Raw genomic sequence first — 54820 nt, 5'->3', positions numbered from 1 at the left:
AGCTCACGACCTCGCGGCGCGGTTCCTATGCGTCGCCGGGCGTTAAAAATTACACCGGGATACTCGCGCCGTTCGCGCCGAAAGCCTCAGGCTAGGGCTTCGGTTCTGATCCAATCAGAACAGAAGCCCTAGATTCTTATTTGATGCGTTTTCTTTACGCGAACCGGCATCCACTTCGCTCGAAAACGCTATTGTTGCGGCGCGCCGTAGATCTTGTCGCGTAGTCGGCGCATGCCGGCGAGCCAGCGGTCGCGGTTGGAGGCCTTGCGCTGGACGTATTCGGCGACCTGCGGGTGCGACAGGATGAGGAAGCGTTCTTCCTCCATCGCCTCGATCACCATGCGCGCCACCTCCGGCGGCTGCAACACGCCATCGACCCGCGCCGCGCTCGGGCCGGGCGTCGTCATGCCGGTTTGCACTGACTGCGGGCACAGCACGGAGACGCGGATGCCGCGGTCGCCATATTGAATGGCGAGATGCTCGGCGAGCGCCACCGCGGCGTTCTTGGTGACGCCGTATGGCATCGAGTTCAGCGACGCCAGCAGGCCCGCGGCGGACGCCGTATTGAGGAGATAGCCGGAGCCGCGTGCGAGCATGCCGGGCACCAGCGCGCGGGCCGCGAACACATGGCTCATGACATGGACGCGCCAGCTCACCTCCCAATCGGCGTCAGACGCGGTCTCCTGGCCCTTGCGCGAGAGCCCGGCGTTGGAGAAGAACACGTCGACCGGGCCATACTTGTCCTCGGCCGCCGCGATCAGTGCCTTGATGTCTTCCTCCAGCCCGACGTCGGCCGTGATCGGCAGCCCGTCGATGTCGCCCGCGACCTTGGCAAGCTTCTCGCGCGAGGTTTTGAGGTCGGCGACGACGACGCCACGCGCGCCGGCCTCCGCATAGGCGCGCGCCACCGCCTCGCCGATGCCGCTCGCGGCTCCCGTGACGACGCAGACCTTGTCTTTGACGTCCATGATGCGGTTTCCCCTTGCTTGTTCTTAGGTCTTGTAGAGCCCCTTGTCGCGCGCCTGTCGGATCGCCAGCGCGGCCATCATGTCGAGCATCGGTGTCGAAAGTCCGGCGGCGCGGGCGAAGGCGGCGGGCGCGCGCACCAAAACGTCGATCTCCATGGCGCGGCCAAGTTCGTAATCCTGCAGGATCGACGGCTTGTGGTCGGGCGCGGGGCCGGAGCGCGTCACGCGCTTGACTTGCGGAAAGCAGCTTTGCGCCACGCTGTTGGCCTCGTCGAGCAGGCGCGGCACGATGTCGGCGAGATCAGGATCGTCGCGTACGGCGCGCGCAGTCTGCCCGGTCAGCAAACACAGCACCGACATCGACATGTTGGTCAGGAGCTTTGACCAGATCGTCTCCCTGATCTCCGTGACCTCGGGCGAGTCGATCGAAGCGTTGTTCAGCGCGGCGCGCAGCTTCGCGACGCGCTCGCTGGCGCGGTCGTCGCACTCGCCGATCAGGAGCCGGTTGCGCTCGGGCGAGAGGTTAGCGACCACGCCCGGCGCCAAGACTTCATTCGATGAGAACACCACGCCCCCGACGATGCGCTCTCTCGGGATCGCCGCGCGCAGGCGTCCGCCAGGATCGAGGAAGGCCAGATCCGGCACCGGCGGATGGCTTGGCGAGAGCCCGATATCGTACCACCACGGAATGCCGTTCTGCGCGAACACCACGGCGGTGTCACTGCCGAGCAGCGGCTGCAGCCCAGCGGCGAGGCTGGAGAGGCCTGTCGCTTTCAACGTGCAAATCACGACGTCCTGCCGGCCCAGCGCGGCGGGATCGCTGGATGCGCTGACCTTCGCCTTGAACTCGCCATCGCCAACCCGCAGCGTCAGCCCGTTGGCTTTCACGGCATCCAGATGCGCGCCGCGCATCACGCAGGAAACGTCATGTCCTGCCAGTGCAAGCCGCACCGCAAAATGGCTGCCGACCGCGCCTGCACCGAAAATGCAAATCCGCATGGATGGGAAATCCTGCTGAAGGGATCGTCCGAAGCTTCAGTTTCCACAAGCACGCTACCGTATGCAACCGGTGACGCGGTTTGCATCACTGCTATGGCGAAAAGGGATGGATCACCTTCCGTTGTCTCGGCATAGTGCCGCCAACAACGAATACGAGAGGACCGTCGAATGACTGCCGATCCGGTTTTGTGGAATCTCGACGCGCGCGGTATCGCCACCGTCACGCTCAATCGCCCCGAGGTGAACAACGCGTATGACGGCGGACTGATCGGCGGCGTGCTCGCGGCGATGGACGATCTCGGCAAGAAGCAAAATCTTCGCGTCGTCGTGCTCAAGGGCAATGGTAAGCATTTTCAGGCCGGCGCCGATCTGAAATGGATCAACGGCGTGCGGCCGAAATCGGCTGATGAGAACGAGGCCGTGTCGCGCGCGACGTTCGAGGCCGTGCAGCGGTTGAATACGCTGCCGATCCCGACGGTCGCGCTGGTGCAGGGCGGCTGTTTCGGCGGCGGCACCGGCGTGATCTCGGCCTGCGACGTCGTGATCGCCGCTGACAATGCGCTGTTCTCGATCACCGAAGTGCGCTGGGGCCTCACCGCCGCAATCATCATTCCGCAACTCTGCGACGCCATCGGCGTCCGCCAGGTGCGCCGCTATGCGCTGACCGGTGAACGGTTCGGCGCGGAAGAGGCCCGCCGCATCGGGCTGGTGCATGAGGTGGTGCCGCTGGCGGAGCTGGAAATGGCAGGCGCCAAGATGGTCGAGCAACTGCTCGCCAACGGCCCCGAAGCGTTGGCCGAAACCAAGCGGCTGGCAATGGAAAGCTCGTTCGGCGGCATGGGCGTCGACGACGAGGCCTATGCGCGGCTGGTGAAAATGCACTCGGCGCGGCGGCAGACCAAAGAGGCGTCGGAGGGGCTCGCGTCGTTTGCAGAGAAGCGGGCGGCGCGATGGGGGGCCGGGTAAATGTCTTCCAAACGCATCGCCGTTGCCGGACTGGGCGAGATCGGCCGAACCGTCGCGCGCAAGCTGGCGGACGGGTTGCCGGGCCTTTCGCTCGCGGCGATCGCGACGAGGGATCAGGCGAAGGCGCAAGCATGGCTCGATCGTGAAGGCGTCTCCTGTCCGCTGATCGCGCTCGATGACTCGCCCGAATATGCCGACCTCGTCGTCGAATGCGCGCCGGCTGAAATGCTCGACCAGATCTGCCGGCCGATGCTAACCGCCGGCAAGCAGGTGATGGTGCTGAGCGCCAGCGCGCTGTTGCCGCGACCCGATCTCGTCGATCTGGCCCGGGTGCATGGCGGGCAGATCATCGTGCCGACCGGCGCCTTGATCGGATTTGATGCGGTTTCGGCCGCCGCCGAAGGAACCATCCATTCGGTGCAGATGGTTACGCGCAAGCCGCCCCGAGGTCTCGCTGGCGCGCCTTATCTCATCGAGAACGGGATCTCCATGGAGGGCCTGACATCCGCGCTGCGTGTTTTCAAGGGCTCGGCGCGCGATGCGGCTGCCGCCTTCCCCGCCAATGTCAATGTCGTGGCGGCCTTGTCGCTGGCCGGCATTGGGCCCGATCGCACGACGATCGAAATCTGGGCCGATCCGGCGGTGACGCGGAATTGCCATCAGATCAAGGTCGAATCCGACTCGGCCTCGTTCACGATGTCGATCGAGAACATCCCCTCGGAAAATCCGAAGACCGGCCGCATCACCGCGCTCTCGGTAATCGCGGCGCTGCGCAAGCTGGCTTCGCCGCTACAGGTCGGAACGTAAGCGCCTTCCGCGTTTACAGCGCCGGCGAGAGCGCGCGTCTCAAATGCTGCAGCAGCGCCTGCACGGCTGCGGCATTCACTCGCCGCTCGGGAATGGCTGCCTTGACCCACAGTTCAGGAATCACAAAATCCGGCAGCACCGCCTGCAATGTGCCGCTGCGCAGCGCGTCGGCAACGAGATAGTGCGAGGTCAAAGCAATGCCGTTGCCGGCGATCGCGCTTTTCACCAGCACATGGCCTTCGTTTGAGCTCAACAGCGGGCGCACCTGGATGCTGGTTCGGCCACGCGGCCCGTCAAACGTCCATTCTGATCCGGTGGGGAGAAAGCTCAAGCAATGATGATCGACCAGTTCGCGCGGGTGCTGGGGCACGCCATGGGCTGCGAGATAGGCGGGCGAGGCGCATAGCAGCCGCTGGAGCGAGCAGAGCGGCTCGTCAATGACGCCGCCGAATGAATGCGGGAACGCGCCGATGGCGATATCAAATCCTTCCGTCACCGGATCGACCGGCCGGTCGATCAGCACGATTTCAAGCTTCAGCCGCGGATTTTGCGTCTGGAAGGCGCTGAATGCATCGGCAAGCCGGGCGATGGTGAGCGAGGTGGGGGCCTTGATGCGAAGGTGATCGACGAGGTCGCGGTCATTCTCGCCCATGCGCGCGAGAAGGTCGCTGGCGTCAGCCACTACGCCGCGCGCGCGATGCAGATAGCGCTGCCCCGCTTCCGTCAATCGCAACTGGCGGGTCGAGCGGCGGAACAGCGCGATGCCGATCTGGTCCTCGAGCTGCGTAACTCGCTTCGACACGACCGAGGTCGAAACGTTGAGCTTGCGGGCGGCGGCCGAAAAGCCGCCGGCCTCCGCGGAGGCCAAAAAGGCCTGAAGATTAGTGAGCGTATCCATCCACTTTTCACGATTCGAGAAAGCTGATCGCGCTATTTGGCGGATTGTAGTCCGTTACGCATCAATTCATAGTGCCGGCAACAAGAAACAGGGACGGAAGGCGACCAGTGTCGGCCGAAACGATCACAGAACCCGCGCGCCGGGTACCAGTCTATGGCGAATATGAAGTTGCCGTCCTCGGTGGCGGGCCCGCCGGCATTGCCGCGGCCATCGCCGCCGCGCGCGCAGGCCGGCGCACGCTTTTGATCGAGCGCTACGGCTTTCTCGGGGGCATGGGCACCGCCGCCGGCGTGACCAATTTTTGCGGACTGCATGCCAACGTGCATGGCGAGATGCGCCGGGTGGTGCAGGGGATTGCGTCCGAGCTGCTCGCGCGGATCGACCGGCTCGATGGGCTCAATGCGCCGCATCTTATCCTCGGCAAGATTCTCGCGCAGGCCTATGACACCGCGGCCTACAAAATCGCGGCCGACGATCTATTGGCCGCGCACAAGGTCGATATCCTCTTTCACGCCCTTGGCGCCGGTGTGGTGATGGATGATGAGAGGCGCATCCACGCGCTGATGGTGGAAACCAAGGCGGGGCGTCAGGCGGTGTGCGCGGGCATATTCATCGATTGCTCAGGCGACGGCGATCTCGCGGCCTGGGCGGGCGCACCCTTTGAAGTCGGCGACAATGCCGGCAGCATGCTTTACCCATCGATGATGCTGCGCCTCAACGGCATCGATCCCGAAAGGGCGGGCGAGGCGTGGCGGACGATCCCGGCGCTGATGGAAAAGGCCGAAGCCGCGGGCACGCATCGTTTTCCGCGCAAGTCCGCGATCGTGCGGCCGCAGCGTTCGGCGATCGAATGGCGGGTCAATTTCACCCAGCTTGCGCGCGAGGATGGCAGCGCAGTCAGCGGCATCGATCCTGATCAGATGACACGCGGCGAGATCGAAGGCCGCCGTCAGGCCGTGCAGGCGTTCGAATTCCTGCGCACGGTGCCCGGTTTCGAAAAATCCTACATCGTCGACCTGCCGCCGCAGCTCGGCATCCGCGAGACGCGGCGCGTGATCGGCGGCTATATGCTGTCGGGCGAGGATGTGCTCGGCTGCGCCTCGTTCGAGGATTCCATCGGCGTCAACGGCTGGCCGATGGAGCAACATGTCGCCGGCGACGTCGTCTTCAAGTTTCCGCCGATCCCGGAATCGCGCGGCTTCAACGAATTGCCATATCGTATGCTGGTGCCTGAGGGCATAGACAATCTGCTGGTGGCCGGGCGCTGCGCCTCGATGACTCATGAGGGCCAATCTGCGGCGCGGGTCTCCGGCGCCTGCTTTGTGATGGGGGAGGCGGCCGGTCTCGCCGCAGCATTGGCGCTGTCCGGAAATACAATTCCACGCGACATTGCCGTTGAAAAGTTGCAACAAGCGTTGAAACAACAGGGCGCGTTCATCGGGCGGGACCAGAGCGTGCCCGAGGGGTTATAGATCGGTGAGTTCCGAAATATGCTACGTCGTCCCTGCGAACGCAGGGACCCATAACCACAGGACTTGATAATAGCAAAAGCCGTCTGCCCTTGTCCCAAAGTAAGGCCGCGGCGTATGGGTCCCTGCGTTCGCAGGGACGACCCGAGTGGATAGCGTGCGAAAAATAAGAGGCGGAGGAAACCGGATGAAGAAGTTTGCGCGGCTCGCGCTGGCGGGCCTGTTGGTAATGGCGGCGGGCGGGGTGGCACGGGCCGATGATGCGCTGAAAGCAAAAATTGGCGTGCTGCGGCTGTCATCCTCGGCGCCGGTGTTCATCGCGCAGGACAAGGGCTATTTCCGCGAGGCCGGGCTCGACATCGAGCTGAAATTCTTTGATGCGGCGCAGCCGATCGCGGTGGCGACCACCTCCGGCGACGTCGACTTCGGCATTACGGCATTTACCGCCGGGCTCTATAATCTCGCCGGCAAGGGCACGCTGAAGGTGATCGGCGGCATGAGCCGCGAGAAGGCCGGCTATCCGCTGATCGGCTATTTCGCTGGCAATAACGCCTATGCCGCGGGGCTGAAGACGCCGAAGGATCTGGCCGGCAAGCGCATCGCGGTCACTCAAGTCGGCTCCAGCTTTCACTATTCGCTGGGGCTGCTCGCCGACAAATACGGCTTCAAGCTCGCGGACGTGAAGGTGATGCCGCTGCAGTCGCTATCCAATGCCGCCGCGGCGCTGAAGGGCGAAACTGTCGATGCGGCCTTGCTGCCGATCTCGACCGCACGGGCGCTGGTGGATTCCGGTGGCGCCAAGTTTCTAGGCTGGGTCGGCGACGAGACGCCGTGGCAGTTAGGCGCGGTGTTTGCTTCACCGAAGACGCTTGCCAACAAGGCGCTGGTGACAAAGCTGCTGGGCGCGCTGGTGCGCGCCGATCGCGAATATCACGACGTGATCCTGGCCTCCGTGAAGGACGGCAAGGCCGCGATCAACGACAAGACAAAACCGCTACTCGAGATCATCGCCAAGTACAGCAATCTGCCGGTCGAGCAGGTGGTCGGCAATTGCGCCTATATCGATCCCGACGGCAAGCTCGACATCAAAAACGTCGATAATCAGATCGCGTGGCTGCAGGAGCAGGGCTTTGTCGACAAGGGATTCGCGGCGGATGCGATCATCGCGAAAGAATATGTGAAGGCGGATTGATGGGAGTTCTTACCTCTCCCGCTAGCGGGGGAGGTCGACGCGCTCGTCAGAGCGCGGCGGGTGGGGGCTTTCTCCACACGACCAGTGTCACTCGCGGCGACACCCCCACCCCAGCCCTCCCCCGCAAGCGGGAGAGGGTGCGCAGCGGAGCAAGAGGTTGAATACAGGAACCACATGGACCTGATCGCCGACCATATCAGTCACCGCTTCGGCGGCCTCGACGTGCTCGATGACGTCTCCTTCACCGTCGCCTCCGGCGAGGTGGTCGCGATCGTCGGGCCGTCCGGCTGCGGCAAGAGCACGTTGCTGTCGATTCTGGGCGGCCTGTTGCGGCCGAGCGAGGGGCGGGCAGAGCTGCGCGGAGCGCCACCGGACAACAGTCTCAATCCGCTGACCTTCGTGTTCCAGGATTTTGCGCTGCTGCCTTGGTGCACGGTGGAAGCAAATGTCGAGTTTCCGCTGGTTCATACCGCGCTCGATGCCGCCGCGCGCCAGGCCGTCGTCGATGATGCACTGCGCCGCACCGGCCTGTCTGATTTTCGCGGCGCCTACCCGAAGCAATTGTCCGGCGGTATGCGCCAGCGCGTCGGCATCGCGCGGGCGCTTGCGGTGCGGCCAGCGATCCTGTTGATGGACGAGCCACTGTCGGCGTTGGATTCTCAGACCCGAGAATTGCTGATGGAGGACTTTGTCCGCCTGCTGGCCGACGGCACGATGGGCGCGGTCTATATTACGCATAATCTGGAAGAGGCGGTGCGACTTGCCGACCGCGTAGTGGTGCTGTCGCGCCGGCCCGGCCGCGTGCGCGAGGTCGTGAGCATTCCGATGACGCGTGCCGAACGCGGCGGCATTGATGCCCGCGGCAAGTTGTTGACATTGCAGAACCAGTTGTGGTCGCTGATCCGCGAGGAGGCAATCGATGCCGAGCGCGAGGTTCAGCATGCTTGAGCGCGCGCCCTCGCAGGATACCCGGCAGGATGGGAGCGTTCCGCGGCCGGTCGCCTTCCGCGGCGCGGGCTTTATGCCGGGCGGTGGCCGCGCTTCCGGGTGGATCGCGCTGGCGCTGGTGATCGCGTTCTGGCAGCTCGCCGGCAGCGCCGGCTGGGTCAATCCGCTGTTCCTGCCGGCGCCATCAGCGATTGCAGTCGCGATCTACAAGCTCGCCGTCAGTGGTGCACTCTGGCAGCACGTTTCCGCTTCGGTCGTTCGCATTGGCTCAGGCTGGCTGATCGGCACGGTGGCCGGCGTGATCGTCGGTTTTGCAATCGGCCTCTCGACGCTGGCGCGCGGCGTTGGCATCACCTTCATCTCCGCGCTGTTTCCGATTCCGAAGATCGCGCTGCTGCCGCTCCTGATCCTCTGGCTCGGGATCGGTGAAGAGCCGAAGATCGCGACCATTGCGTTAGGGGTGTTCTTCTCCACCGCGATTTCGGTCTATAGCGGCGTCGACGCGGTACCGCGCAACCTGATCCGAATGGCGCAGAGTTTTAACGTGCCGTTTCATGCCATCGTCATCAGAGTGATCTGGCCCGGCGCGCTGCCCTCGATCCTAGCGGGATTCCGCATTACGGCGTCGGTGGCGCTGCTCTTGGTAGTGAGCGCGGAAATGATCGGCGCACAGTTCGGCATTGGCGCCTTCGTGCTGCAGGCCGGCAATCTGATGCAGACCGATCAGCTCCTCGCCGGCGTCGTGATCCTGTCGCTGTTCGGGCTTGCGGTGGGCAAGGCGATCAACGTGCTGGAGATGAGGTTGCTGCATTGGCGGTAGAGCTGTCGTCCCTGCGAACGCAGGGACCCATACCGCGTGATTTGTCGATAAGGCAAAGTGGCCGACGCCCTTCCGCAAAACGAAGGCCGGTGGCTATGGGTCCCTGCGTTCGCAGGGACGACGATAGACCATTCACGACAACAACCTCACGCATTGCCGCGGTCTTCGCGAAACAGGTCGATCTTCTGCTGCACCGGGCGATCCGAAAAACTGAACAGCACCGAATCAACGTCCGCCTCATGCGTGACCCAGTGCCAGCTCGGCACCACGAACAAATCGCGCGCGCCCCATTCGAACGTCTGGTCGCCGATCCGGGTGCGGCCCTTGCCTTCGATCGCGGCGAACACGGTGGCATCGGTCGAGCGGTAGCGCGCGGTCTTGAAACCCTTCGGCAATAACTGAATGAAGGTGCCGATGGTCGGCATGGCGAAATCGCCTGTCTCGGGATTGGAGAATTTCAGTTTCAACCCGTGACAGGCGTCCCATTCGTCGCGTACCTTGGCTCGCTCCAACGCCTCGCGGGTGTAGCTGTAGGGATAGTTGAAGATCGGCGAGGTCTTGGATTTTCGCTTCTCGTCGACCGGCAGCAAATTGTGGCCGTAGCGCGCAAAGCTGTCGCCGGCGGGTTTGGAGATCTTCTGCTGGTCCTCATTTGACCCTTCGGCAAACGAAGCATCGAAGAATTGCACCATCGGGATATCGAGACCGTCGAGCCAGAACATCGGGTCCGAGGTCTCGTTGGAATGATCGTGCCAGGTCATCGATGGCGTGATGATGAAATCGCCGGGCGCCATCGCTGTGCGCTCGCCGTCGACGGTGGTATGGGCGCCCTTGCCTTCGAGCACGAAGCGCAAAGCCGACTGGCTATGCCGATGAGCGGGCGCGACATCGCCCGGGACCACCATCTGCACGCCGGCAAACAGCGAGGTCGTGACCTTCGACTGGCCGCGCAGGCCCGGATTCTCCAGCACCAGAACCCGCCGCTCGGCTTCCTTGGCGGTGATCAGTCGGCCTGCTTCGGTCATGTAGTCGCGGATCGAATCGAATTTCCAGAGATGCGGCCGGCAGGCGCTGCGCGGCTCCGGCGTGACGAGGTCGCCCAGCACATTCCACAGCGCGGAGAGATTGTCGCCGTCGATCTTCTTGTAGAACGCCTCGCGTTCCGGCGTCTTCTGCACGGCTTCCATGGCAAGCCTCCCGTCATTCTTTATCGTGTAGATTGACAGTGTACTTACAATATCGGTAGCGTCAATGTGGTAAACCCGAACAGGCCGGAAGAATCAGGAGGTTCCGATGAAGCTGCATGGCTATTTCCGCAGCAGCGCGGCATACCGCGTCAGGATCGCGCTCAACCTCAAGGGGCTTACGGCGGAGCACCTGCCGCATCACCTTCGCAAGGGCGAACAGATTGCGCCGGGCTATCTCGCCCTCAACCCGCAGGGGCTGGTGCCGACGCTGGAGGGCGACGATGGCGCGGTGCTGACCCAGTCGCTGGCCATCATCGAATGGCTGGACGAGACCCACCCCAACCCGCCGCTATTGCCAAGGGACCCGCTGCGCCGCGCAAAGGTGCGGGCCTTTGCGCTGGCGATCGCCTGCGACATCCATCCGGTGCAGAACTTGAAGGTGCTGGCCCGCCTGCGCCAGCTCGGCTTGCCGGAAGAGAAGGTGACGGAATGGGCGGCCTGGGCCAACCGCGAAGGCCTTGCCGCCTGCGAGACCCTGATCAAGGGCGAGAACGGGCCGTTCTGCTTCGGCGACACGCCGACGGTTGCAGACCTCTGCCTGGTGCCGCAGCTTGCCAATGCGCGGCGCTTCGGCGTCGACGTATCAGGCTTTTCCCGCCTGCTCGAGGCGGAAGCCGCGGCAAATCAAATGAAGGCATTCACTGATGCCGCACCGGACAGGCAGCCCGATGCCGAGTAAGCCATCCCCCATCACCATGGACGCGGTCTATACCGCGCCCGGCTATCTGTTCCGACGGATGCAGCAGATCGCGGTATCTATCTTCGTCGAGGAATGCAGCGCGTTCGACCTGACGCCGGTGCAATATGCGGCGCTGGTTGCGATCCACACCCATCCGGGCATCGATGCCACCCGCCTTTCGGCGGTGATCGCGTTCGACCGCTCGACCCTCGGCAACGTCATCGAGCGGCTGGAGAGCAAGGCGCTGATCGAGCGCAAGCCCTCGCGCGAGGACAAGCGCGTCAAGCTGCTCTATCTCTCGAAATCGGGCGCCACCGTGCTGCGCGACATCATGCCGTCGGTCGAACGCGCCCAGGTCAGGATGCTGCAGCCGCTGAAGCCAGCCGACCGCAAGACCCTGCTGGCGCTCTTGACGCAACTGGTCGATCTCAACAATGAAGCCTCGCGCGTGCCGCTGCGCGCGGAAGATGCGCTGGAGCATTTGGGGAAGGCGGGGTGAGGGGCGTTGGGGGCGGGAGGTTAGCGCCAAGAACACCGCCGTCGTCCCAGCCCTTATGCGCAATTGCGCATCAGGAGCCGGGACCCAGAACCACAAATATTTGTGTTAGGCGGGCTGTGGCTGCAGCCTAAGGCCACAACTGATATCAGTGGTTATGGGTCCCTGCGTTCGCAGGGACGACGTCGAGTTTGCGGAGGTTCGCAGGGACGACAGTGAGTTTGCAGCCGGCTACATCTTCATCAACGCCTGGCGGTCGATCTTGCCAGTGCCGGTCTTCGGCAGTTCCTCGATGAAGGTGATCTCGCGCGGATATTTGTAAGGCAGCAGCTTTGCCTTGACGTAATCCTGCAATGTCTTGGTGGCGTTCGTCGCATCGAACTCGCCCTTGTTCATCACCACCACCGCTTTCAGGGTCATCCGGCGGTCCGGCAGTTCGGCCGCAAACACCGCGCATTCCCTGATGTCGGGATGCTCGGCAAGACAGAGCTCGACCTCCAGCGGATAGACCCACTGGCCTGAAATCTTGACCAGGTCGTCGGCGCGGCCGCGGAAGAAATGGAAGCCGTCGGCATCACGCACGAAGCGATCACCGGTGTAGATCCACCCCTCCTCGCGAATGGTCTCGGCGGACTTGTCCGGCCGGTTCCAGTACAGCGGCGTGTTGGAATCGCCGCGTACCCACAAGATTCCCTCCTCGTTGTCGGCGACTTCGCGGCCGTCCTTGTCCCTGAGCAGGATTTCATAGCCGGGCACGCGCAGGCCCGCGGCGCCGAGTTTTTTCTTCTCGGGGAGGTTGGAGAGATAGATGTGCAGGACTTCCGTCGAGCCGAGCCCTTCGATGATCTCGAGCTCCGTCAGCTTTTTCCAGCCGTTGAACACTTCCGCCGACAAGACTTCGGCCGCCGACAGCGCCATTCGCAGCGACGAGAAATCGATCGCCGCTGCACCCTCGGCCTTGGTCAGCGAGGTGTAGAGCGTCGGCAATCCGTAGAACACGGTAGGCCGGTATTTTTCGATCGCCGCGAAGATCGCTGCTGGCTTCGGTTGTCCCGGCAGCAGCAGCGTCGCCGCACCGACCGAGAACGGGAAGGTGATGGCGTTGCCGAAACCGTAGGCGAAGAAAATTTTCGGCACCGAGAAGCAGATGTCGTCCGGCCCGAGCTTGAGCACGCTGCGGGCGAACGCCTGCTCGCTATAGGCCATGTCGTGCTGCAGATGCACGATGCCCTTGGGGCGGCCGGTCGAGCCCGACGAATACATCCAGAACGCCATCTCGTCGCGGTGGGTGTCGGCTTCCGGAAGATCGGTGGCGAAGCCTTGCAGCCACTTCGCCGCGTCGACCGTGTTCGGCACGGCGTGCTCGCCCGCTACGCCATTGACTACAACAAGGGTTTGCAGCGGCGCATCCCTGCAGGCCTCCGCGTTGAACCGCGACGTAAACTCGGCCTCGGTGACCGCTACCGTTGCGCCGGCGTCCGAGAGATAGAACTGCAGGAGCTCCGGCGGCGTCAGCGTGTTGATCAACAGCGGCACGAAGCCGGAGTGCACCGCGCCGAAAAATGCCGCCGGATAGGCCGGCGTGTCGTCGAGGAACATCAGGATGCGGTCGCCACGCTTCAAGCCCAGCGATTGAAGGCCGTGGCCCCATTGGGCGGCCTCGGCGCAGAGCTCCGCATAGGTGCGCGTGCCGCCGGGGCCGGTCAGCGCCAGCCGGCCGCCGCGACCGGCCGCGAGATTATCGAACAGGATGCGGCTCGCGTTATAGCGTTCCGGGATCGCAAAGCCGATCTCGCGCGCGCCCGGATTGTCGCGGGGCACCAAATCGGAAATTTCTGATGTCATGCCTGGCTCCCGATTTTCTTCGCCGCCTCGTAACGCCTCATGAATTCCGGCGACATCGCGCGCAGCCGCGCGTCGGCGATCCGCCCGGAGCGGGTGATATAGCTGTAGGCAAAATCCATCAGGTCGAGCTTCATGTGTTCGGGGAAATCTTCATACCAGTCGGCACTGGTGCGCGCCGCCGTCACCAGCTTCTGCACGATCGGCTTGCGCTCGGCCTGGTAGCGGGCGAGGCCTGCGGGAATATCGCTTTCCGCCTCCAGCGCCTTGGTTAGCGCGATCGCGTCTTCGATGGCGAGCCGCGTGCCTGAGCCGATCGAGAAATGCGCGGTGTGCAAGGCGTCTCCGATCAGCACCATGTTGCGGTGCGACCAATTCTCGTTCCAGATCCAGGGAAAATTGCGCCACACCGATTTGTTCGACACCAGAGAGTGACCGTCGAGGGTCTCCGCAAAAATCTCTTCGCAGATCGCCTGCGACTGTTCGATCGTCATGTGCTCGAAGCCATAGGCCTGCCAGGTCGCCGCATCGCATTCGACCAGGAACGTGCTCATGGCGGGCGAATAGCGATAGTGATGCGCGTTGAAGAAGCCCAGATTGGTCTTCACGAACGTCTGCGACAGCGTGGCAAAGCGTTTGCTGGTGCCGTACCAGGCGAATTTGTTGGTCGAATGCGAAACCGAGGCGCCGAATTCCTTCTCAAACCCGCGGCGCACCAGCGAGTTCAGTCCGTCGGCGGCGACGATCAGGTCGTATCCGCCGAGTTCGCCGATCGACTGGATCGTGGTGTCGTACCGCGCGGTCACGCCTGCCCCGCGCACGCGCTGCTGCAGGATGGTGAGCAGTTCGAGCCGGCCGATCGACGAGAAGCCGACGCCGTCGATCTCGACGCTCTCACCACGCAAATTGAGCGTGATGTTCTTCCAGCTCTCCATCCGTGGTGTGATGGCGTCGACCGTCTCGGGGTCATCGGCGCGCAAAAATTCCAGCGCCTGCTCGGAGAACACCACGCCAAACCCCCAGGTCGCGCCTTCGGGGTTCTGTTCGAACAGGTCGATCTGCGCGTCCGGATGACGGCGCTTCCAGAGATAGGCGAAGTAGAGGCCGCCGGGGCCTCCGCCGATGACGGCGATACGCACGTCTTCCTCCCAATCGACAGTATACTTACTAATTGGATGGAGACTAATCCGTGCTGGATATTTGCGCTAGAGGAAAATATCGCCGGGAACCGTTCTGCGGCCGGTCCTAATGGCATCAGGATTAGGTTGCAGCGTCTACCTTAACGCTAGCGCACGAACCGGTACCTCTCGCGCCATCAGGCATTTCAGATTTGAAACCGGCTTTCCGCCGAAGACGCGATAGACTCGGCTGCAACGAAAGATCGCCGCAGGCTGCGGGATTTAGCGCGCCGCGAATTGCGACAGCACTTCCTTGCAGGCCGGCGAAAGCTGGGCGGCATTGGTTGCAAGACACTGCACGATCCGGCCGCCACCAGCAGGCACGCCGCCGCAAATCGTGCGCACGTCGGCGCCGCAGGCCGATCGCAGCACGAACAGTTCTTCGCGGGGCCGCATCGGACGCAGCACGATCGCGGTTGGCGCTGCCGCCGGCGCAGCAGTAGCCGCGGCTCCTGCCGCGGCCGGAGCAGCCGCCGCCGCAGGTGCCGCGCCACCGCTGCTCGCGGCGGACACGGCTTTCTCGCAGCCGGCTGAAAGCTTGGCCTTGTTCTTTTCCAGGCATTGCAGTGCCGGCGCGCCGCCGGTCGGCACGCCCGCACAGACCTTCGGATAGTCGGAGCGGCATGCGCTACGGATCGCGGAAATCTGGGCGCTGGACGGTTGCCCGGCAGCAGGGGTGGCGGCGGCCTTTGGCTCAGCGGACTTGGCCGGCGCCGCGGTTGCGGCAGCAGGCGCTGCGGATTTCGGTGCTGCTGTCTCGGCCGGCTTGGCGGGTTCGGCGGGCTTAGCCGTCTCCGCCGGCTTGGCAGGCGCGGCTGCCGGTGCTTCCACCGCGCGCACCGCGCCCTGGCAGCCCGATGAGAGGCTCGACATATTCTTCTGCAGGCATTGAAGCGCGGCCTCGCCACCTGGCGGCACGCTGGAGCAATGCGCGATGTAATCGGAGCGGCACTGGGATTTGATCGCGTCACGTTGCGCCTGGCTCGGCGCTTGCGCAAGGGCGGGTGCTGCAGTTGCGGCTATTGCGGTCGCCAGCAGCGGCCCAAGCTTTCTTGCGCGCGTCAATGTGTTGATCATTTGAATAAATCCTTTGTCGTCGCCGGAAGCCGCCGCTTCAACCGAAGTGAAGTCTTGAATGCGTTTGCTGAAAAAAATTCGGGACGCATCATTTTCGCTTTCCGGTTTCGCCGCAAGCGGATTGTTGCTATTTTCATGGGATGGCGGAAAGCCGATTTCCGAATAAGCCTTTTCCGGAACAAGACCGATTGAGGCACCAAAATGAAGGCTTCGCGTTCGCCTGCACGTTTGAGATCACACCGCACCGCCGCGCAAAGAGGTGCCGCCGCCTGCCGTGCAGCTTTCGCGCTTGCAGCGATGGCTATGTTAAGTGCCTGCGAACAAAATACTTTTGTGCCGCCACCGCCACCGAAGGTTGAGGTTGCGCTACCGGTGCAGCGGCCTTTCACGCGCTATCTCGAAGCGACCGGCAATACGGCGGCGATTAAGAATGTCGATCTGGTCGCGCGCGTGCAGGGTTTTCTGCAATCGATCAACTACACGGACGGCGCCTACGTCAAAGAAGGCACATCCCTGTTCACCATCGAGCCGGACACCTACAAGCTGAAGCTCGAACAGGCGCAGGCCGCGGAATCCGGCGCACAGGCATCGGTGCGCCAGACCGAGGCGGATTTCAAGCGCCAGCAGGAGTTGGTGCAGCGGCAGGCCGTTTCCCAGGCCACGCTCGATAATTCCACCGCGGCCCGCGACAACGCGCAGGCGAGCCTGCTGCAGGCCCAGGTCAATACCAAGATCGCAGCGGTCAATTATGGTTACACCAACGTGGTAGCGCCGTTCGACGGCGTCGTCAGCGCGCATCTCGTCTCCGTCGGCGAACTGGTCGGCGCATCATCGCCGACGCAACTCGCCAGCATCGTGGCGCTCGACCCGATCTATGTGAATTTCAGCGTCAACGAACAGGACGTGCTGCGGATCCGCGAGGAAGCGCGCCGGCGCGGCATGACGCCCGACGATCTCAGGCATGTGCCGATCGAGATCGGATTGCAGACCGAGACCGGCTTTCCGCACAAGGGCAACCTCGACTATGCCGCCACGACGCTGAACCAGTCGACCGGCACGCTTGCCGTGCGCGGCGTGCTGCCCAATGCGGATCGCGCGCTGCTGCCGGGATTCTTCGTCCGAATTCGCGTGCCTTTGGACCAGGTGCAGAACGCGCTGCTCGTGCCTGACGTCGCGCTCGGCAGCGACCAGGCCGGACGCTACGTGCTGGTCGTGAACGGCGAAAATGTCGTCGAGCAGCGCAAGGTGCGTGTCGGACCGCTGGAAGGCGAGCTGCGCGTCATCGAGGAAGGCCTCAAGGCCGACGACCGCGTGATAACCGCCGGGCTGTTGCGTGCGATACCCGGCCAGAAGGTCGATCCGCAAGTGAAAATAGTCGAAGCGCAGCCGGCGTCGGCCAAGTAGGAGCCGGCCATGATTTCAAAATTTTTCATCGAGCGGCCCGTTCTTTCCAACGTCATCGCGATCCTGATGATCCTGATCGGCGGCGTCAGCCTGTTCCGGCTCGCGGTTGCGCAATATCCCGATGTCGTGCCGCCCACGGTGCAGGTCACCACCCGCTACCCCGGCGCCAGCGCGAAAACCGTGATCGACACGGTAGCGCTGCCGATCGAGCAGCAGGTCAATGGCGTCGAGGACATGCTCTACATGCAGTCATACAGCGGCGCCGACGGCTCCTATTCGTTGACGGTCACCTTCAAGATCGGCACCGACCTCAACTTCGCGCAGGTGCTGGTGCAGAACCGGGTCTCGAGCGCGCTCTCGCAACTGCCGCAATCGGTGCAGAACCAGGGCGTCACCGTCCAGAAGCGATCGACGGCAATCCTCTTGTTCGTGACGCTGACATCGCCGAAAGCGACCTATGACAGCCTGTTCCTGAGCAACTACGCCACCATCAACATTCGCGACGAGCTGTCGCGCCTGCCCGGCGTTGGGAATGTGACTGTGTTCGGGGCCGGCCAGTATTCGATGCGGGTCTGGCTCGATCCGAACAAGCTGCAGGCGCGCAACCTGATGCCGCAGGACGTGATCTCGGCGATCCAGCAGCAGAGCCAGCAGGTCACAGCAGGCCAGGTCGGGGCGCCGCCGGCGCCTGCAGGGCAGGCGTTCCAATATACGCTGAACGTCAGCGGCCGGCTCGACGACACTACTGAGTTCGAAAACGTGATCGTCAAGACCGGCAGTAGCGGCGACATCACGCGCGTGCGCGACGTCGGCTGGGTTGAACTCGGCGCCCAGACCTACAGCCAGATGTTCTCGCTCAACAACAAGCCGGCCACCGGCATCGGCGTGTTCCAGTCGCCGGGCGCCAACGCGCTCGAAGTCGAGCAGGCGGTTCAGAGAAAAATGGCGGAGTTGGCGAAGGGATTTCCACAGGACATCAAGTACGACACGCCGTTCAACACCACCAAATTCGTCTCCGAATCGATCAACGAGGTCTACAAGACACTCATTGAGGCCGGCTTGCTCGTGCTCATCGTGATCCTGATCTTCCTGCAGGACTGGCGCGCGATGCTGGTGCCGGCGACGACCGTGCCGGTGACCATCATCGGCGCGTTCGCGGCGATGGCCGCGCTCGGCTTCACCGTCAACATCTCGACGCTGTTTGCGATCGTGCTCGCGATCGGCATCGTGGTGGATGACGCCATCATCGTGGTCGAGGGCGCAGCCCATAATATCGAGAAGGGGATGTCCGGCCATGACGCCGCGATCAGCGCGATGGATGTGCTATTCGCGCCGATCATCGGCATTACGCTGGTGCTGATCTCGGTGTTTTTGCCCTCGGCATTCCTGCCGGGGTTGACGGGCCGGATGTACGCGCAATTCGCGCTGGTCATTGCCGCGACCGCGCTGCTCAGCGCCATCAACGCGGCGACGCTGAAGCCGACGCAATGCGCCCTATGGCTGCGCCGGCCCGCGCCGCCGGAACAGCGCAACTTCTTTTACCGGGGGTTCAACGCGGTCTATAACCGTCTGGAGGCTTGGTATGGCCGAGTGATCGGCCGTCTGGTCGCGCACAGCAATGTATCCGTCATCTGCGCGCTGATCCTGATCGCGATCGGCGGCTACGGCCTGTCGCGGGTGCCGACCGGCTTTATCCCGATCGAGGACCAGGGCTATCTGCTGGTGGCGGTGCAATTGCCGGATGGCGCGGCGCTCGACCGCACTCAGCGCGTGCTCACCCGCGTCAGCGACATCACCAGTAAAACCGCGGGCGTCGATCAGGTGATCACGATCGCGGGCATTTCCGCGCTCGACAATTCTTCCAGCCTCGCCAATGCGGGCGTGGCCTATCTGATCCTCAAGGAATGGAGTGCGCGCGGCGAAGGCGAGGATCTGCGGTCGCTGTTCGTCGGCCTGAACGAAAAACTGTCTGTGATCGAGGAGGCGCAGATCCTGGTGGTCCCGCCGCCGCCGATCCAGGGCATCGGCAATGCCGCCGGATTTGCGATGCAGGTGCAGCTCCGCGACGGCAATTCCGACTTCAGCAAGCTGCAGGCAATCACGGGCGCTATGGTTTCCAATGCGGCATCGCAAAGCGCGCTGCAGCGGGTCAGCTCGCCGTTCCGCTCGACGGTGCCGCAGTACGATGTCGAGGTTGATAGGGTCAAGGCCCAGACCATGCATGTGACGACCGACCAGATCTTCTCGACATTGTCATCCTACATGGGGTCGAGCTACGTCAACCAGTTCAACAAGTTCGGCCGTACCTTCCAGGTCTATGCGCAGGGAGATGCGCAATTCCGCCTGACCCCGCGCGACATCGAAAGGCTGACGGTGCGCAACAGCCAGGGCGACATGATCCCGCTCGGCGCGGTCGCGAAGATCACGCCGGCGGTCGGACCGTCGCTGATCAGCCTGTATAATCTCTATCCGTCAGCAACCATCATCGGCCTGCCGGCCACGGGTTACAGCTCCGGCCAATCGATGAATCTGATGGAAGAGATCGCCGCCAAGACGCTGCCGCCGGGCACCGGTTTCGAGTGGACGGCGATGTCGTACCAGGAGAAGGTCGTCGGCGGCCAGATCTACTGGGCGTTTGGTCTGGCCCTGCTGCTGGTGTATCTCGTACTGGCCGGACAATATGAGAGCTGGTATGCGCCGATCTCGGTCATTCTTGCGGTGCCGCTGTCACTGCTCGGGCCGATGCTGGTGCTGAGCGGGCTGAGGATCGAGAACAACCTCTACACCCAGATCGGCATTATCCTGTTGATCGCGCTGTCGGCCAAGAACGCCATCCTGATCGTCGAGGTGGCGCTCGAGCTCCACGTGCGCAACCGCAAACCGCTGTTGGAATCCGCGATCGAGGCGGCGCGGGCCCGCTTCCGCCCGATTCTGATGACGTCGTTCGCCTTCATCCTCGGCGTCGTGCCCTTGGTGCTCGCCACCGGCGCCGGCGCAAATGCGCGGAAGTCGATCGGCATTACCGTGTTCTCGGGCATGCTGGCGTCAACGTGCCTGGCCGTGCTGTTCGTGCCGACGTTCTTCGTCGTGATCCAGCGGTTCGAGAACTGGCTGAAGGAGCGGAAGGCGAAGAGAGCGGGTGCGCAGGCGGCGTCGCAAGTGGCGCCGGGTGCGGGGCATTAGGTGCGAGATTTCGATTTCCTCGTCCCGGCCTTGAGCCGGGACTATCTAGGATTGTCGTGCGCTGCCATGTGCGCAGTCCGTTCACAACCAATGTCGGAGGGTCTCGCATTGGATGGGGACGAGCTGTTAGCTCGCAGTGACTTACTTCGGCCGGCGTCCCTTTATCGCATGCGCGCGCGCGTCACAAATGATGCGTCCCCCCGCATCCTCATGGAGGCGAGTGCGCCCCCGCCTCTTGAGTGCTTCTGCGTCTGCAGATTCCATCGTGGCAATGATGGGGGCGATCGAAGGGGCTTCCAGGTTAATTTTCCAGAATTCGTCGAAATGCGCAAAAGTCCGCTGTACCGAGATCTCCCGCGTCTCCACGGCCTCGAGACCGGCACCTGTCCACAAGTCCTGCAGCGCTGGCATTGTGGATGCGTCCATCCGCGACGGGCGTGGAGGCGCAAGACCCATCGCACGCATCTCGACGTGGACCGGATCCAGGGGAAATCCGCCACCCAACATGTCCCACATGTAGGCCGCGACTGTGCCGCCCGGGCTGACCACTCGAACCATTTCCTCGACGCCTTTGGCTGGATCGGGAACGAATACCAGGACCAACGCCATGACGGCGGCATCGAAGCTGTCAGCGGGAAAGGGAAGCGCCATGGCGTCGCCTTGGCGAAACTTCGCCAGGCGCGCCGCAAGTCTGCTGCGTGCAAATGCAAGTTGCCCTTCGGACGGATCAATACCCTGAACGTCCACTGGGGCGCATCGCTCGACCAGGATGTCGGTGAAGGCACCGTTGCCGCAGCCGACGTCGATCCATCGCACGCCCATCGGCGGGGCCAGCCAATCGACAAAGATCTCGCCGGCGAGTCGGCTCCAGACGCCCATCATGCGCTCATAGCTGGCGCCGTCATCGAAGCGAATTTCAGCCATTAGCCAGACCCCCCGCCGCCGCCCTACCGGAAATTCGCCGTCGCAGAGTGCCGCTCTGCTCGGGTTACACCTTCACCATCCTCTTGCCGCGGTTCTCGCCGGCAAGCAGGCCGATCAGCGCTTTCGGCGTGTTCTCGATTCCGTCGATCACGTCCTCCTGCACCTTCAATTTGCCGGAAGCGACCCAGGACTGCAGATCGGCCAGCGCCGCGGCGCTCTGGTCCATAAAGTCCATCACGATGAAGCCTTGCATGACGAGGCGCTTCACCACAATCAGGCCGGGGACGCCGCGCGGACCGTGGGCCGACGGTACGCCGTCATATTGCGAAATCGCGCCGCAGCAGGCGATGCGGCCGCGGTTGTTCATCAGCGAAAGGCAGGCTTCGAGAATCTCGCCGCCGACATTGTCGAAATAGACGTCGATGCCCTTCGGCGCTGCCGATCGCAACGCCTTGAAGGTGGCGCCGTCCTTGTAATTGACGGCGGCGTCAAAGCCGAGTTCGGACGTGAGCCACTGGCACTTGTCCTTGCCGCCGGCAATGCCGATGACGTTGCAGCCCTTGATCTTGGCGATTTGCCCGACGATCGATCCGACGGAGCCGGCGGCAGCCGACACGACGACGGTCTCGCCTTGCTTCGGCTTGCCGACATGCAGGAGACCAAAATAGGCGGTTAGGCCGGCGATGCCGTAGACGCTGAGCAGATGCGTCATCGGCTCCATCTTCGGCATCTTGTTCAGATGCTTTGCCGGTACGGCGGCATAATCCTGCCAGCCGGTGTCGCCGAACACGATATCGCCCGGCGCGAGGCTTAAAGCCTTCGAGGCGACAACCTCCGCGATGCTACCACCAGCCATCACCGTGTTGGCTTCGACGGCCGCGCGATAGGTGGCACCGTGCATCCACGCGCGGTTGGCGGCATCCAGCGAAATATAGCGCGTCCGCACCAGCACCTCGCCATCCTTCGGTTCGGGCACCGTGCCCTGGACCATCTTGAAATGCTCTTGCCCGAGCTTGCCGGTGGGCTTTTCGACCAGCAGGATCTGACGATTGACGGTGTCGCTCATGGTGTTCTCTCCCCTCGGTGTCGCATTCTGGCGTTTCCGGTGCCCTTGGCCGCGGAAAAGCCGTTCGACTGCACGGATTGTGCGCTACGTTCAGAAAAACTCCAAATCCTCCGCGCGGCCGCCCTTTGCGACGGTTGCGTATTCGACCGCCAGGAATAATCCGCCCGCCACATACACTCTGCGCTTTTGTTCCAGAGCCATCTCCTGCGAGAGCCTCACGGCATCCGCGATTGTCGCCGCGACATGAAGGGTTGCGTTGGAATTGCCAAGTCGCGCGGCGGCGGCGATGGTTTGCGGGTCCGCGCCCTTGTGGTGCGCCGCCGTGCAGATGATCGTATCGAACGATGGCGTCAGCGCGTCGACGATCTCGTCGGCCTTCTTGTCGTGCGAGGCGCCAGTGACGAGAATCCAATCGTCGCGGCCATGAATAGCCGTGAGGCTCGCGAGCGATTGCCGGATGCCGTCCGGCGTATGGCCGACATCGATCACCGTGAGCGGGTCTTGCTGGATGACCTCCAGGCGGCCGGGCCAGCGTACGTTGCGCAGGCCGGCGCGTATTGCTGCTTCGATGCGATCGGGAGCCTTGCGCGGATGCTCGCGTTGCAGCCAGAGCAGGAACAGCGTCGTTGCGATGGCGGCGTTGTTGAACTGAAACGTACCGGGCAGGCTCACTTCGATGCGGCGAAAATCATGATAGCCGAACTGGAAATCGAAATGCTGCCCTGACGCGGATTGGGCCTCGTTGTCGACACTGATCTCGTCACGGACGAACAGTGGGGTGCAGCCGCGCCAGCGATTATACTCGACGATATGTCGCCGCAGGTCGCGACAGTTTTCGCCGTACACGATCGTGCCGCCGGCGGCGCAAGCGTCGCTTTTGTCGGAAGCGATCAGTTCAAGCGAGTTGCCGAGCAGATCGACGTGCTCGAAATCGACCGACGTGACGCAGGTCTCGCGCGCGCCGATCAGGCGGACTGGATCGTAGCGTCCGCCGATGCCGGCTTCGAACACTGCGAAATCGCATTCGCTCTTCTGGAAGTGCAAGCAGGCGAGCGCGAACAGCGCTTCGAAAGCGCCGAATTGTTCACCGCGACGGCTCGAGACGTCGGCGACCACCGCCGCTACCTTACGCTTCAGAAGGGCGAGCGCGTCGTCGTCGATTTCGACGTTGTCGACCTGTATCCGTTCGTTGAAACGAAACAGATGCGGGGAAGTGAAGAGACCCGTGCGCAAACCGTAAGCGCGGCCGATTCGAGCGCACATCGCCGCCGTGCTGCCTTTGCCATTAGAGCCGGTCACCACCACCGAGATGCGCCGCAGCCGGGCGCGATCGACGGCCAGCATGTCCAACAGCTCGGCCATGCGCGCGAGGCAGACGCCGTCGCCATATTTCGGCAGGTCGAACACTAGAGCAATCCCATCGTCGAGAAGGTGTGATGCCAGATCTTCAGGATTAGGTCGCCGCGGTTGGAATCCTCCAGCAGCCGGATGGCCGGGTTGGAGTTGACCTCGATGACTTGCATGGAATCCGGTTGGCCACCGATATCTACGAACATGTCGATGGCCGCTACGCGAAGTCCGATCGCGCGCGCGGCCTGCCGCGCCAGCACGATGGCCCCCTCGGACGGTGCATCCGCCAGCACCATCGTGCCGCCAGCACTGAGATTCATCCGCCCGGGCATCTCGCGCCGTTCGCCATTTGCCGGAACGGTGTCGAGTGACGGGTCGTGATCGGCCAGCGAAGCCGGCGAAAGGCCGCGGGCCCGCAAAGCGTCATTGTGGGCCGTCAGCAGTTCGCGGAACGTGCGCACGCCGTCGCCCGAGATCAACGGCGGGCGTTTTCGCGCGCAGTAGAGCGCGTCATCGTCGAGCAGGAAAACGCGATACTCGGTGCCATCGACGATCGGCTGGATCAGAACGGCGTCATAGTATTTCATCACCTCATCGAGATAGCGAACGAGCGCCGCTTCGCTATGAATCGCCTGCGCGAAATCGCCGCGCGCCCCTGTGAGCGGCTTGACGAAGACCGACCCACCCAATGCCTTGAAGCAGGCAATCGCGTCGCTGCGTTCATGGCCGGCCGGGCGATGAGCGCGGTGGCGGTCGTGCAGGAAGAAATACTCGCCGCCGAGCGCGGGCACTCCGGCGTCTCGCAGAATCCTGCTGGCAAAGAACTTGTCCGACGCCAGCGTCGAAGCCGTCGCATTGTTCTGCGGATACCAGGAGCATCGGCCGGCGCCGAAATGAAGCAGCCTGTCGCGCGCGGCGATGCTGAAGATCAATCCCGAGCCGCCGTCGAGGTCGCGAAATGTCAGCCTGAATTCGGCAGCCGCAAACTCTGCATAGACCGCCTGGTCCGGATAGAAGCCCGGTTTTCCCGTTCGAAACTCTGATGGGCTTCGCATGCGATCTCTTTTGAAACGTTCTTAATTCGTCCTAGTCTTTTATTGCCAGATCGGCGCCGAATTCAGCAAGTTAATTGCGCGAGAAAGCGTTAACGAAGACGATCGAACCTTTTTGCAAATTAGACCGACAGCCATTCCGAGTTCTCAATTGTGCTGCAGGTCATATTGACTATGTGTCTGCTGTGCGCAAATGAAGCGGCAAAGCGCCGATGATTTCGCTGATTTTTGGCACTTTGAGGCCCGAAGACCGAAACGTTCTACATCGAGACGTCAGGAAAAACGAAAACACATGAGTGCGTTCTATAGAGAGAAAGTTCTTTCTGTCCGCCACTGGACCGATACGCTTTTCAGCTTCCGGGCCACCCGCGATTCCGGTTTCCGCTTCCAGAACGGCCAGTTCGCGATGATCGGCCTCGAGGTCGAGGGCCGGCCGCTGCTGCGCGCTTACAGCATGGCGAGCGCCAATCACGAGGAAGAGCTCGAGTTCTTCTCCATCAAGGTTGCGGACGGGCCGTTGACCTCGAAGCTGCAGAAGATCCGCGAGGGCGACGAGATTCTGGTCGGCCGCAAGGCGACCGGCACGCTGATCACCGACAATCTGATTCCGGGCAAGCGCTTGCTGCTGCTGTCGACCGGCACGGGCCTTGCGCCGTTCGCCAGCCTGATCAAGGACCCCGACGTCTATGAGCGGTTCGAGACCATCGTGCTCGTTCACGGCTGCCGTCAGGTCTCCGAACTTGCTTATGGTGAAGATCTGGTCGCCAAGCTGCGCGACGACGAGTTGTTCGGGCCGCTGCTGTCGGAGAAGCTCTTGTACTATCCGACCGTGACGCGCGAACCGTTCCGTAATCGCGGCCGCATCACCGACCTGATCTCATCCGAGCAGTTGTTCAACGACATCCACCAGCCGCCGCTCAATATCGAGACCGATCGCATCATGATGTGCGGCAGCCCGGCCATGCTGGAAGAGCTGAAGCAGATGTTCGAATCCGGCGGCTTCATCGAAGGCAGCGGCAACAAGCCCGGTCATTTCGTGATTGAAAAAGCGTTCGTCGAGCGCTGAGGGTTCAATTCATCCGCTGTCGTCCCTGCGAAAGCAGGGACCCATAGCCACAAATGCTTGTTGCTTAACTACGCCGGGGCCACCGCCTCGGCGTAATCATTCCTGTCTGTGGTTATGGGTCCCTGCTTTCGCAGGGACGACGTGGTGATAGATCGTTGTTCGCGGCCCAGTAGCCCACCCCGTTCCCTCACTGCTATAACCCTCCCGTAACGTCGCTCGGCTCGTTGCCGACGCGACGATCGACAGAGCGTGCGTGCCGGTGCGCTACGAGGTTGTGCGGCAAGGACTGCACTCGTCTCTACGCCATTGCGCCGCACTGCAAAAAGGCGACAGGTTTATTCGGACCGGGAGCATCCCGTTTATTTTTTCAAGTCGCCGTCACTTCCGTGAAGGTCGCTCCGTATATCGTGTAGCGCCCGTTGTATCGCCCGTTGTATACCGTGTAGCGCCCGTTCCGGCGATTGGACTAAGCTGCCGTCCGGCAAGGATAATTTGGGTGAGGGGGTTCCATGGAGACGCTGCTGCTTCCGTTCTCGCCACGCTACATCGTGCTGACAATCTGCGCCGTCGTCACGGCACTGCTCATCGGCATCGGGATCTTCGACAATAATCTGAAAGTGTGGGAGTTGCTGCTGCTGCCGATCGTGGTCTTCGGCGCGCTTACGTTGCTGGGCATTCGCGATCTCCTGCAGAAGAACCACGCGGTGTTGCGCAATTATCCGATCTCGGCGCACATTCGTTTCTTGCTCGAAGAAATTCGTCCGGAGATACGGCAGTACTTCTTCGAGAGCGAGAAGGACGGCATGCCGTTCTCCCGCGACACCCGCGCTCTGGTCTATCAGCGCGCCAAGATGGTGCTCGACAAGCGGCCGTTCGGCACCCAGGAGGACGTCTATCGCGATGGTTATGAATGGATGCACCATTCGATGGCGCCGAAGGCTCGTGCCGTCGAGCAATTTCGCGTCACCATCGGTGGTCCGGATTGCACCAAGCCGTACTCGGCCTCGGTCTTCAACATCTCGGCGATGAGTTTTGGCGCGCTTAGCCCCAACGCGGTGCGGGCGCTGAATGCCGGTGCGAAGAAGGGCAGTTTTGCGCATGACACCGGTGAGGGCGGCGTCAGTCCTTACCACCGCGAACACGGCGGTGACATCATCTGGGAAATCGGCTCGGGCTATTTCGGCTGCCGCAACCGCGACGGCTCGTTCAACCCGGAGGAATTTGCCCGCATCGCCAGCGACGATCAGATCAAGATGGTCGAACTCAAGGTCAGCCAGGGCGCCAAGCCCGGACATGGCGGGGTCCTTCCGGCGGCCAAGGTCTCTGAAGAGATCTCCAAAATTCGCGGTGTCCCTATGGGCGAGGATTGCATTTCTCCGGCCACGCACCGCGCGTTCTCGACGCCGCTGGAAATGATGGTTTTCATCGGCGAGATGCGGCGACTATCCGGCGGCAAGCCGGCCGGGTTCAAGCTGTGCGTCGGTCATCCCTGGGAATTCCTGGCGATCTGCAAGGCGATGGTTCAGACCGGGATATATCCTGATTTCATCGTGGTGGACGGCAATGAAGGCGGCACCGGCGCTGCGCCGCTGGAATTCATGGACCATTTGGGCATGCCGATGCGGGAGGGCGTCAATTTCGTCCATAATGCACTGATCGGCATCAATGCGCGTGACCGCGTCAAGATCGGTGCCGCCGGCAAGATCGCGACCGCATTCGACATGGCGCGTGCGATGGCGATCGGCGCCGACTGGTGCAATTCTGCGCGCGGGTTCATGTTCGCGCTCGGCTGCATCCAGTCGCTGAGCTGCCATACCGATCGATGCCCGACCGGCGTGAGCACCCAGGATCCGCTTCGCGCCCGCGCGCTGGTGGTGCCGGACAAGACCGCACGGGTCTACAATTATCACCACGCTACCCTGCACGCCCTGTCCGAGCTTATCGCCGCAGCCGGCCTCGATCATCCGCGGCAATTGCGGCCGATCCACTTCTCGCAGCGATCCTCCACGAATGACACGTTGTCATTCGCGCAACTCTATCCACAGCTACGTCCGGGCGAGTTGATCGAAGGCACCCAGGATCCGCGCTTCCGCGATGCATGGGCGATGGCGCGCGCAGATTCGTTCCAGCCGGCGGATTGATGTCTCGTCGTCCCTGCGAACGCAGGGACCCATACCGCGTGATCTATCGATACGGCGGAGTGGCAGACGTCCTCGCAAAAACAATTTCGGCCCGGTGGTTGTCGGTCCCTGCGTTCGCAGGGACGACCGCCGAATGACTAAAACTCTCCGCGCAGCAGCCGCTCGAGAACACGTGGACCGGGCCGCGCTCGGCGTTGTAGGCGGGGTTGGTGATAAGCTGGTAGTCGGCGGGCCGAAAACCGGATCGAGCAGGAGCGCAATCTGCGTTGCGAGCTTTCTTGGGAACAATTCGCAATTGCAAGAAGCATTGAACTGCTTCGTCTAAATGACATGGTTACGTGACGTGTGCGCAACATACCGGCCCGGTCAGGGCGATGGTGCGCAAAAAGGTGACCCGCCCGGGGGGACAACCGGGCGGGTCGGGTGCGGCACGGGGGTGGATGAGGCGCCCGTGCCGGACGCTGATCCACGACAAAGCGTTTTCGAGCGAAGTAATGTCCTCGGACTTGATCCGTGGGTGGCCCTTCCGGTTCGCGTGAAGACAACGCGTTAAACAAGAGAAGCGCTTTCAGGGTCTGAAGTGGTTTGCTTGCAAGGAAATCGCTTCTCAAACAGCAACCAAGTCAGCCGCATAAATCAGTAGGCGCAGGTCCGGACGCGGCCGATGTAATTGCCGAAAGCGTCGAACTGGCGAACCCAGCCGCAGCGGCGATAGCCGTCATAGTAGTAGTGGGGACCCGAAGCGGCGATGGCCGTGCCGACGATGGCTGCGCCAACGAGGCCGGCTCCGACACCCCAGTGCAGCGGCTTGGCCTGAGCCTGTGTGGAAGCCATGCCGCCGGTAACGGCAAGGGTAGCGAGAGCGAGAGCGGCGAACTTGGTCTTGATCGACATGGAAGTCTCCATCCTTAAGTTAAGCGGCCATTGTGGTCCGCATGCCCAGTTGGACGGAGCACGTTGAAAGGCGGTTCGAGGCGGCGGCCGGAAATATGGTTTCGTCGTTTATTTCCTCGATATTTCAGATGGTTAGGAGAATAAATCGCGATTTTATGCTTTACGAAGAAACAATTCCGGATCGAATTTGTCGACGTCATCGAGCAGTTCGCAGAACGCCCGCGCGCCGTGATCGAGCAGTAGTTCGCCCTTCTCCGCAGTAGCTTTGGTGGCATCGCCCACCGCGCCGCTTTCGTTAAGGTCCTGCATCTGCCACGCGAAAGGGACCGGCCGATGCGCCGAGAGCCAACGAAATTCTTTCTCCATCGCGATGCTGGCAGGGCGAAAATCGGCGATCGCCTCGCTCCGCACCGTGTGCGGATAGCGCGCCAGCATGATGGAGGTCTCGACCGCGCCGCCGTGAATGCCGTGACGCAGCTCTTCGGCCGAAAACAATCCATCCGGCGCGCCGAAGCGCGACCAACTGGTCGTCACTACGAGCAGCCCGTGATGTGCGCGCAGATCCTGCGCGACCAGCGACATCGCCGCGCTGTTGCCGCCATGGCTCGTCACGATCACGAGCTTGCGGATGCCGGCTTGCGCAACGCGCTCGCCGATCGCCATCCACTCCTTCAATGCGGCCTCGGTCGGCAGCGTCAGCGTGCCCGGAAAATCGATGTGCTCGGTGGAAATGCCGACCGGCTGCAGCGGCAGAAAGGTGACGGGTAGCGCGACCGGCAACAGCTCGCGCACCCGCGCCAGATAGGCCTCGCCGATCAGGACGTCGGTTTCCAGCGGCAGATGCGGGCCGTGCTGTTCGGTGGCTGCCAATGGCAGCACCGCGATCCAGCGCGCGGCGTCGGCCTTAGCGCCATTCTTGGCAGTGTCGGACCAGCGGATGTCGGTCCAGTCGCGGGGCGGAACGGTTGAGGCCATCGAGCGAAGCGTTTCTTTGGATGAATTTGCAGGGTAGTTTGTTAGATAGTCCGGGAATGGTCCGATCCCTGGACAAACCTCTTGGGACGTAGTCCTTAGCCTCTCATCATGGGCCAGAATGATCGACGGAGTCCAACCATGAACCCGGCCTTTTTGCTGCGAGCGTTAACCGCAGGTCTTCTGGCGCTGACCGCAGGACCAATGCCTTCGCGCGCCGAAACCCTCGACAAGGTGTCGTTCGGAACCAACTGGGTCGCGGAGGCCGAGCATGGCGGCTTCTTCCAGGCGGTCGCCGACGGCACCTACAAGAAATACGGCCTCGACGTCACCATCGTTCCCGGCGGGCCCAACACCAACAACCGCATCCTGCTGACCGCCGGCAAGCTCGACTTCTTCATGAGCGCGAACACGCTGCAATCGTTCGACGCCGTTGCCAATAACGTGCCGCTGATTGCGGTCGCCGCGATCTTCCAGAAGGATCCGCAGGTATTCCTCACCCATCCGGAAACCAAAATTGCAAAACTCGAAGATCTCAAGCCGTTGACGCTGCTGGTGTCCAAGGAAGGTGTCGCGAGCTACTTCCAGTGGCTGAAGTCCGAATATGGGTTCAGCGAGAGTAAGGTAAAGCCCTACACCTTCAATCCGCAGCCTTTCATCGTGAACAAGCAGAGCGCGATGCAGGGGTACGTTACCTCCGAGCCCTACGCCGTCGAGAAGGCGGCCGGCTTCAAGCCCGGGGTGATCCTGCTCGCCGATCACGGCTTCAACGCCTACTCGACGCTGATCGAGACGCGCCGCGAGATCGTCGACAAGAAGCCGGATCTCGTGCAGCGCTTTGTCGATGCCTCCGTCATCGGCTGGTACAACTATCTCTACGGCGACAATTCCGCCGGCAACGCGATGATCAAGAAGATCAACCCGGAGATGACCGACGAGCTGCTCAGCTATTCCGTCACCAAGATGAAGGAATACGGCATCGTCGATTCCGGCGATACGTTGCGCGACGGCATCGGCGCCATGAACGACGCGCGCGTGGCGAGCTTCTTCGACAAGATGGTGCGGGCCGGCGTGGTTCGCCGCGATATCGACTACCGCCAGGCCTACACGCTTCGCTTCGTCAACAAGGCCGTCGGTGTTGATCTGCGGCCGAAGAACTGACGCGAGATGGCCGGGCCCGCTTTGCCGGAGACGTATAGCGATGCGGCGGGCCTCGCAGTGCGCCTGCGCGCGGTAAGCAAGACTTATGATAGCGGAGTGACCGCGCTTGGGCCGCTCGATCTCGATGTCGCAAAAGGCGACTTCGTCTCGCTGCTCGGGCCTTCCGGCTGCGGAAAATCCACAGCGCTACGGCTGATCGCGGGGCTCGGTGCGCCGAGTGCGGGCACGGTGAGCGTTCCCCATCGCACCAACAAGGCGGATGGGCGGCATCCCATCGGCTTTGTGTTTCAGGAGCCCACGCTGATGCCGTGGGCGAGCGTGCGCGACAATGTTCGCCTGCCGCTGAAGCTTGCGCATGCGGCGCCGGCCGAAGCCGACCGGCGCATCGAGGAGGCGCTGGCGCAGGTTGGTCTTGCCGAATTCGCCGGTGCATACCCCCGCGAATTGTCAGGCGGCATGAAGATGCGGGTGTCATTGGCGCGGGCGCTGGTCACCGGTCCGGACATTCTCCTGCTGGATGAGCCGTTCGCGGCGCTCGACGAGATCACGCGCTTTCGGCTCAACAACGACCTGCTGGCGCTGTGGCGCAAGCTGCACAAGACCGTCATTTTCGTTACCCACTCGGTATTCGAGTCGGTCTATCTGTCGCAGCGGGTGATCGTGATGACGGCGCGCCCAGGGCGCGTCCGAGCCGAGTTTCGCATCGCGACGGCGGAGCCGCGCGGGGAGGAGTTTCGCACCTCGGCCGACTATGCCGGCTATTGCCGCGAGGTCTCGAACGCACTGGCGCCTGCCTATTCCGGACAGCGTAGCGCATGAGTTCCCTGCAGAACATCGGCCGCATGCTGCTTCCCGTTGTCGTGCTCGCAGCGGGCTTGGCGTTGTGGGAATTCGTCGTCCGCGTCAACGATATCCAGCCCTATGTGCTGCCGAGCCCGACAACAGTTTTTCAGACGCTCGTCAGCGACTGGCCGGTGCTGTCGGAATCGCTGGGTGTCACCTTGCTCACGACGCTGGAAGGTTTCATCGCCGCAGCCGTCGGCGGCGTCGCGCTGGCGCTGGTGTTCAACCAATCGAAATGGCTGGAATATTCGCTGTTTCCCTATGCGGTGATCCTGCAGGTCACGCCGGTGATCGCAATTGCGCCGTTATTGCTGATCTATCTGCCCCAGCAGACGGCGGTGATTGTCTGCGCCTGGATCGTCGGTTTCTTTCCGGTTCTGTCCAACACCACGCTCGGGCTGAATTCGGTGGACCGCAATCTGGCCGGACTGTTTCAACTCTACGGCGCGTCACGGCTTCAGACGTTGCGGTACCTGAAGTTGCCGGCGGCGCTGCCGTTCATCCTCGGTGGCTTGCGGATCGCGGGCGGCCTGTCGCTGATCGGCGCCGTGGTCGCCGAAATCGCCGCGGGCACGGCGGGCGCCGGCTCCGGCCTCGCCTTCCGGATCGCCGAGTCCGGTTATCGCCTCAACATTCCCCGAATGTTCGCGGCGTTATTGTTGCTGTCGGTGGCCGGGATTGTCATCTATGGGCTGCTGGCGCTAGTTTCGCATCTGGTACTACGGCGCTGGCATGAGAGCGCGCTTGGAAAGGAAAATTGATGGCTGCCGCGAATATTTCGTCCGAGAAGATCGATCTGTTGATCTACGGACCTGTCAGGCCGATCCTGGAAAACGGCTTTCCGGATCAGTACGTCCTGCATATGGCGGAGAGCCGCGCCGACCTCGAGCGCTTGACATCAGATACGGTCGCAAAGATCCGCGGCATGGCGGTCACCTATCACATGGTGCCGGCGGACGCGAAGGCGCTGTCGCAATTTCCGAAGCTTGAAATCGTCGCGAGCTTCGGCGTCGGCTACGACCACGTCGACTCGGCTTATGCGCGCGAGCACAATATCGTCGTCACCAACACGCCCGACGTGCTGACGGAAGAAGTCGCCGACGTCGCGATGGGGCTACTGATCGCGACCTTGCGCGAATTCGTCAAGGCCGACCGCTATCTGCGCTCCGGCCTATGGCAGGCGCAGAACTATCCCTTGAGCGCCGGTTCGCTGCGCGACCGCAAGGTCGGGATCGTCGGCATGGGCCGCATCGGCCAGGCGATCGGCCGCCGGCTCGAGGCCTCGCGCGTGCCGGTTTGCTATCATTCGCGCAATCCGTCGCCGGCCGTGTCCTACCAGCATTATCCTGACCTGATAGAGATGGCGAAAGCGGTCGATACGCTGATCGTCATCGTGCCCGGCGGCGCCTCGACCGCCAAGATGATCAATGCCGACGTGTTGCAGGCGCTTGGTCCGCGCGGCGTTTTGATCAACGTCGCGCGCGGTTCCGTCGTCGACGAGCCGGCGCTGGTCGCGGCGCTGAAATCCGGCACCATCCTCGCCGCCGGGCTCGATGTCTTCGCCAACGAGCCGAACGTGCCGGACGAGTTGATGGCCATGCAAAATGTCGTGCTGTTGCCACATATCGGCTCAGCTTCGGTGGTAACGCGGAATGCCATGGATCAGCTGGTCGTCGATAACCTGAAAAACTGGTTTGCCGGCAAGGCGCCCTTGACGCCCGTTCCGGAAACCCCGGTGAAGGGACGCTGATGTTGCTTGGGCGTTCGGGCATTACGGCAGCAGCACTGACAGTGCTGCTCGCGCTTGCGCCGCAGGTGGCGGCGCAGGATGCCGCGGCCCTGAAGAAGGAAATGATCGGGCAGTGGGAACTCGCCACCACCGAGCGCAGCAAAACTTGCGTCATCACGATGAAGGCCGATGCGACGCCGCAAGGGCTCAGGCTTGAGCTTGAGCCCGGTTGCGCCAAGGCATTGCCGTTCACCAAGGACATCACGGCCTGGAACATCAAGGGGCTGGACATCGTGCGGCTCCAGGACGCGGCAGGCCAGCCGGTAATCGACTTCACCGAGGTGGAGAGCGGCATTTTCGAGGGTCTGCGGACCGGCGAGGGCGTCTACATCCTGCAGAACCTCGCCGCCGCCCGCTCGCTCGCCAAGTCGATGGACCAGATGATCGGCGACTGGTCGATGGTTCGCGGCAATGGGCAGACGGTCTGCGGCCTGACGCTGACCAACACCGAGGCGACCGGGGATAATTTCCAGGTGTTCCTGAAGCCGAAATGCGATCCGGCGGTTGCGGCCTTCGCGCCGAACCAGTGGCGGCTGGAGCGCGGACAGATGATCCTGATGTCGGCCAAAGGCGAGACCTGGCAGTTCGAGGCCGACGACAATGCGCAGTGGCGGCGCGTGCCTGATACCGCCGATCCCCTGATCATGATCCGGGGACAATAGGCGGTATCCCCCGGGGGCCTGGATTTTTTTACAAGCGCATGTCGATCCGGCCGCGGCTGGATCGTCGTTCCCTGTAGCGAGACGGAATGGCCGGCCTGATGCCGCCAACTCGCAGCACAGGAGTTGTACATGCGCTTCATGTCCATCGTTACTTCCCCGCAACCGATGAAGGCCCCGACGCCCGCCCTGATGGAAGCGATGGGCAAGCTTGCCGAACGCGAGATCAAGGCCGGCCGGATGATCGACATGGGCGGGCTGACCCCGTTGCAGCAGGGGGCGCGGGTCTCGATCGACGGCGGCAAGCTGCGAGTCACCGACGGCCCGTTTGTGGAGGCCAAGGAAGTGGTCGGTGGCTACGCCATCTTCGAGTTCCGCGACAAGGCGGAAGCGCTCGCCATGGCCCAGGAATTCATGCAGCTTCATCTCGACCACATGCCCGGCTGGGAAGGCACCTGCGAGCTGCGCGCCATGGCCGGCCACGGCCTGGAAACGACCTGCGGCGACGTCGAAGCCCCTGCGCACGCCTGATGGCGCGGCATAGCCGATCTGGTCGGCGGCGGTGACGGCCGCCGACGTCAATCGCACCATCCTCGCGGTTTGGCGCATCGAACAGCCGCGCCTGATCACGGGGTTGTCGCGAATGCTGCGCGACGTGCCGCTGGCGGAGGATTTGACCCAGGAAGCCCTGGTCGCAGCGTTTGGAGCATTGGCCCGCCAGCGGCGTGCCGGAGAAGCCCGGGGCGTGGCTGATGGCGCTGGCCAAGCGCCGTGCGCTGGATCATCTGCGCCGCCGCAGCATGCTCGCACGCAAGCATGAGATGCTGACGCGCGACCTCGAGCAGGAGCAACTGGCGATGCCGGACCCGGACGCCGCACTCGACGACGATATCGGTGACGAGCTGCTGCGGCTGATCTTCACCGCCTGCCATCCAAAACTGTCGCGCGAGGCGCGCGCGGCGCTGGCGCTCCGAATGATCTGCGGTCTAACCACGGAAGAGATCGCGCGCGCCTTCCTGCAGCCGGAAGCGACCATCGCCCAGCGCATCGTGCGGGCGAAGCGGACGCTGTCCGAATCCGGCCTAGCCTACGAAACGCCACGCGGCGAGCAGCTTTCGGAACGGCTCGCCTCGGTGCTGGAGGTCGTCTATCTCATCTTCAACGAAGGCTATACGGCCGCCCGCGGCGACGAATGGCTGCGGCCGCAGCTCTGCAACGACGCGCTGCGCATGGGCCGCGTGCTGACGCTGGTCGCTCCGCAAGAAGCCGAAGCCCACGGCCTGCTCGCGCTGATGGAGCTGAATGCTTCACGCACCGCAGCGCGCACCGACGCAGCCGGCGATCCGATTCTTCTGATGGACCAGAACCGCGCGCTGTGGGACCGGCTTCAGATCCGCCGGGGATTGCTGGCGCTGGCGCGAGCCTACGAACTCGACGGAGGGGGCGGATTCTACACGCTGCAGGCTGAGATCGTTGCTTGTCACGCCAGGGCCGTTACACCTGATGAAACAGAGTGGCCGCGAATCGCCGAGCTCTACGCCAAATTGGGCGCGCTGGTGCGCTCGCCGATCATCGAGCTCAACCGCGCCGTGGCGATCGGTATGGCCGAAGGGCCGACGGCTGCGCTTGCGATCGTGGACGGATTGGCGGGCGAGCCTGCGCTGAAAGCCTATCACCTCTTCCCAAGCGTCCGCGGCGATCTGCTTCGCAAGCTCGGCCGCTTCGCGGAAGCCCGCGCTGCCTTCGAGCTCGCGTCAACACTTGCGACCAACAAGCGAGAACGCGAATTGTTGCGGCGGCGGGCCACTGAGACGAGCAGTGGCGCGCCGAAGCCGTTCTGACTTCAGATGAACCGGAATTGCGACTGCTCGCGCTTGGCGAGTTTCGGAATCGCCTGCCCAAGAATGATGTTCTTGAAGTGATCGGTCTGCTGATGCTCGGCGAAGGCCGCTTCGCCTGCGAATACCTCGTAAAAGAAGAATTCACGTGGCTTGGCGATGTTCTGGTGAATCTGGAATGCCTTCACGCCGGGCTCACGCTGTGCCTGCGGCAGAAAATCCTTGAGAAGCTCCGCGACGGTGGCTTCCTCGCCGGAATTGACTTCCCAGAATGCGGTGACGACCAGGTTCTGGTTTGCGTTGTTGGTGGTAGCCATAACGTTCTCCTGTGACATTCAGCGCGCGCTCGTTGGAGCGGCGATGCGGGCCACAATGGCCGATCTTGCGACACGAATGCTTCGGTGAATGTCGAATGATGCTGTCAGTGTCGAAGTCGGAACCTGTTTGACGATGTGCGCGTTTTCCCGGAGATAATTTTGCCTGGAGCAGCCGCATGGCCAAAAAGACCGTGCTCGCCATCGGCATCGAGCCTTCCTTCGTCGACTTCAGCGCCTTCCCGGGGCTCACGGCCGAACTGATGACGAGTTATGTTGGAGCTGAGATCGAGCAGCTTCGCGCGATGGGCTATGAGGCCGATAGCTGCCTGATCGATCTCGGCGATACCGCCGAAGCCGTCGCCGCCGCAGCGCTGGGCGCCAAGCATTATGACTGCGTGGTGATCGGCGCCGGGCTGCGCGAGCCGCGAGAGCGGCTGCACTTGTTCGAGCGGATCATCAATCTGGTTCATCTTGCCGCGCCGCAAACGCGCATCTGCTTTAACACCACACCGGCCGACACCGCCGAGGCGGTGCAACGATCGGTCGCGCCGTGAGCGGGCTTGCGTTCAGGTGGTGCGGAAAGCGCCGAGCAGGCTGCCGATGATCTTTTGCCCGCGGGCTCGGAGCCTCTTCGGATTCTCCGCCCCGGGTAGCAGCAGCGCCACCTCGCAAATCATCGCATCGACCATGCGGCTCAGGAGCTCGATATCCTCGAAATCGAGCTCGCCCTGGCGCTTTAACGCGGCAAGCGTCGCGGTGAGCAGCGCCATCGGATGGGCTTCCTCGATCTCCCGGTAGCGCGCATTGCCGAGCACCGCCGGCGCTTCCTGGATGACGATGCGCGCATAGGCCGGTTCGAGGCAGGCGTCGAGATAGGCTTCGATGCCCTCGGTCAGGCGGTCCCATATCTTGCGCTCCATCTTCGCTCGCGCTTCGATCCTGGCTGCGGCCTCCATCTGCAGGGCGACGACCACCGCGTCGAACAGCGCCTTCTTGTCCTCGAAGTGGTGATAGAAGGCGCCCCGCGTCACGCGCGCCGCGCGCGAGATCGCCTCGATTCCCGCCGCCTGGAAGCCCTCGCTCGCAAAAATATCCCGGCCCGCCGCCAGCAGCGCCAGCCTCGTGGCTTCCGTGTATTCCTCGCGGCGGGTTCGTTCGCGTCCAGCTTCCTGCATGCCCCCACATACCACTTGACGCTTATGATCCTATTAACATATAACATACATGCAGTATGTGAAAGACATTAGGTACGAATCCGCAGGCATGATCTCGAGCAGAGGAGCTCGAGGAAAGGTACGGGAGGGCATGAACAGCGAACGAATGTTCGAATTGGCGCAGGGCCTGGCGGAGGCAAAGAGCCGTCAGGACGTGCCGGCGGCGTTAAAGGTCCTCCACGACGACATGGTGCTGGAGAACCCGGCCTTCGGAACCACCGCCCGTGGCCTTGCCGAGAACGAGAAGGTGCTGAGCCGGTTCTTCGCTTCGTTCCCGGATTACAATGTCGTCCTGCAGGGCCACGCCGCCAACGACGATACGCTCGTCTGTTGGGGTCGCGTGCAGATACAATGACCGGCGATCGTTTCGGCGTGGTGCCGAACGGCAGGCGCGCAGACCTCCCGGTGTTCATCCAGCTTTCGTTCAAGGACGACCGGATCGTTCACGAGCGATTCTTCTTCGACCTTGCCGAGCTCTGCGCGCAGTCCGGCGTCTCGACCGACGCGGTACGCCGCAGGATATTTGGTGACACCGGCGTCCGGCAGCTTGCCGCCGAATGACTTCCTCCCGCGAACCAGGACCCCGATGATGACAGTAGATCCACGCGTCAAACCGGTCGCCGCGATCAGGACGGCACCATTGTTCGACATCGTCGTCGATCTCAATCCAAGGCTGAACATCGGCGATGGTCCGCTTGGCCGCCGCATCCTGTTCGGCGCGGCCGGCGGAAGCTTCGAAGGCCCCAAGCTGCGCGGCGAGGTGGTGCCCGGCGGCGGTGACTGGGCGCTGTTCCGCACCGATGGCGCGATGTCACTCGACGTCCGCCTGACGCTGCGCACGCATGACGGCGCGCTGGTGCACATGACCTACGGTGGACGCTGGATCACGCCGCCCGAATTGCGGTCAGAAATGGCTGATCCCGCGAAACGACATCAGGTTGACCCGTCGCGCTATTACTTCCGCACCAACCCGCTGTTCGAAACCGGCGCGGAACAATATGCCTGGATGAACGACATCGTCTGCGTCGGGTCGGGATACCTGGTCGAGGGCGGCATCGCCTACAACGTCTGCCAGATCGTCTGATGCATGTGCCTTCACGCGGCCGGAAGCGACCCGCGCTGGCGGATGATCGTCCAGGTCCAGGCTGCAGCGGTAAGCGCTACGGCGGCAGCAGGGGCCCAGGCTTGCGGCTCTCCCATTGTCCGCAGCGTTATGCTGCTCAGAAGACACCAGAGCACGGGGATCGGCAGCAGCCATGGCACAAGCCTGCCGCGGGCGAGGAGCAGAACGCCGAGCGTCGCGATCGCCGTCGGATCCGGCGCGATGCCAAAGACTTCGGACGAGGCCCAGCCACGTCCCTGTAGCGGCGCGAGTAATGGCTGTCCGGCAATCCCGAAGGCAAGGAGGATATACCCGATCCAAGCGACTGGCCCGCGGCGGTCAAAGGCAGGGCTATCGCGGAAAGATAAGATGAGGAGCAGCCCACCTTCGACGGCGAAAGCCGGCGCGACATAGGCGGCAGCCCAGTTGACGGTCGTGTAGCGGCTCCACAGGAAGAACCACCCGACGAAGATCCAGAGAACCGCCAGGATGAGTGCGATCCAACGTGCAAAGACTCCCGGCCGCCACGCGATGAGCAGGATGATGAACAGGCCGGCGGCAAGTGTCACGACATGCAGAGGCCAGAGCGCCGCATTGTGCGCTTCGAACATGCGCCAGTAGACGCGCGGCGAAAACAGCAGGAAATCCTCCGCGCGATAGGTCCAGCACTCCGACATCAAAGCGCCTGCACGTGGGCCGAGATGCGCTGCCGCGTGGCGAGGTCTGGCATCGGTCCGACGGCGGCAGAGAGGTTTTCCCGCACGTGTTCGACGCGCGTGGTCGCCGGAATGGCGACGGTGACGGCCGGGTGGGACAGGATGAATTTCAGCATGAGCTGCGCCCAGCTCGACACCCCGATTTCGGCCGCCCACTCTGGCAGCGGCTTGTTCTTGAGGCGATTGGTCAGTTGGCCCTGCCGGAACGGCCGGTTCACAATCACCGCAATCCCGCGCTCCGCCGCCAGCGGCAGCAGCCGAGCCTCCGCCTCGCGATCGACGACATTGTAGGAGAACTGCACGAAATCGATCGGCTCGTTTCGCATGATCTGTTCGACAAGATCATGACGGCGGCCTTCGGACGTGGTGATTCCGACGTAACGCACCGTACCGGCGGCTTTCATCTGGAGGAGCGTCTGCAGATGCGCCTTCCAGGCGAGCAGGTTGTGAACCTGAACGAGGTCGAACTTCGGCACGCCCCAGAAGCGACGCGATTGCTCGATCTGGGCCGGACCTGCCGTCGCCGAGGACGTCCAGACCTTTTCGGCCGAGAAAAGCGCGGGCGGTCGCCCGAGTTTCTGCAGGCCGTAGCCGACCACCGGCTGCGACGATCCATACATGGGGGATGAATCGATCATGCGGCCGCCGCCCTCGAAGAAGGCGGCCATGACATCAGCGCATTCGTTCCTGAGCACCGGATCGTTGCCGACGTTGAAGGTGATCCAGGTCCCCAGTCCGACGATCGGCATCTCCTCGCGGGTTGAGGGTATAGGGCGGCGTGCCGGCTGACCTTGCTGGGCACGCAGAGAGGTTGGCAAGAGCGCGGCAGCGGCTGTTGCCAAGGATGTTTGCAGGAACGTTCGGCGTGTCGTGCGCATCCGAGGCTCCATCGTGGCGGCGGGCTGACCCAATATGCGTCTCGCGCGCCATCCTCAGCTAAACAGCATTAGATCAGCTTCAGTCCCCTCAAACTTGCGTGACCGTTCCTGCCGAACCGCGCCGATGGCTCAGAACGATCCCGCCACCGAGCCGAGCGCGATGACGGCAACGAGGGCGATGAGTGCGCCGATAATGCCGACCATGACGATGTCGCGATAGCTGTCCCGGTGCGTCGATCCGCAGACGGCGAGCAGCGTGACGACCGCGCCGTTATGCGGCAGGCTGTCGAGCGTACCCGAACTGATCACCGCCACGCGATGCAGCAGCGCGGGATCGATTCCGATCTCCGCCGCGCGCGTCATATACGTCGCCCCGAGTGCGTCGAGCGCAATGGTCAGCCCGCCCGATGCCGACCCCGTGAGCGCGGCGAGCACGTTGGTCGCCACCGCGAGCGAGACTAGCGGTCCGCCGCCGATCCCGAGCACGGTGTCGCGTACGACATCGAAGGCGGGCATCGCCGCCACCACGGCGCCGAAGCCGACCAGGCTCGCAACGCTCAGGGCCGGCAGCACGGCGGCGTTGGCGCCGGCATCCATGGTTGCACGCAGGGCCGGCAATCGCCGATGGCTGACGGCGAGGACCGCCACGATCGCACAGGCGAGGGCTGTGATGACAGCCCATACGCCGCCGACAGCCGCGAGCGACGTTTTGCCCCAACGAGCTTCGGCGAGAAAGCGGGTGTCCAGTGCCGGCAAGATGAGCAGCGACATCGCGAGATTGACGATAATCACCACAATGAGCGGCAGTGCGGCGAGTACAACCGACGGCGGAACGTCGGTCACCGCACCGTGTACGATCTCCGCCGGATCGAACTCCCGCGCGGTGGTGGCGCGTTCGCGCAGCTTTTCGTCGGCGGCAAGACGGGCGGAAGGCATCGGCACGCCGTCGCCGAAGCCCTCGCCGTTGCTTTTTGAGTTGGCCACTTCGCGGTTGAGCCACCACAGGCCGAAGCCGAGCATGATCAACGATGCCAGAATGCCAAGGCCGGGCGCGGCGAATGGCGTGGTGCCGAAAAACGGCATCGGGATCGCGTTCTGGATCGATGGCGTGCCGGGCAGCGCTGACATGGTGAAGGTGGAGGTGCCGAGCACGATTGCCGCCGGCATCAGCCGCCGCGGGATGCCGGCGTTGCGAAACAGCTCGTGCGCCATCGGTGCGAGCACGAAGAAGGCGACAAACAGACTGACGCCGCCATATGTGACGAGCGCTCCGGCGAGCACCACTGCGAGCACAGCCCGCCGCGTGCCCAGCCGCCGCGTCATGAAGGTCGCGATCGCGGCGACCGAGCCGCTGTCCTCCATCAGTTTGCCGAACAGGGCGCCGAGCAGAAACAGCGGAAAGAACTGAGCCAGAAAGCCTGCCGCGCTGACCATGAAGGTCTGGGTCCAGTGGGCCAGCAGCGGCTCGCGGGAAAACAGTGCGGCAACCAGCGCGGCTAGCGGCGCGAGCAGCAACACGCTCCAGCCCCGATAGGCGAACAAGATCAGCAGGCCGAGCCCGATCAGGATGCCGAGAAGTCCCAACAGGGTCATCGCCCTCAGCACTCCGCAAGCAGTACATCGATATCGGCGGTGGAGCGCCGGCCGAGGTCGTCAGCATGTGCCTTGAGGAATGCGTCGGCGCTCTTGCGTCCTTCTTCCTTGAGCAGCGAAACGAACTCCCATTCAGCGTTGAGCTTAGATGATGCGCCGAACTCCGTGAGCACGTCGGTCATGATCCGGTGCGTGCGCATTCCGGCCCAGCGCGCGCCCTCGCCGTGTCCGGGGTCTGCCACCTGGCGCAGCAGCGCAATCATGCGCAATTCCTTCATGAGCGGCGAGTTGAAGGAGATTTCGTTGAGGCGGTTGAGAATCTCGTTTGCCGTACGCGGCGGCTTCGGTCGTTCGCGCGGATTGATCTGCACCAGGATGGTGTCGTGAGCGTCGCTTTCGCGCACCAGCGGCGTGAGGGTCGGATTGCCGGCATAGCCGCCATCCCAATATGGTTCGCCGTCGACCTCGATCGCCTGGAACATGGTCGGTAGACAAGCCGAGGCAAGCAGGACGTCGGCCGTGATCTCCGCATTGCGGAAGATGCGGCCGCGGCCGGTGCGCACATTGGTCGCGGTGACGAACAGCCTGATTGATGCCCGGGCCAGTCGCTCGAAATCGATGCTTTCGGCGAGGATGGCACGCAGCGGGTTGAGGCCGAGCGGATTGAGATCATAAGGCGAAAGCACACGCGCCATCAGGTCCATGGCGACATAGGCGGGTGACGTGTCGAGCGTCCAGCGGCCCATCAGCCGGTCGAGCGGCGAGCGCTGCAGCGGGCTGAACGTGGCAGCGCGCGACACGCCTCGCCAAAAGGCCGCGAGCGCCGCCCGCGCGCCATCGGCACCGCCTTGCGTCCACCCGTCGGCCACCAGAGCTGCATTCATTGCGCCCGCCGACGTGCCGGAGATTGCCTCGATCCGCAGCCACGGCTCCTCGATCAGACGGTCGAGCACGCCCCAGGTGAAGGCGCCGTGGGAGCCTCCGCCCTGCAAAGCAAGGTCCACCAGAACGGGTTCGCGCGCTGTTTCGTCCATCGTCGTCCTCGTTGGCCGGAAGATGAAGCGACACTCAATTCAGGACGCTCGATTCAGGACGTTCGGATACTCCCTCTCGACCCTTCGTAAGATCGGCGCAGCAGTGCGAACAGGCTGCCACCCGTCGCCGCGCCAAGCAGGTAGGCGACGGCGACCAGCACAGCGAGCGGCACGCGGGCATTCAGGCCGAGGAAGGACATGGTGACGAGCTCGAAGTTCTGCAGCGCGAAGATAATGGTCGCAGCGACGAACAGAGTGATCACGGCGAGGTGGATCCAGCGCATGGGCGCCTCCCTTTCGTCGATCAAGCGACTGCGCCACGCGCAGCCCGCCAACCACACCTCAGCGAGCGCGGCGCAGGCCGAAGCCGAGCCCGATCCAACCAGCGCCGGCCATGATGAGATCGATGGCGAGGAACAAGCCGAGGATATAGAGACTCGAAACCGGCCAGCGCACCAGGATCAGCACGCCGAGCAGAAGCGTGATCACGCCGGATAGCGCGACCCAGATCCAGGGCATTTCTCGTTTCATGCTGAAAGCCAGCACGATCCGCATGATGCCCGAGACCACCAGCGATGCACCGAGAACGAGGGTCAGTAGCACTGCCGCGAGCAACGGATTCTGGAACGTCGCGAAGCCGGCGATGATGTAGAGCACGCCAAGCAGAGCCCAGAGCAGAAATTTACCCCAGCTCTTGATCTGGAAGGCGCTAAACACCTCTGCGACGCCGGCGATGATCATCATCACGCCGACCACGAAGACGCTCACGACGGTGGCCATTGCGACGCTGCCGAGCGCGATAAACCCGGCGAGCAGATAGACGACGCCGAGTGCGACGATCCACCCCCACTTCGCGCGTAGCGGTGCCGTATCCGAACCGGCCTGAGGGCTCTTTACGGTGTCTGAAGTGCTGGTCATGACGGTCCTCCGATGCGAAAACCTATCCGACGTTAGTTTGTCGGTCCGTCGATGCGAGAGTGCGCGCCGCGGAATGTTCGACACGTTGATATTAGCGCAACTGTTCGTTGCGATCACCTGATTTTAATATCGTTGGTCGTGATTTTCATCGTTCGAGGTCGCCGCGCACGATGCTGGTCGCCTTATTGGCGATAAACGATTATCGAGCGGTAGCAATACGCTACATCAGCTTCAGCCCTTTCAGACTCGTGTGACCGTTCTTGCCGACGATGATGTGGTCGTGCACGGAAATGCCGAGCGGCTTTGCGATCTCGACGATCGCTTTGGTCATCTGGATATCGGCCTGCGACGGCGTCGGATCGCCGGAGGGGTGGTTGTGCACCAGGATCAGCGCGGTCGCCGATAGTTCGAGCGCCCGCTTGATCACTTCGCGCGGATAGACCGGGGTGTGGTCGACGGTGCCGGTCTGCTGCACCTCGTCGGCGATCAGTTGGTTGCGCTTGTCGAGGAACAGCAGGCGGAACTGCTCCTTGTCGGCAAACGCCATCCCGCTCCGGCAATACTCGATCACGTCATTCCAGGACGAGAGCGCAATCTTGCGCTTGATCTCGCCTTTCGCGACCCGGCTTGCCGCCGCGGCGAGCAGCTTGATCTGGTTGATCGAGGCCTCGCCGATGCCGTCGACCTCGCGCAGGCGCGCCACCGGCGCGTGAATGACCTCGGCAAACGAGCCGAATTTTTTCAACAGCGCCTTTGCCAGCGGCTTGGTGTCGCGCCGAGGCAGGGCCGGAAACAGCGCCATCTCCAGCAGCTCGTAGTCGCTCAGCGCCTCCGGCCCGGCCGCATAGAAGCGCTCGCGCAAGCGTTCGCGGTGGCCGTGATAATGCGGCGTCTCGGCGGGTTGATCCGGGGGACTGCTGGTCTTTGCTGGCATCGGCCGTAAACATGCCGTGCCCGACAGCTTTTGCAACTCGGAATTGCGGATCACCCGAGGAAAAAAGGCACCACGCTGAGCGTGGCGCCTTTTGGATCGTTTCAAGACTTGCCTGCAATCAGGCCTTCACGGCCGCGAACGCATAGCCGTTGCCGTCTTTTGCGAGCGTGCCGACATTCGGGAAGCCGAAGTGATAGCCGGCGATCATGCCCTTTTCCGCGATCACGCGATCGAAGAAGGCGCGGCGCGTGGCTTCCGCCTTAGGCCCGTCGGCGTCGAACGACGAGAACCAGCCGGGATTCCGCACGAACAGCTGGTGCATGCCGGTGACGTCGCTCTGGATGAACAGCTGCTGCCCGCCCGAAGCGACCAGGAAGGACATGTGGCCGACGGTGTGGCCGGGCGTGGCAATCGCCTTGACGCCGGGCGCGAGGTCGGCACCGTCATTGTACTGCTTGATGTTCTTCCAGGTCGGGAAAGTTGCCTGGATCCGCTTGACGAGGGGGCGCATGGCCTCGGGCATCTTTTCCACCAGCGCCGGATCGGTCCAGAACTTGTACTCCACCTCGGGCATCAGGATTTCCGCATTCGGGAAAACCTGCGCGTTGGTTTCTTTCACCCACAGCCCCGAGATGTGATCGGGATGGAAGTGCGAGATCACGACCGTGGAAACCGACGCGGGATCGAGGCCCGCCGCTTTCATGTTCTCGGCGAGCTTGCCAACTGTCGCAGGGCCATTGCCGCCAAAACCGGTGTCGAACAGCACGACCTTGCCGCCGGTCCGGATCGCGGTGACGGTGAAGGGATTGTCGAACTTGTCCGGGTTGATGCCGGCAGCCGTCAGCGCTTTCTTGACGTCGTCAAGTGAGGCGTTCTTGATCATTCCCTCAGTGGCGGCGCGCTCGACACTGCCCTCATGCAGGCTGAAGGCCTCGATATCGCCGACCTTGAATTTGAGGCTGTCGGCGGCGCGCTGCGCATGCGCTGCGCCGATGAACGACACCGGTCCCTTCAGGCCAAAAACCAGCGCCGCCGCTGTGCTCCCGAGAACCAGATCGCGACGTGAAATTTCGAACATTGCCCTTGCTCCCTTGATTGCTCTTTCGCCCGCCAGAGACTTCCGTTCCGAGGGCTCGCGCTAGATGCTACCCCGCACAACCCGGGATATTCCGGTGCTATTGCAGCTCAATGACAAAGCGTGTTGTCGCAATGCGCTGCGGCTCTCGCCACGGCAGGGCTTTCAGCACATGCGAAGCATTTGCAGGCAAGACTCGCGGCCAGGACGGTCAACGCGGAACGGAACCTGTGCGGTTACGAACGGCTGGTCGTTCGGGATGGCCGGTCGAAGCGGGCTCTGATCCAGTTAGGCCGCCGCCAGCGGCTTCTCGCCGTTGCGCTCTGACAGCGTAAAGATTTCGACGCCGGTTGCGGTCACGCCGACCGAATGCTCGAATTGCGCCGAGAGCGAGCGGTCACGCGTCACCGCGGTCCAGCCGTCGGACAGGATTTTTACATGCGGCTTGCCGAGATTGATCATCGGCTCGATCGTGAAGAACATGCCAGGCTTGAGCATCACGCCTTCGCCGGGCCGGCCGATATGGATGATGTTGGGCTCGTCGTGGAACATACGCCCGAGGCCATGGCCACAGAAATCGCGCACCACGCTCATGCCCTGCGGCTCGACAAAACTCTGGATGGCATGGCCGATGTCGCCGGTGGTGGCGCCGGGCTTCACCGCGGCGATGCCGCGCATCATCGCCTCATAGGTGACTTCGATCAGCCGCTCGGCCTTGCGGGCGATCGGAGCAATCACATACATCCGGCTGGAATCGCCGTACCAGCCGTCGACGATGAGAGTGACGTCGATATTGACGATGTCGCCTTCCTTCAGCGCGCGGTCGCCGGGCATGCCGTGGCAGACCACGTGATTGATCGAGGTACAGGTCGAGTAGCGATAACCGCGATACATCAGCGTCGCCGGATAGGCGCCATGGCTGAAGGCGAAGTCACGCACGAATTCGTCGATCCGCGACGTCGGAACGCCCGCCTTGACGACGTCGGTGAGCTCGTCGAGGCATTTGGCCACCAGCGCGCCCGCCTTGCGCATGCCGGCGAAGCCGCTGGCGCCATGCAGCTTGATCTGGCCGGTTTTTCGCAAGGAGGTGTCGGTGGCTTCGATATAGCTCATGGGCGGGTCATGCTTCTGGAACGGAAAAGGGCTGATTTTGAATGTCTAATCTAATGATCCAACCGGTCAGTGCAAGCCGAGGTTGGCCACGGCGCGGCTCTAAAAGGCTTGCATCTAGCCGGAAACTTCCACCACGGGCTCGACCGGCACCGCGCCGCCGCGGACGCGGATCTCGCGGACCGGATAGGGAACACGGATCCCCTCCCGCTTGAACGCGTCCCACAGCTCCAGCATCACGTCGCTCTTGACGTTGTCGAGTCCGTCAGGATCGGGCAGCCAGAAGGTCAGGGAGAACTTCATCCCGGCCTCGGCGAACTCGGTCAGGATGCAGTTCGGGGGCTTGTTCTTGATGGCGCGCGGCACGGCGCCGGCAATGTCGATGGCCAGTTTGCACACCGCTCGCGGATCGGCGTCGTAATTGGTGCTGAACAGCACCTTCACCAGCGTGTTCTTGTCGGTATAGGTCCAGTTCACGACCTTCTGCGTCACCAGGTCCTCGTTCGGGATCAGGAACTCGCGGCCGTCGCCGGCGGCAACCGAGATGTAGCGCGTCTTCATCGTGCTGATGCGTCCGGTGTTGTCGCCAATGGTGACGAGATCGCCCGGCTTCACCGACTTGTCGACCAGGAGGATGATGCCGCCAATGAAATTGGCGACGATCTTCTGCAGGCCGAGGCCGATACCGACGCCGGCCGCGCCGGTGAACACCGCGAGCGCCGCGAGATTGATGCCGACCGCGCTCAGGGCAACCGCAATGGCAAATACCATCAGCGTGAATCGGACGATCTTGACCAGCAGCACCTGGATCGATGGCGTCAGATCGCCGGACCGGGTGATGCGCCCTTCCACGAAGTTGCTGGCGATATTGGTTAGCCACAGCGTCACGATCAGGAGCGCGCCGAGCTTGATCAGGAGCAGCGGCGTCAACCTGAGATCGCCGAGCACGATCGAGACCGAGTCGAGCGCCTCGACCACCGGCTCGAGCTGGCCCAGAATACTCAGGGCCACGACCAGCCAGGCCGAGATCGATACCAGCCGGACCACGAAGGTATTGCGGATCACCGACGTGATGAGGTTGATGACCAGCCACGCGAAGGCGAGCTTGGCGGCAACCGCGAGCAGATAGCTGCGGCTCGGCCAGGTCGACGCGATCATGACCCAGCGCGTCAGCGTCATCAGAAGCGCGAACACCGCCGTCGACGTGCTGCCGACCAGCACGCGGACGAACAGCCGGAACGGCGCCGGCCAGCCCATTGCCACCGACGAAACGTCTATCTTGGAGCGCACGGCGGTGGCGCCGGCCCAGGCGATGCCTGCGGCCGTCAGGATCAGTCCCAGTTGCAGATAGAACCAGGGCGAGGTGACCTCCGCGCCGACCGAACGAGCGGCGTTGTGCAGGATCTCGATGATCTCTTTCAGGTCCATCGGAAAATTCTCGTTCGAGGCTCTGATCCCATCAGACAAAGGTGATTCGCGAATAGCAGGCAGATTCTCACAGGCGACGTGCGGATGCCATCGATACGCAGCTACGGGGCAAAGATCAGGCCCGTAAATCGGGCACATTGCCGCGATCGCAGAAATGGGTTGGCGATCAAGTGTGGCAACGATAAGGATGCAATTGCAAGTATTTGCGACGATATCGGAGGTTCATGACTTCTCTCGACTCGGTCAGCATCGCTATCTTTCTAGGCGCCATTCTGGTGATGGCGGGCATCCTGTCTAGCCTGCTTGCGTTGCGCTTCGGGGCGCCGCTGCTGCTGGTGTTCCTCCTGATCGGCATGCTGGCGGGCGATGCCGGGCCGGGCCAGCTCAGCTTCGATGATGTCCGCACCACCTATCTGGTCGGCTCAGTGGCGCTGGCGCTGATCCTGTTCGACGGCGGCCTGCGAACCAAATTTCAGAGCATCCGCACGGTGCTGGCGCCCTCGATGGTGCTGGCGACAGTTGGCGTATTGCTCACCGCGTTGATCACGGCGCCGGTCGCCAAATATGCGCTCGACCTGAACTGGACCGAGTCGCTGCTGGTCGGCGCGGTGGTGGCCTCGACCGATGCCGCCGCGGTGTTTCTGCTCGTCCACACCCAGGGCCTGCGCCTGCGTCCGCGTGTCGGGGCGACGCTGGAAGCGGAATCCGGCACCAACGATCCGTTTGCGATCTTCCTCACCTTGATGCTGGTCGAGTTCATTTCCATCGGCCAAAGCTCGCCCGGGCATGTCGCATTCGAACTCGCGCGTGAAGGTCTGCTCGGCGCCATCTTCGGGGTGGTCGGCGGTCGTCTGGTGGTGCTGGCCCTCAATTACATGGCGCTGCCGCAGGGCTTGCATGCGCCCTTCGTCACGACCGCTGCATTGGTGGTTTTCGGTGCAGCGCAGATTGCACACGCGTCGGGCTTTCTCGCGGTCTATCTCGCGGGAATCATCGTCGGCAACCGGCCGACGCGCGCCCATAATTCGGTGGTGACGTTTCTCGACGCGGCGACCTGGCTGGCGCAGATCGTGATGTTCGTCCTGCTCGGGCTGCTGGCGTCGCCGCAGCGTCTGCTGGATAGCGTCGGTCCGGCCGTGTTCGTGGCGCTGGTGCTGATGCTGGTGGCGCGGCCGCTCGCGGTGTTGCTGTGCCTGGTGCCGTTCCGGTTCAATTGGCGGGAAAAGATCTTCATCGCCTGGACCGGCCTGCGTGGCGCGGTCGCGATCTTCCTCGCCTCGATCCCGATGCTGGTCGGATTGCCAAAAGCCTATCTCTATTTCGACGTCGCCTTTGTCGTGGTCATCATCTCGCTCTTGCTGCAGGGCTGGACACTGGCGCCGGCAGCGAGATGGCTCCACGTGGCGCTGCCGCGCGTCGAGCGCGGTCCGCGGCGCGTCGAGCTCGATCTGCCCGGCCAGCTCGAGCAGCAACTGGTCGGCTATCCGGTACGGGCGAAGAGCCTGTATTTCCGGCGCGGCCTTACGCCATCCTGGTCGAAGCCGACGCTCGTCATCCGCGACGAGCGGATTCTCTCGCCCGCCGAGGCCGATCCGATCGAAGCCGGCGACTACGTCTATCTGCTGGCGCCGCCGGAAAAGGCCGAGGCGCTGGACCGCTTCTTTGTCGATATGCCGCCGAGCACAGCGCCCGACCCGCATCTGCTCGGGGACTTCATGGTGTCGGGCGAGCACACGCTGAGCGAACTGGCAGAGGTTTATGGCGTCGCCATCAGCGAGGATCAGGCGAAGCTGACGCTGTCGGATTATTTCGATATTCATCTCGACCACGCGCCGAAAGCAGGCGCGGAGCTGGCGCTCGATCCCATCGTCCTTGTCGCGCGCAACATCAGTGGCGGCCGCGTCAACGTGGTTGGCCTGCGGCTGCCGGAAGAGGAGGAGAAGGTCGTACCCCTGACAAGCTGGCAGGCCTTCAAGCGCAAGCTTGCGGATATCTGGTCGTCGGTGGCAGGCGTTTGATCGCCCACAAAACCTGTTTTGGCTGTGGTCCGTCACAGAGCGCGCCGTTTGGATTCGACGCAGGGCGCGCGTTGCGCCAGAGTTACTCCTCCAGTGTAAACCCGACCCGCAAGGTGACCTGGTAGTGTCGAACCGACCCATTTTCGATATGGCCTCTGGTCTGCACGACCTCGAACCATTTCAATTCGCGAATGGTCTTTGATGCGCGGGTGATGGCGTTCTGAATGGCATCCTCGATGCTCTTTTCGGACGATCCGGCGAGGTCCAGGATCTTGTAAACATGATCCGTCGTTCCAGCGGTACTGGGCATTGCAAACCTCCGTTGCGGCGATTGGTGCCTGCTTCCTCCTGCTCAACGCTCTGATGCGATCAGAAGCGCGTCCATTCTGAACGAGTTCTCAAGCTCTTCGGTTCCATGATTTTCTGCCTGCTGCCGAGACCTTGCGGCCCCGGTGGCTTGCCATCACGAGCGCTGGCACGAGGGACCGGTGAAAGTCTCCGCGTGCGATCCACGGCAGCGCAATGGGCTTCGGTTGCGAGATCTCAGGCGCCTTCGACGACGATGAAGTCAGCATCCGCATATCGTTGGCGGATCGTTTTCGCTTTCTGGTACTCGGCGCTGCGGTAGCAGGCCATCGCAGTATCGCTATCGGCGAATTCGACGACGACGTTACGATCGCGCGCGTGGCCCTCCATCAACTCGAATGGCCCGCCGCGCACGATGAACTTCGCTCCAAATTTCTCGAAAGCCGGCTGCGCGGCGGCGAGATAGTCCGGGTAGCGTTCGGGTTGCCGAACGCTGACCCGCACGATCCAGTAGGCCTTGGGCATGATCAAACTCCACGTTCGCTTTCAGGCGACGGCCGGCATGGCGGATGTCGCAGCCGCGCTGCGCATCACATCCGCAACGGTTCCATAGGCCTTCGTCCAGGCAGCTTTCGCCGCTGGCGTCCAGGCTTCCTTCAGGCCCTGTTCGAGGGTCCAAAGTAGTGCTGCGCCGACAGTCTCGTAGTGCGCATCGGTCACGCCATAGCGGGCGTGGTTCCGGCCGAGGTTTTCAAGCACAGGGATAAGCGGTTCGAGGTTTTCGAGTCCGTTGACGACCGCGCCGAGGGCCGCCAGCAGCTTGCGGCGCTGCTCTTTCATATCCGTGCGACCAAACATCGGCTGCAAGGAAGGATCGAGGGTGAACAGCCGCTCGTAAAACAGCGTGGCCGCCACGTCGGCGATCGGGACGACCTTTGCCCAGGTGATTTTAACTGTTGCCTTGTCTTCCGGTGACATGCTCGTGCTCCAAGAGAATGTAAACTCAATTGAATGCAATCAGCAGCTTGGCCGTACTGTCGTGGCTGCGTCTGTATGGCGGCACGTTGCGAGGGAGGTGATTGCCGTGATCGCTCGTGCAAATGCGGCGTGAATGGCTGCCGTCCGTGCAATCCGCGCTTCCCGAATGATTCGATCCTTCAGTGCGAGGAAATCGGCTGGTGACATCCGGTTGATATCGGGTGGGCTCGTCTCGATCCGGTTTATCGTGTGCATCATGGACTCGATCCTTCGTCCTTGCGTCGTCTGAAACGATGAGGTGCGATGGCTTTACGATGAAGCGATGATCACATAAAATGAATAATAATGATCATCATGATCTTCTGGAGAGATATATGGACCTGTCCGATCTGAAGATCTTCAGCGCTGTGGTCCGTGAGGGCGGCGTGACTCGCGCAGCGCAACGGCTGTATCGGGTTCAATCCAACGTGACCACGCGCATTCGCCAGCTTGAAGAGGAACTCGGTATTCCGCTTTTCATACGCGAGGGAAAACGCTTGCATCTGTCGCCGGCGGGACAGGTATTGCTGGACTACGCGGACCGGTTGCTCGCGCTCGCCGACGAGGCGCGTAACGCGGTTCAGGATCCGAAGCCGCGCGGAGTCTTCCGTCTCGGCGCCATGGAGAGTACCGCCGCGGTCCGCTTGCCCGGGCCGGTGAACCAGTATCATCGCCTTTATCCGGACGTGGTGCTCGAACTCCGCACCGGAAATCCCACGGCGCTTTCGAAGGCGCTCCTGGCCAATGAGCTCGATGCGGCGCTGGTGACCTTGCCGATTGCCGAGGCGCTGTTCGAAAAAATTGTCGTGTTCGAGGAAGAGCCGGTGATCGTCTCCGCCGCCGACACACCGGCGATCGGCAAAGGTAAGAACGCGTACTTTCCGCGGACTATCCTTGCCTTCGAGCATGGCTGCCCGCATCGCAAACGGCTGGAAGATTGGTACGCGCTTCGAAATCAGATGCCGGAGCGCACCATCGAACTGGGCTCCTATCATGCGATGCTTGGCTGTGTCGTTGCCGGTATGGGTGTTGCCCTGCTGCCGAGAAGCGTGCTGACGACATTTCCAGAAAGCCGGCGGCTGAAGGTCCATCGCTTGCCGCCGGGCGAGAACCGCGCCGACACCTACCTGATCTGGCGTAAGGGCGCCGATTCGCCAAAAGTGCACGCGCTGCGTGATCTGCTGACGAAGCAACGGGCCAGGTCTGCAAGGAAGGCGTTACGATGAAGAAAAAGGCCCCAGCCGTCGGCTGAGGCCTGCCCGTCATGTACTATGCGCTCTCAATAGATGTAGGGAGCGCAGACGTACACGGTGCGCGGACCATACTTGGTGAAGATGGTCTTGTAGCAGCTTCCGCCGACATAGAACGACGTTCCAAAGTGGCGATGGCCCCAGTGACCATGCCCATGATGGCCATGATGACCGTGGCCGTGATGACCATGGCCATGATGACCGTGACCGTGGCCATGATGGCCACCATGCTTGCCGCCGGCGGACGCCGGTGCGACCGCAGCCGCGGTCATGGCAATGGCGGCGACGGCAGCGAGGGTAATGTTGCGAAACATTTACATTCTCCAATCCAGGCGTGATTGCCTGCTATGCTCTTGAGACGCGCCGCGTACGGAGAAAGTTCGAGGGATTTTTGTGAACGCGCGTTCAGGTGTGACCTACAGCACGCAGCAAGCGTTCAGTGGCATTCCGCCTTCGCTCGTGCGGTCAGGAAGCGCGATCCTGCGCTCCTCGGATGCAATATCCGCGGTTGAGGAATGAACCGAGTATCATTAGCTTGCGGGGCAAGGCCGCTTCACGGCCGCACGGTGGAAACGCAGGAGAGACACAACAATGTCCGGACCCTCTGACGACCAGCTCGGCTTTGCGCCCGATTATGATTCTCCCGTTCCCTATATGCAGCGGACCCGCGACTACTACGCGGCGATTGGCTACACCACGCCCTACCGCTGGGCGCATTATGTCGACGCGCCGTTCCAGCCGCTGAAAAAGCCGCTCGCGCAATCGCGCGTCACCATCGTCACCACGGCCGCCCAATATGATCCCACCAAGGGCGATCAGGGGCCGGGCGCGGGGTACAACGGCAGCGCCAAGTTCTACCAGGTCTATGACGGCGACACCTCGAAAGAGCACGATTTGCGCATCTCGCATATCGGCTACGACCGCAAGCACACCACGGCAACCGACAGCGGCACCTGGTTTCCGCTGCCGCAGCTTCTGAAGGCCGCTGCCGCGGGACGAATCGGCGAGGTCGCGCCGCGCTTCTTCGGGGCGCCGACCAACCGCAGCCACCGCGCCACCATCGACGTCGACGCGCCCGATATCCTCGCCCGCTGCCTCGCCGACAAGGTCGATGCCGCCGTGATCGTTCCGAACTGCCCGGTCTGCCATCAGACCTCGGCGCTGGTGGCGCGTCACCTCGAAGCCAACGGCATCGCCACCGTGGTGATGGGCTGCGCCAAGGATATTGTCGAATATGCCGCCGCGCCGCGTTTCCTGTTTTCGGACTTCCCGCTCGGCAATTCCGCCGGCAAGCCGCATGATGTGGAGTCGCAGGCGCTGACGCTCGAACTGGCGCTGCGGCTGCTCGAGTCCGCGCCCGGCGCGCGCACCACGATGCAGTCGCCGCTGCGCTGGAGCGAGGATGCCTCCTGGAAGCTCGACTACAACAACATCTCGCAGATGAGCCCGGAAGAACTGGCGCGGCGCCGCGCCGAGTTCGACAAGCAGAAGGAAATCGCGCGCGGCAACCGAGCGGCGTGACGGGTTACTTCCCTTCTCCCCTTGTGGAAGAAGGTGGCAGCCGAAGGCTGCCGGATGAGGGGTATCTAACCGCGCATTCGGTGTTCGCGAAGACAGACCCCTCACCCGTCCGCGATGCTTCGCATCGCGTCCAGCCTCTCCCACAAGTGGAGAGGGAAGAAGAAAACGCAGGAGGATACCCCTTTGACCCGACCGTTCGAAGGCGTGAAGATTCTCGACTTCACGCAGGTGCTGGCTGGCCCCTATGCGAGTTACCAGCTCGCGCTGCTCGGGGCCGACGTCATCAAGGTGGAGCGGCGCGAGGGCGAGGACATGCGCCGCACGCCGCTGAGCCGCGAATGGGCCGAGCGCGGCCTCGCGCCGGGCTGGCAGGCGATCAACGGCAACAAGCGCAGCCTGACCCTCGACCTCTCGAGGCCGGAAGCGATCACCATTGTCAAGCAACTCGCCGCCGAGGCCGA

The 54820-nt window shown here is 62.8% G+C and carries 57 protein-coding genes and 1 pseudogene (2 of these 58 only partly in view); 28 read left to right on the top strand and 30 right to left on the bottom strand.

Translation table 11 applies throughout. The annotated features are described in order from the left end of the window. Positions 1-95, top strand: the 3' end of a protein-coding gene (locus tag KJQ96_RS20260) for an aspartate/glutamate racemase family protein (protein ID WP_213288315.1). Its footprint begins 640 nt before the window's first position; the window shows 95 of its 735 coding nt (coding positions 641-735); its start codon lies beyond the left edge, outside the window; its stop codon occupies positions 93-95. Positions 96-188: 93 nt separating this feature from the next. On the opposite strand, the gene KJQ96_RS20255 is transcribed toward KJQ96_RS20260, so the two are convergent. Then, positions 189-968 (bottom strand): SDR family oxidoreductase, encoded by a 780-nt coding sequence (locus tag KJQ96_RS20255; RefSeq protein ID WP_213288314.1) that lies wholly within the window; start codon positions 966-968, stop codon positions 189-191. Positions 969-992: 24 nt separating this feature from the next. Then, a complete protein-coding gene (locus KJQ96_RS20250; RefSeq protein WP_213288313.1) occupies positions 993-1967 on the bottom strand; it encodes a ketopantoate reductase family protein in 975 nt (324 codons plus the stop codon). A gap of 168 nt (positions 1968-2135) precedes the next feature. On the opposite strand from KJQ96_RS20250, the gene KJQ96_RS20245 reads away from it, so the two are divergent. Both KJQ96_RS20245 and KJQ96_RS20240 read left to right on the top strand, forming a co-directional pair. Further along, positions 2136-2933, top strand: a complete 798-nt coding sequence (locus KJQ96_RS20245) for an enoyl-CoA hydratase-related protein (protein ID WP_213288312.1) — start codon at positions 2136-2138, stop codon at positions 2931-2933. Continuing rightward, complete coding sequence (locus tag KJQ96_RS20240) at positions 2934-3740, top strand: aspartate dehydrogenase (protein WP_213288311.1); 807 nt, start codon at positions 2934-2936, stop codon at positions 3738-3740. A gap of 13 nt (positions 3741-3753) precedes the next feature. Here the strand turns inward: KJQ96_RS20240 and KJQ96_RS20235 are convergent, their stop codons facing one another. Further along, positions 3754-4638, bottom strand: a complete 885-nt coding sequence (locus KJQ96_RS20235; protein WP_213288310.1) for a LysR family transcriptional regulator — start codon at positions 4636-4638, stop codon at positions 3754-3756. Between the two features lie 107 nt (positions 4639-4745). Here KJQ96_RS20235 and KJQ96_RS20230 point away from each other — a divergent pair, with 107 nt between their 5' ends. The 4 genes from KJQ96_RS20230 (at position 4746) to KJQ96_RS20215 (ending at position 9067) form a co-directional block, all read left to right on the top strand. Beyond that, complete coding sequence (locus KJQ96_RS20230) at positions 4746-6110, top strand: FAD-dependent oxidoreductase (protein WP_213288309.1); 1365 nt, start codon at positions 4746-4748, stop codon at positions 6108-6110. Positions 6111-6294: 184 nt separating this feature from the next. Next, entirely contained in the window at positions 6295-7299 is a 1005-nt protein-coding gene (locus tag KJQ96_RS20225; RefSeq protein ID WP_213288308.1) for an ABC transporter substrate-binding protein, read from the top strand. 174 nt (positions 7300-7473) lie between these two features. Next, positions 7474-8247 carry an ABC transporter ATP-binding protein gene (locus KJQ96_RS20220; protein ID WP_213288307.1) on the top strand — a complete coding sequence of 258 codons (774 nt, stop codon included), beginning with the start codon at positions 7474-7476 and terminating at the stop codon, positions 8245-8247. Then, positions 8240-9067, top strand: a complete 828-nt coding sequence (locus KJQ96_RS20215; RefSeq protein WP_213288383.1) for an ABC transporter permease — start codon at positions 8240-8242, stop codon at positions 9065-9067. The genes KJQ96_RS20220 and KJQ96_RS20215 overlap by 8 nt, the downstream gene beginning before the upstream one ends. A 146-nt stretch (positions 9068-9213) precedes the next feature. Here KJQ96_RS20215 and gtdA read toward each other — a convergent pair whose 3' ends face one another. Next, positions 9214-10254: a gentisate 1,2-dioxygenase gene (gtdA, locus tag KJQ96_RS20210; RefSeq protein ID WP_213288306.1), complete on the bottom strand. Its 1041-nt coding sequence runs from the start codon at positions 10252-10254 to the stop codon at positions 9214-9216. A gap of 106 nt (positions 10255-10360) precedes the next feature. Between gtdA and maiA the strand changes: the two genes are divergently transcribed. Together maiA and KJQ96_RS20200 are read left to right on the top strand one after the other, a co-directional pair. Beyond that, the gene (maiA, locus tag KJQ96_RS20205; protein ID WP_213288305.1) at positions 10361-10993 is read left to right on the top strand and encodes a maleylacetoacetate isomerase; all 633 of its coding nucleotides are present in this window, start codon (positions 10361-10363) and stop codon (positions 10991-10993) included. Continuing rightward, the gene (locus tag KJQ96_RS20200) at positions 10983-11492 is read left to right on the top strand and encodes a MarR family winged helix-turn-helix transcriptional regulator (protein WP_213288304.1); all 510 of its coding nucleotides are present in this window, start codon (positions 10983-10985) and stop codon (positions 11490-11492) included. Before maiA ends, KJQ96_RS20200 begins: the two co-directional genes overlap by 11 nt. Before the next feature lie 228 nt (positions 11493-11720). On the opposite strand, the gene KJQ96_RS20195 is transcribed toward KJQ96_RS20200, so the two are convergent. The 4 genes from KJQ96_RS20195 to KJQ96_RS40290 all read right to left on the bottom strand — a co-directional run bounded on the left by KJQ96_RS20195 (position 11721) and on the right by KJQ96_RS40290 (position 15975). After that, complete coding sequence (locus KJQ96_RS20195) at positions 11721-13334, bottom strand: benzoate-CoA ligase family protein (protein ID WP_213288303.1); 1614 nt, start codon at positions 13332-13334, stop codon at positions 11721-11723. Beyond that, positions 13331-14470 carry an FAD-dependent monooxygenase gene (locus tag KJQ96_RS20190; RefSeq protein WP_213288302.1) on the bottom strand — a complete coding sequence of 380 codons (1140 nt, stop codon included), beginning with the start codon at positions 14468-14470 and terminating at the stop codon, positions 13331-13333. The genes KJQ96_RS20195 and KJQ96_RS20190 overlap by 4 nt, the downstream gene beginning before the upstream one ends. A 261-nt stretch (positions 14471-14731) precedes the next feature. After that, positions 14732-15586: a hypothetical protein gene (locus tag KJQ96_RS20185; protein WP_213288301.1), complete on the bottom strand. Its 855-nt coding sequence runs from the start codon at positions 15584-15586 to the stop codon at positions 14732-14734. Continuing rightward, entirely contained in the window at positions 15583-15975 is a 393-nt protein-coding gene (locus tag KJQ96_RS40290) for a hypothetical protein (RefSeq protein ID WP_249734285.1), read from the bottom strand. Before KJQ96_RS40290 ends, KJQ96_RS20185 begins: the two co-directional genes overlap by 4 nt. On the opposite strand from KJQ96_RS40290, the gene KJQ96_RS20180 reads away from it, so the two are divergent. Together KJQ96_RS20180 and KJQ96_RS20175 are read left to right on the top strand one after the other, a co-directional pair. After that, entirely contained in the window at positions 15884-16990 is a 1107-nt protein-coding gene (locus tag KJQ96_RS20180; RefSeq protein ID WP_249734251.1) for an efflux RND transporter periplasmic adaptor subunit, read from the top strand. The genes KJQ96_RS40290 and KJQ96_RS20180 overlap by 92 nt on opposite strands. Positions 16991-16999: 9 nt before the next feature. Continuing rightward, positions 17000-20173: an efflux RND transporter permease subunit gene (locus KJQ96_RS20175; RefSeq protein WP_213288299.1), complete on the top strand. Its 3174-nt coding sequence runs from the start codon at positions 17000-17002 to the stop codon at positions 20171-20173. 141 nt (positions 20174-20314) lie between these two features. Here KJQ96_RS20175 and KJQ96_RS20170 read toward each other — a convergent pair whose 3' ends face one another. The 4 genes from KJQ96_RS20170 to KJQ96_RS20155 form a co-directional block, all read right to left on the bottom strand. Beyond that, positions 20315-21097 (bottom strand): class I SAM-dependent methyltransferase, encoded by a 783-nt coding sequence (locus KJQ96_RS20170; protein ID WP_213288298.1) that lies wholly within the window; start codon positions 21095-21097, stop codon positions 20315-20317. Positions 21098-21161: 64 nt separating this feature from the next. Further along, positions 21162-22163: an NADP-dependent oxidoreductase gene (locus KJQ96_RS20165; RefSeq protein WP_213288297.1), complete on the bottom strand. Its 1002-nt coding sequence runs from the start codon at positions 22161-22163 to the stop codon at positions 21162-21164. 90 nt (positions 22164-22253) lie between these two features. Beyond that, on the bottom strand, positions 22254-23570 hold the full coding sequence (locus KJQ96_RS20160; protein WP_213288296.1) for a glutamate ligase domain-containing protein: 1317 nt from the start codon (positions 23568-23570) through the stop codon (positions 22254-22256). Next, complete coding sequence (locus tag KJQ96_RS20155) at positions 23570-24568, bottom strand: hypothetical protein (protein ID WP_213288295.1); 999 nt, start codon at positions 24566-24568, stop codon at positions 23570-23572. Before KJQ96_RS20155 ends, KJQ96_RS20160 begins: the two co-directional genes overlap by 1 nt. A gap of 289 nt (positions 24569-24857) precedes the next feature. Between KJQ96_RS20155 and KJQ96_RS20150 the strand changes: the two genes are divergently transcribed. Both KJQ96_RS20150 and KJQ96_RS20145 read left to right on the top strand, forming a co-directional pair. Further along, positions 24858-25631: a ferredoxin--NADP reductase gene (locus tag KJQ96_RS20150; protein WP_213288294.1), complete on the top strand. Its 774-nt coding sequence runs from the start codon at positions 24858-24860 to the stop codon at positions 25629-25631. Between the two features lie 509 nt (positions 25632-26140). Further along, the gene (locus tag KJQ96_RS20145) at positions 26141-27772 is read left to right on the top strand and encodes an FMN-binding glutamate synthase family protein (RefSeq protein ID WP_213288293.1); all 1632 of its coding nucleotides are present in this window, start codon (positions 26141-26143) and stop codon (positions 27770-27772) included. A 636-nt stretch (positions 27773-28408) separates the two neighbouring features. Here KJQ96_RS20145 and KJQ96_RS20140 read toward each other — a convergent pair. Both KJQ96_RS20140 and KJQ96_RS20135 read right to left on the bottom strand, forming a co-directional pair. Continuing rightward, positions 28409-28666, bottom strand: coding sequence for a hypothetical protein (locus tag KJQ96_RS20140; protein ID WP_028351026.1), 258 nt, complete (start codon positions 28664-28666; stop codon positions 28409-28411). A 153-nt stretch (positions 28667-28819) separates the two neighbouring features. Beyond that, positions 28820-29641 (bottom strand): creatininase family protein, encoded by an 822-nt coding sequence (locus tag KJQ96_RS20135; RefSeq protein WP_213288292.1) that lies wholly within the window; start codon positions 29639-29641, stop codon positions 28820-28822. Positions 29642-29779: 138 nt separating this feature from the next. On the opposite strand from KJQ96_RS20135, the gene KJQ96_RS20130 reads away from it, so the two are divergent. The 7 genes and pseudogenes from KJQ96_RS20130 to KJQ96_RS20100 all read left to right on the top strand — a co-directional run bounded on the left by KJQ96_RS20130 (position 29780) and on the right by KJQ96_RS20100 (position 35931). Next, complete coding sequence (locus tag KJQ96_RS20130; RefSeq protein ID WP_213288291.1) at positions 29780-30799, top strand: ABC transporter substrate-binding protein; 1020 nt, start codon at positions 29780-29782, stop codon at positions 30797-30799. A 6-nt stretch (positions 30800-30805) separates the two neighbouring features. Further along, complete coding sequence (locus KJQ96_RS20125; RefSeq protein ID WP_213288290.1) at positions 30806-31618, top strand: ABC transporter ATP-binding protein; 813 nt, start codon at positions 30806-30808, stop codon at positions 31616-31618. After that, the gene (locus tag KJQ96_RS20120; RefSeq protein WP_213288289.1) at positions 31615-32403 is read left to right on the top strand and encodes an ABC transporter permease; all 789 of its coding nucleotides are present in this window, start codon (positions 31615-31617) and stop codon (positions 32401-32403) included. Before KJQ96_RS20125 ends, KJQ96_RS20120 begins: the two co-directional genes overlap by 4 nt. Continuing rightward, the gene (locus KJQ96_RS20115; RefSeq protein WP_213288288.1) at positions 32403-33392 is read left to right on the top strand and encodes a 2-hydroxyacid dehydrogenase; all 990 of its coding nucleotides are present in this window, start codon (positions 32403-32405) and stop codon (positions 33390-33392) included. The genes KJQ96_RS20120 and KJQ96_RS20115 overlap by 1 nt, the downstream gene beginning before the upstream one ends. Beyond that, the gene (locus KJQ96_RS20110) at positions 33392-34093 is read left to right on the top strand and encodes an AprI/Inh family metalloprotease inhibitor (RefSeq protein WP_213288287.1); all 702 of its coding nucleotides are present in this window, start codon (positions 33392-33394) and stop codon (positions 34091-34093) included. Before KJQ96_RS20115 ends, KJQ96_RS20110 begins: the two co-directional genes overlap by 1 nt. 129 nt (positions 34094-34222) lie before the next feature. After that, entirely contained in the window at positions 34223-34621 is a 399-nt protein-coding gene (locus KJQ96_RS20105; RefSeq protein ID WP_213288286.1) for a YciI family protein, read from the top strand. A 31-nt stretch (positions 34622-34652) separates the two neighbouring features. Next, positions 34653-35931: pseudogene (locus tag KJQ96_RS20100) on the top strand (RNA polymerase sigma factor). 2 nt (positions 35932-35933) lie between these two features. On the opposite strand, the gene KJQ96_RS20095 reads toward KJQ96_RS20100, so the two are convergent. Continuing rightward, a complete protein-coding gene (locus KJQ96_RS20095; protein ID WP_249734249.1) occupies positions 35934-36245 on the bottom strand; it encodes a putative quinol monooxygenase in 312 nt (103 codons plus the stop codon). Between the two features lie 176 nt (positions 36246-36421). Here KJQ96_RS20095 and KJQ96_RS20090 point away from each other — a divergent pair, with 176 nt between their 5' ends. Next, entirely contained in the window at positions 36422-36799 is a 378-nt protein-coding gene (locus tag KJQ96_RS20090) for a hypothetical protein (protein WP_213288284.1), read from the top strand. 12 nt (positions 36800-36811) lie between these two features. On the opposite strand, the gene KJQ96_RS20085 is transcribed toward KJQ96_RS20090, so the two are convergent. Next, entirely contained in the window at positions 36812-37420 is a 609-nt protein-coding gene (locus KJQ96_RS20085) for a TetR/AcrR family transcriptional regulator (RefSeq protein WP_213288283.1), read from the bottom strand. 130 nt (positions 37421-37550) lie between these two features. Here KJQ96_RS20085 and KJQ96_RS20080 point away from each other — a divergent pair, with 130 nt between their 5' ends. The 3 genes from KJQ96_RS20080 to KJQ96_RS20070 are packed head-to-tail and all read left to right on the top strand — an operon-like array spanning position 37551 to position 38543. After that, positions 37551-37814: a nuclear transport factor 2 family protein gene (locus KJQ96_RS20080; RefSeq protein ID WP_213288282.1), complete on the top strand. Its 264-nt coding sequence runs from the start codon at positions 37551-37553 to the stop codon at positions 37812-37814. After that, entirely contained in the window at positions 37811-38020 is a 210-nt protein-coding gene (locus tag KJQ96_RS20075) for a hypothetical protein (protein ID WP_213288281.1), read from the top strand. Before KJQ96_RS20080 ends, KJQ96_RS20075 begins: the two co-directional genes overlap by 4 nt. A 28-nt stretch (positions 38021-38048) precedes the next feature. Further along, the gene (locus KJQ96_RS20070; protein ID WP_213288280.1) at positions 38049-38543 is read left to right on the top strand and encodes a DUF3237 domain-containing protein; all 495 of its coding nucleotides are present in this window, start codon (positions 38049-38051) and stop codon (positions 38541-38543) included. Positions 38544-38554: 11 nt separating this feature from the next. Here the strand turns inward: KJQ96_RS20070 and KJQ96_RS20065 are convergent, their stop codons facing one another. From KJQ96_RS20065 to KJQ96_RS20020, 10 genes are all read right to left on the bottom strand, one after another. After that, a complete protein-coding gene (locus KJQ96_RS20065; RefSeq protein WP_213288279.1) occupies positions 38555-39238 on the bottom strand; it encodes a DUF6064 family protein in 684 nt (227 codons plus the stop codon). Next, positions 39238-40155, bottom strand: coding sequence for an aldo/keto reductase (locus tag KJQ96_RS20060; protein WP_213288278.1), 918 nt, complete (start codon positions 40153-40155; stop codon positions 39238-39240). Before KJQ96_RS20060 ends, KJQ96_RS20065 begins: the two co-directional genes overlap by 1 nt. A 129-nt stretch (positions 40156-40284) precedes the next feature. Continuing rightward, positions 40285-41739 (bottom strand): GntP family permease, encoded by a 1455-nt coding sequence (locus tag KJQ96_RS20055; RefSeq protein WP_213288382.1) that lies wholly within the window; start codon positions 41737-41739, stop codon positions 40285-40287. A gap of 14 nt (positions 41740-41753) precedes the next feature. Next, positions 41754-42782 carry a patatin-like phospholipase family protein gene (locus KJQ96_RS20050; RefSeq protein ID WP_213288277.1) on the bottom strand — a complete coding sequence of 343 codons (1029 nt, stop codon included), beginning with the start codon at positions 42780-42782 and terminating at the stop codon, positions 41754-41756. Positions 42783-42835: 53 nt separating this feature from the next. Then, the gene (locus KJQ96_RS20045; RefSeq protein WP_213288276.1) at positions 42836-43066 is read right to left on the bottom strand and encodes a hypothetical protein; all 231 of its coding nucleotides are present in this window, start codon (positions 43064-43066) and stop codon (positions 42836-42838) included. Positions 43067-43124: 58 nt separating this feature from the next. After that, complete coding sequence (locus tag KJQ96_RS20040; RefSeq protein ID WP_213288275.1) at positions 43125-43700, bottom strand: HdeD family acid-resistance protein; 576 nt, start codon at positions 43698-43700, stop codon at positions 43125-43127. A 220-nt stretch (positions 43701-43920) separates the two neighbouring features. Beyond that, positions 43921-44634: a DNA repair protein RadC gene (radC, locus tag KJQ96_RS20035; RefSeq protein ID WP_213288274.1), complete on the bottom strand. Its 714-nt coding sequence runs from the start codon at positions 44632-44634 to the stop codon at positions 43921-43923. A gap of 118 nt (positions 44635-44752) precedes the next feature. Next, entirely contained in the window at positions 44753-45712 is a 960-nt protein-coding gene (locus tag KJQ96_RS20030; protein WP_213288273.1) for an MBL fold metallo-hydrolase, read from the bottom strand. A 285-nt stretch (positions 45713-45997) separates the two neighbouring features. Next, complete coding sequence (map, locus tag KJQ96_RS20025; protein ID WP_213288272.1) at positions 45998-46822, bottom strand: type I methionyl aminopeptidase; 825 nt, start codon at positions 46820-46822, stop codon at positions 45998-46000. 114 nt (positions 46823-46936) lie between these two features. Further along, positions 46937-48247, bottom strand: coding sequence for a mechanosensitive ion channel family protein (locus KJQ96_RS20020; protein ID WP_213288271.1), 1311 nt, complete (start codon positions 48245-48247; stop codon positions 46937-46939). Between the two features lie 224 nt (positions 48248-48471). Here KJQ96_RS20020 and KJQ96_RS20015 point away from each other — a divergent pair, with 224 nt between their 5' ends. After that, positions 48472-50265: a potassium/proton antiporter gene (locus KJQ96_RS20015; protein ID WP_213288270.1), complete on the top strand. Its 1794-nt coding sequence runs from the start codon at positions 48472-48474 to the stop codon at positions 50263-50265. Between the two features lie 82 nt (positions 50266-50347). Here the strand turns inward: KJQ96_RS20015 and KJQ96_RS20010 are convergent, their stop codons facing one another. The 3 genes from KJQ96_RS20010 to KJQ96_RS20000 form a co-directional block, all read right to left on the bottom strand. Then, positions 50348-50575, bottom strand: a complete 228-nt coding sequence (locus KJQ96_RS20010; RefSeq protein WP_028350994.1) for a dodecin — start codon at positions 50573-50575, stop codon at positions 50348-50350. A gap of 233 nt (positions 50576-50808) precedes the next feature. Next, a complete protein-coding gene (locus KJQ96_RS20005) occupies positions 50809-51096 on the bottom strand; it encodes a DUF1330 domain-containing protein (RefSeq protein ID WP_213288269.1) in 288 nt (95 codons plus the stop codon). 21 nt (positions 51097-51117) lie between these two features. Beyond that, positions 51118-51549 carry a globin family protein gene (locus KJQ96_RS20000; RefSeq protein WP_213288268.1) on the bottom strand — a complete coding sequence of 144 codons (432 nt, stop codon included), beginning with the start codon at positions 51547-51549 and terminating at the stop codon, positions 51118-51120. 374 nt (positions 51550-51923) lie between these two features. Between KJQ96_RS20000 and KJQ96_RS19995 the strand changes: the two genes are divergently transcribed. Beyond that, positions 51924-52814 (top strand): LysR substrate-binding domain-containing protein, encoded by an 891-nt coding sequence (locus KJQ96_RS19995; protein WP_213288267.1) that lies wholly within the window; start codon positions 51924-51926, stop codon positions 52812-52814. Positions 52815-52867: 53 nt separating this feature from the next. Here KJQ96_RS19995 and KJQ96_RS19990 read toward each other — a convergent pair whose 3' ends face one another. Then, on the bottom strand, positions 52868-53152 hold the full coding sequence (locus tag KJQ96_RS19990) for a hypothetical protein (protein ID WP_213288266.1): 285 nt from the start codon (positions 53150-53152) through the stop codon (positions 52868-52870). A gap of 277 nt (positions 53153-53429) precedes the next feature. Between KJQ96_RS19990 and KJQ96_RS19985 the strand changes: the two genes are divergently transcribed. Then, on the top strand, positions 53430-54359 hold the full coding sequence (locus KJQ96_RS19985; protein ID WP_213288265.1) for a glycine/sarcosine/betaine reductase selenoprotein B family protein: 930 nt from the start codon (positions 53430-53432) through the stop codon (positions 54357-54359). Positions 54360-54542: 183 nt separating this feature from the next. After that, positions 54543-54820, top strand: the 5' end (the start) of a protein-coding gene (locus tag KJQ96_RS19980) for a CaiB/BaiF CoA-transferase family protein (protein ID WP_213288264.1). The gene runs 916 nt beyond the window's last position; 278 of the gene's 1194 nt are visible here — the first part of the coding sequence; the start codon lies at positions 54543-54545; its stop codon lies beyond the right edge, outside the window.

The organism is Bradyrhizobium sp. sGM-13, from assembly GCF_018398875.1.
Taxonomy (GTDB): Bacteria; Pseudomonadota; Alphaproteobacteria; order Rhizobiales; family Xanthobacteraceae; genus Bradyrhizobium.
This window is presented reverse-complemented; position numbering and strand designations above follow the sequence as displayed.

Coding starts and splice junctions, on each gene's coding strand:
- KJQ96_RS20255 (WP_213288314.1), bottom strand. CDS start 968: ATGGACGTCAAAGACAAGGTCTGCGTCGTCACGGGAGCCGCGAGCGGC.
- KJQ96_RS20250 (WP_213288313.1), bottom strand. CDS start 1,967: ATGCGGATTTGCATTTTCGGTGCAGGCGCGGTCGGCAGCCATTTTGCG.
- KJQ96_RS20245 (WP_213288312.1), top strand. CDS start 2,136: ATGACTGCCGATCCGGTTTTGTGGAATCTCGACGCGCGCGGTATCGCC.
- KJQ96_RS20240 (WP_213288311.1), top strand. CDS start 2,934: ATGTCTTCCAAACGCATCGCCGTTGCCGGACTGGGCGAGATCGGCCGA.
- KJQ96_RS20235 (WP_213288310.1), bottom strand. CDS start 4,638: ATGGATACGCTCACTAATCTTCAGGCCTTTTTGGCCTCCGCGGAGGCC.
- KJQ96_RS20225 (WP_213288308.1), top strand. CDS start 6,295: ATGAAGAAGTTTGCGCGGCTCGCGCTGGCGGGCCTGTTGGTAATGGCG.
- KJQ96_RS20220 (WP_213288307.1), top strand. CDS start 7,474: ATGGACCTGATCGCCGACCATATCAGTCACCGCTTCGGCGGCCTCGAC.
- KJQ96_RS20215 (WP_213288383.1), top strand. CDS start 8,240: ATGCTTGAGCGCGCGCCCTCGCAGGATACCCGGCAGGATGGGAGCGTT.
- gtdA (WP_213288306.1), bottom strand. CDS start 10,254: ATGGAAGCCGTGCAGAAGACGCCGGAACGCGAGGCGTTCTACAAGAAG.
- maiA (WP_213288305.1), top strand. CDS start 10,361: ATGAAGCTGCATGGCTATTTCCGCAGCAGCGCGGCATACCGCGTCAGG.
- KJQ96_RS20200 (WP_213288304.1), top strand. CDS start 10,983: ATGCCGAGTAAGCCATCCCCCATCACCATGGACGCGGTCTATACCGCG.
- KJQ96_RS20195 (WP_213288303.1), bottom strand. CDS start 13,334: ATGACATCAGAAATTTCCGATTTGGTGCCCCGCGACAATCCGGGCGCG.
- KJQ96_RS20185 (WP_213288301.1), bottom strand. CDS start 15,586: ATGATCAACACATTGACGCGCGCAAGAAAGCTTGGGCCGCTGCTGGCG.
- KJQ96_RS20180 (WP_249734251.1), top strand. CDS start 15,884: ATGGCTATGTTAAGTGCCTGCGAACAAAATACTTTTGTGCCGCCACCG.
- KJQ96_RS20175 (WP_213288299.1), top strand. CDS start 17,000: ATGATTTCAAAATTTTTCATCGAGCGGCCCGTTCTTTCCAACGTCATC.
- KJQ96_RS20170 (WP_213288298.1), bottom strand. CDS start 21,097: ATGGCTGAAATTCGCTTCGATGACGGCGCCAGCTATGAGCGCATGATG.
- KJQ96_RS20165 (WP_213288297.1), bottom strand. CDS start 22,163: ATGAGCGACACCGTCAATCGTCAGATCCTGCTGGTCGAAAAGCCCACC.
- KJQ96_RS20155 (WP_213288295.1), bottom strand. CDS start 24,568: ATGCGAAGCCCATCAGAGTTTCGAACGGGAAAACCGGGCTTCTATCCG.
- KJQ96_RS20150 (WP_213288294.1), top strand. CDS start 24,858: ATGAGTGCGTTCTATAGAGAGAAAGTTCTTTCTGTCCGCCACTGGACC.
- KJQ96_RS20145 (WP_213288293.1), top strand. CDS start 26,141: ATGGAGACGCTGCTGCTTCCGTTCTCGCCACGCTACATCGTGCTGACA.
- KJQ96_RS20140 (WP_028351026.1), bottom strand. CDS start 28,666: ATGTCGATCAAGACCAAGTTCGCCGCTCTCGCTCTCGCTACCCTTGCC.
- KJQ96_RS20135 (WP_213288292.1), bottom strand. CDS start 29,641: ATGGCCTCAACCGTTCCGCCCCGCGACTGGACCGACATCCGCTGGTCC.
- KJQ96_RS20130 (WP_213288291.1), top strand. CDS start 29,780: ATGAACCCGGCCTTTTTGCTGCGAGCGTTAACCGCAGGTCTTCTGGCG.
- KJQ96_RS20125 (WP_213288290.1), top strand. CDS start 30,806: ATGGCCGGGCCCGCTTTGCCGGAGACGTATAGCGATGCGGCGGGCCTC.
- KJQ96_RS20120 (WP_213288289.1), top strand. CDS start 31,615: ATGAGTTCCCTGCAGAACATCGGCCGCATGCTGCTTCCCGTTGTCGTG.
- KJQ96_RS20115 (WP_213288288.1), top strand. CDS start 32,403: ATGGCTGCCGCGAATATTTCGTCCGAGAAGATCGATCTGTTGATCTAC.
- KJQ96_RS20110 (WP_213288287.1), top strand. CDS start 33,392: ATGTTGCTTGGGCGTTCGGGCATTACGGCAGCAGCACTGACAGTGCTG.
- KJQ96_RS20105 (WP_213288286.1), top strand. CDS start 34,223: ATGCGCTTCATGTCCATCGTTACTTCCCCGCAACCGATGAAGGCCCCG.
- KJQ96_RS20095 (WP_249734249.1), bottom strand. CDS start 36,245: ATGGCTACCACCAACAACGCAAACCAGAACCTGGTCGTCACCGCATTC.
- KJQ96_RS20090 (WP_213288284.1), top strand. CDS start 36,422: ATGGCCAAAAAGACCGTGCTCGCCATCGGCATCGAGCCTTCCTTCGTC.
- KJQ96_RS20085 (WP_213288283.1), bottom strand. CDS start 37,420: ATGCAGGAAGCTGGACGCGAACGAACCCGCCGCGAGGAATACACGGAA.
- KJQ96_RS20080 (WP_213288282.1), top strand. CDS start 37,551: ATGAACAGCGAACGAATGTTCGAATTGGCGCAGGGCCTGGCGGAGGCA.
- KJQ96_RS20075 (WP_213288281.1), top strand. CDS start 37,811: ATGACCGGCGATCGTTTCGGCGTGGTGCCGAACGGCAGGCGCGCAGAC.
- KJQ96_RS20070 (WP_213288280.1), top strand. CDS start 38,049: ATGACAGTAGATCCACGCGTCAAACCGGTCGCCGCGATCAGGACGGCA.
- KJQ96_RS20065 (WP_213288279.1), bottom strand. CDS start 39,238: ATGTCGGAGTGCTGGACCTATCGCGCGGAGGATTTCCTGCTGTTTTCG.
- KJQ96_RS20060 (WP_213288278.1), bottom strand. CDS start 40,155: ATGCGCACGACACGCCGAACGTTCCTGCAAACATCCTTGGCAACAGCC.
- KJQ96_RS20050 (WP_213288277.1), bottom strand. CDS start 42,782: ATGGACGAAACAGCGCGCGAACCCGTTCTGGTGGACCTTGCTTTGCAG.
- KJQ96_RS20045 (WP_213288276.1), bottom strand. CDS start 43,066: ATGCGCTGGATCCACCTCGCCGTGATCACTCTGTTCGTCGCTGCGACC.
- KJQ96_RS20040 (WP_213288275.1), bottom strand. CDS start 43,700: ATGACCAGCACTTCAGACACCGTAAAGAGCCCTCAGGCCGGTTCGGAT.
- radC (WP_213288274.1), bottom strand. CDS start 44,634: ATGCCAGCAAAGACCAGCAGTCCCCCGGATCAACCCGCCGAGACGCCG.
- KJQ96_RS20030 (WP_213288273.1), bottom strand. CDS start 45,712: ATGTTCGAAATTTCACGTCGCGATCTGGTTCTCGGGAGCACAGCGGCG.
- map (WP_213288272.1), bottom strand. CDS start 46,822: ATGAGCTATATCGAAGCCACCGACACCTCCTTGCGAAAAACCGGCCAG.
- KJQ96_RS20020 (WP_213288271.1), bottom strand. CDS start 48,247: ATGGACCTGAAAGAGATCATCGAGATCCTGCACAACGCCGCTCGTTCG.
- KJQ96_RS20015 (WP_213288270.1), top strand. CDS start 48,472: ATGACTTCTCTCGACTCGGTCAGCATCGCTATCTTTCTAGGCGCCATT.
- KJQ96_RS20010 (WP_028350994.1), bottom strand. CDS start 50,575: ATGCCCAGTACCGCTGGAACGACGGATCATGTTTACAAGATCCTGGAC.
- KJQ96_RS20005 (WP_213288269.1), bottom strand. CDS start 51,096: ATGCCCAAGGCCTACTGGATCGTGCGGGTCAGCGTTCGGCAACCCGAA.
- KJQ96_RS20000 (WP_213288268.1), bottom strand. CDS start 51,549: ATGTCACCGGAAGACAAGGCAACAGTTAAAATCACCTGGGCAAAGGTC.
- KJQ96_RS19995 (WP_213288267.1), top strand. CDS start 51,924: ATGGACCTGTCCGATCTGAAGATCTTCAGCGCTGTGGTCCGTGAGGGC.
- KJQ96_RS19990 (WP_213288266.1), bottom strand. CDS start 53,152: ATGTTTCGCAACATTACCCTCGCTGCCGTCGCCGCCATTGCCATGACC.
- KJQ96_RS19985 (WP_213288265.1), top strand. CDS start 53,430: ATGTCCGGACCCTCTGACGACCAGCTCGGCTTTGCGCCCGATTATGAT.